The 57671-nt window shown below is 44.9% G+C and carries 47 protein-coding genes (1 of these 47 running past the window's edge); 30 read left to right on the top strand and 17 right to left on the bottom strand.

Annotated features, from left to right (window positions below):
* The 3 genes in view from xdhA to xdhC are tightly spaced (each overlapping or abutting the next) and all read left to right on the top strand, a layout consistent with a single transcriptional unit that may run on beyond the window.
* Window positions 1-872, top strand: the 3' portion of a protein-coding gene (gene xdhA / locus LG368_RS02075) for a xanthine dehydrogenase small subunit (protein WP_226753069.1). 634 nt of this gene lie to the left of the window's left edge; 872 of the gene's 1506 nt are visible here — the last part of the coding sequence; the start codon falls outside the window, past its left edge; its stop codon occupies window positions 870-872.
* Window positions 865-3201: a xanthine dehydrogenase molybdopterin binding subunit gene (gene xdhB / locus LG368_RS02070; RefSeq protein WP_226753068.1), complete on the top strand. Its 2337-nt coding sequence runs from the start codon at window positions 865-867 to the stop codon at window positions 3199-3201. The genes xdhA and xdhB overlap by 8 nt, the downstream gene beginning before the upstream one ends.
* On the top strand, window positions 3198-4064 hold the full coding sequence (gene xdhC / locus LG368_RS02065; RefSeq protein WP_226753067.1) for a xanthine dehydrogenase accessory protein XdhC: 867 nt from the start codon (window positions 3198-3200) through the stop codon (window positions 4062-4064). The genes xdhB and xdhC overlap by 4 nt, the downstream gene beginning before the upstream one ends.
* A gap of 107 nt (window positions 4065-4171) precedes the next feature.
* Here xdhC and LG368_RS02060 read toward each other — a convergent pair whose 3' ends face one another.
* Together LG368_RS02060 and LG368_RS02055 are read right to left on the bottom strand one after the other, a co-directional pair.
* Complete coding sequence (locus LG368_RS02060) at window positions 4172-5494, bottom strand: TolC family outer membrane protein (protein WP_226753066.1); 1323 nt, start codon at window positions 5492-5494, stop codon at window positions 4172-4174.
* 203 nt (window positions 5495-5697) lie between these two features.
* Window positions 5698-6948 (bottom strand): hypothetical protein, encoded by a 1251-nt coding sequence (locus LG368_RS02055; protein WP_226753065.1) that lies wholly within the window; start codon window positions 6946-6948, stop codon window positions 5698-5700.
* Window positions 6949-7068: 120 nt separating this feature from the next.
* On the opposite strand from LG368_RS02055, the gene LG368_RS02050 reads away from it, so the two are divergent.
* Window positions 7069-7860, top strand: coding sequence for a 5'-3' exonuclease H3TH domain-containing protein (locus tag LG368_RS02050; protein ID WP_226753064.1), 792 nt, complete (start codon window positions 7069-7071; stop codon window positions 7858-7860).
* Window positions 7861-7962: 102 nt separating this feature from the next.
* Window positions 7963-9444 carry a glutamate--tRNA ligase gene (gene gltX / locus LG368_RS02045; RefSeq protein WP_226753063.1) on the top strand — a complete coding sequence of 494 codons (1482 nt, stop codon included), beginning with the start codon at window positions 7963-7965 and terminating at the stop codon, window positions 9442-9444.
* A gap of 174 nt (window positions 9445-9618) precedes the next feature.
* On the opposite strand, the gene LG368_RS02040 is transcribed toward gltX, so the two are convergent.
* The 9 genes from LG368_RS02040 to LG368_RS02000 form a co-directional block, all read right to left on the bottom strand.
* Complete coding sequence (locus LG368_RS02040; RefSeq protein ID WP_226753062.1) at window positions 9619-11511, bottom strand: methyl-accepting chemotaxis protein; 1893 nt, start codon at window positions 11509-11511, stop codon at window positions 9619-9621.
* 242 nt (window positions 11512-11753) lie between these two features.
* Window positions 11754-12068 (bottom strand): DUF3301 domain-containing protein, encoded by a 315-nt coding sequence (locus tag LG368_RS02035; protein ID WP_226753061.1) that lies wholly within the window; start codon window positions 12066-12068, stop codon window positions 11754-11756.
* Between the two features lie 259 nt (window positions 12069-12327).
* A complete protein-coding gene (locus tag LG368_RS02030) occupies window positions 12328-12864 on the bottom strand; it encodes a flavodoxin (RefSeq protein ID WP_226753060.1) in 537 nt (178 codons plus the stop codon).
* A 21-nt stretch (window positions 12865-12885) separates the two neighbouring features.
* The gene (locus tag LG368_RS02025; RefSeq protein ID WP_226753059.1) at window positions 12886-13773 is read right to left on the bottom strand and encodes a helix-turn-helix transcriptional regulator; all 888 of its coding nucleotides are present in this window, start codon (window positions 13771-13773) and stop codon (window positions 12886-12888) included.
* Window positions 13774-13863: 90 nt separating this feature from the next.
* Window positions 13864-15234 carry a sigma-54-dependent transcriptional regulator gene (locus LG368_RS02020; protein WP_226753058.1) on the bottom strand — a complete coding sequence of 457 codons (1371 nt, stop codon included), beginning with the start codon at window positions 15232-15234 and terminating at the stop codon, window positions 13864-13866.
* Window positions 15235-15236: 2 nt separating this feature from the next.
* Entirely contained in the window at window positions 15237-17258 is a 2022-nt protein-coding gene (locus LG368_RS02015) for an ATP-binding protein (RefSeq protein ID WP_226753057.1), read from the bottom strand.
* 96 nt (window positions 17259-17354) lie between these two features.
* Window positions 17355-18305: an AEC family transporter gene (locus tag LG368_RS02010; protein WP_226753056.1), complete on the bottom strand. Its 951-nt coding sequence runs from the start codon at window positions 18303-18305 to the stop codon at window positions 17355-17357.
* Between the two features lie 40 nt (window positions 18306-18345).
* On the bottom strand, window positions 18346-19026 hold the full coding sequence (locus LG368_RS02005; RefSeq protein WP_226753055.1) for a response regulator: 681 nt from the start codon (window positions 19024-19026) through the stop codon (window positions 18346-18348).
* Between the two features lie 17 nt (window positions 19027-19043).
* Entirely contained in the window at window positions 19044-20450 is a 1407-nt protein-coding gene (locus LG368_RS02000) for an ATP-binding protein (RefSeq protein ID WP_226753054.1), read from the bottom strand.
* 345 nt (window positions 20451-20795) lie between these two features.
* Between LG368_RS02000 and LG368_RS01995 the strand changes: the two genes are divergently transcribed.
* Together LG368_RS01995 and LG368_RS01990 are read left to right on the top strand one after the other, a co-directional pair.
* Entirely contained in the window at window positions 20796-21512 is a 717-nt protein-coding gene (locus LG368_RS01995; protein WP_226753053.1) for a YebC/PmpR family DNA-binding transcriptional regulator, read from the top strand.
* Window positions 21513-21643: 131 nt separating this feature from the next.
* Window positions 21644-21835 carry a DUF1289 domain-containing protein gene (locus tag LG368_RS01990; RefSeq protein ID WP_226753052.1) on the top strand — a complete coding sequence of 64 codons (192 nt, stop codon included), beginning with the start codon at window positions 21644-21646 and terminating at the stop codon, window positions 21833-21835.
* Between the two features lie 62 nt (window positions 21836-21897).
* Here LG368_RS01990 and LG368_RS01985 read toward each other — a convergent pair whose 3' ends face one another.
* Complete coding sequence (locus LG368_RS01985) at window positions 21898-23133, bottom strand: glycosyltransferase (protein WP_226753051.1); 1236 nt, start codon at window positions 23131-23133, stop codon at window positions 21898-21900.
* A 162-nt stretch (window positions 23134-23295) separates the two neighbouring features.
* On the opposite strand from LG368_RS01985, the gene fabV reads away from it, so the two are divergent.
* Window positions 23296-24498: an enoyl-ACP reductase FabV gene (gene fabV / locus LG368_RS01980; RefSeq protein WP_226753050.1), complete on the top strand. Its 1203-nt coding sequence runs from the start codon at window positions 23296-23298 to the stop codon at window positions 24496-24498.
* Window positions 24499-24601: 103 nt separating this feature from the next.
* Window positions 24602-25168, top strand: coding sequence for a hypothetical protein (locus tag LG368_RS01975; RefSeq protein WP_226753049.1), 567 nt, complete (start codon window positions 24602-24604; stop codon window positions 25166-25168).
* Window positions 25169-25195: 27 nt separating this feature from the next.
* Here the strand turns inward: LG368_RS01975 and LG368_RS01970 are convergent, their stop codons facing one another.
* The 3 genes from LG368_RS01970 to ubiG all read right to left on the bottom strand — a co-directional run bounded on the left by LG368_RS01970 (window position 25196) and on the right by ubiG (window position 29775).
* The gene (locus tag LG368_RS01970; protein ID WP_226753048.1) at window positions 25196-28087 is read right to left on the bottom strand and encodes an insulinase family protein; all 2892 of its coding nucleotides are present in this window, start codon (window positions 28085-28087) and stop codon (window positions 25196-25198) included.
* Window positions 28088-28285: 198 nt separating this feature from the next.
* On the bottom strand, window positions 28286-29029 hold the full coding sequence (locus tag LG368_RS01965) for a YciK family oxidoreductase (protein ID WP_226753047.1): 744 nt from the start codon (window positions 29027-29029) through the stop codon (window positions 28286-28288).
* 23 nt (window positions 29030-29052) lie between these two features.
* Window positions 29053-29775 (bottom strand): bifunctional 2-polyprenyl-6-hydroxyphenol methylase/3-demethylubiquinol 3-O-methyltransferase UbiG, encoded by a 723-nt coding sequence (gene ubiG / locus LG368_RS01960; RefSeq protein WP_226753046.1) that lies wholly within the window; start codon window positions 29773-29775, stop codon window positions 29053-29055.
* Window positions 29776-30104: 329 nt separating this feature from the next.
* Here ubiG and gyrA point away from each other — a divergent pair, with 329 nt between their 5' ends.
* The 6 genes from gyrA (at window position 30105) to rpsA (ending at window position 39917) form a co-directional block, all read left to right on the top strand.
* On the top strand, window positions 30105-32786 hold the full coding sequence (gyrA, locus tag LG368_RS01955; RefSeq protein ID WP_226753045.1) for a DNA gyrase subunit A: 2682 nt from the start codon (window positions 30105-30107) through the stop codon (window positions 32784-32786).
* 89 nt (window positions 32787-32875) lie between these two features.
* Entirely contained in the window at window positions 32876-33955 is a 1080-nt protein-coding gene (serC, locus tag LG368_RS01950) for a 3-phosphoserine/phosphohydroxythreonine transaminase (RefSeq protein ID WP_226753044.1), read from the top strand.
* Window positions 33956-33979: 24 nt separating this feature from the next.
* Window positions 33980-35101, top strand: coding sequence for a prephenate dehydratase (pheA, locus tag LG368_RS01945; RefSeq protein ID WP_226753043.1), 1122 nt, complete (start codon window positions 33980-33982; stop codon window positions 35099-35101).
* 53 nt (window positions 35102-35154) lie between these two features.
* Complete coding sequence (locus LG368_RS01940) at window positions 35155-37362, top strand: bifunctional prephenate dehydrogenase/3-phosphoshikimate 1-carboxyvinyltransferase (protein ID WP_226753042.1); 2208 nt, start codon at window positions 35155-35157, stop codon at window positions 37360-37362.
* Between the two features lie 20 nt (window positions 37363-37382).
* Window positions 37383-38066 (top strand): (d)CMP kinase, encoded by a 684-nt coding sequence (cmk, locus tag LG368_RS01935; RefSeq protein WP_226753041.1) that lies wholly within the window; start codon window positions 37383-37385, stop codon window positions 38064-38066.
* Window positions 38067-38234: 168 nt separating this feature from the next.
* Entirely contained in the window at window positions 38235-39917 is a 1683-nt protein-coding gene (gene rpsA, locus LG368_RS01930; protein WP_226753040.1) for a 30S ribosomal protein S1, read from the top strand.
* Between the two features lie 134 nt (window positions 39918-40051).
* Here the strand turns inward: rpsA and LG368_RS01925 are convergent, their stop codons facing one another.
* On the bottom strand, window positions 40052-40300 hold the full coding sequence (locus LG368_RS01925; RefSeq protein ID WP_226753039.1) for a hypothetical protein: 249 nt from the start codon (window positions 40298-40300) through the stop codon (window positions 40052-40054).
* Window positions 40297-41025 carry a tRNA (N6-threonylcarbamoyladenosine(37)-N6)-methyltransferase TrmO gene (gene tsaA / locus LG368_RS01920; RefSeq protein ID WP_264193948.1) on the bottom strand — a complete coding sequence of 243 codons (729 nt, stop codon included), beginning with the start codon at window positions 41023-41025 and terminating at the stop codon, window positions 40297-40299. Before tsaA ends, LG368_RS01925 begins: the two co-directional genes overlap by 4 nt.
* A gap of 131 nt (window positions 41026-41156) precedes the next feature.
* On the opposite strand from tsaA, the gene LG368_RS01915 reads away from it, so the two are divergent.
* From LG368_RS01915 to parC, 15 genes are all read left to right on the top strand, one after another.
* The gene (locus tag LG368_RS01915) at window positions 41157-42416 is read left to right on the top strand and encodes a glutamate-5-semialdehyde dehydrogenase (protein WP_226753038.1); all 1260 of its coding nucleotides are present in this window, start codon (window positions 41157-41159) and stop codon (window positions 42414-42416) included.
* Window positions 42406-43056 carry a nicotinate-nucleotide adenylyltransferase gene (gene nadD / locus LG368_RS01910; protein WP_420827959.1) on the top strand — a complete coding sequence of 217 codons (651 nt, stop codon included), beginning with the start codon at window positions 42406-42408 and terminating at the stop codon, window positions 43054-43056. Before LG368_RS01915 ends, nadD begins: the two co-directional genes overlap by 11 nt.
* Before the next feature lie 14 nt (window positions 43057-43070).
* Window positions 43071-43424: a ribosome silencing factor gene (gene rsfS / locus LG368_RS01905; protein WP_226753036.1), complete on the top strand. Its 354-nt coding sequence runs from the start codon at window positions 43071-43073 to the stop codon at window positions 43422-43424.
* A 12-nt stretch (window positions 43425-43436) separates the two neighbouring features.
* Window positions 43437-43904, top strand: a complete 468-nt coding sequence (gene rlmH, locus LG368_RS01900; RefSeq protein ID WP_226753035.1) for a 23S rRNA (pseudouridine(1915)-N(3))-methyltransferase RlmH — start codon at window positions 43437-43439, stop codon at window positions 43902-43904.
* A gap of 10 nt (window positions 43905-43914) precedes the next feature.
* Complete coding sequence (mrdA, locus tag LG368_RS01895; protein ID WP_226753034.1) at window positions 43915-45795, top strand: penicillin-binding protein 2; 1881 nt, start codon at window positions 43915-43917, stop codon at window positions 45793-45795.
* On the top strand, window positions 45788-46909 hold the full coding sequence (gene rodA, locus LG368_RS01890) for a rod shape-determining protein RodA (protein ID WP_226753033.1): 1122 nt from the start codon (window positions 45788-45790) through the stop codon (window positions 46907-46909). The genes mrdA and rodA overlap by 8 nt, the downstream gene beginning before the upstream one ends.
* Entirely contained in the window at window positions 46906-47964 is a 1059-nt protein-coding gene (mltB, locus tag LG368_RS01885) for a lytic murein transglycosylase B (protein ID WP_226753032.1), read from the top strand. Before rodA ends, mltB begins: the two co-directional genes overlap by 4 nt.
* Window positions 47951-48886, top strand: a complete 936-nt coding sequence (locus tag LG368_RS01880) for a septal ring lytic transglycosylase RlpA family protein (protein ID WP_226753031.1) — start codon at window positions 47951-47953, stop codon at window positions 48884-48886. The genes mltB and LG368_RS01880 overlap by 14 nt, the downstream gene beginning before the upstream one ends.
* An 80-nt stretch (window positions 48887-48966) precedes the next feature.
* A complete protein-coding gene (locus LG368_RS01875; RefSeq protein WP_226753030.1) occupies window positions 48967-50115 on the top strand; it encodes a D-alanyl-D-alanine carboxypeptidase family protein in 1149 nt (382 codons plus the stop codon).
* 25 nt (window positions 50116-50140) lie between these two features.
* A complete protein-coding gene (locus LG368_RS01870) occupies window positions 50141-50446 on the top strand; it encodes an HP0495 family protein (RefSeq protein WP_226753029.1) in 306 nt (101 codons plus the stop codon).
* Entirely contained in the window at window positions 50447-51091 is a 645-nt protein-coding gene (gene lipB / locus LG368_RS01865) for a lipoyl(octanoyl) transferase LipB (protein WP_226753028.1), read from the top strand.
* Window position 51092: 1 nt separating this feature from the next.
* Window positions 51093-52052: a lipoyl synthase gene (gene lipA, locus LG368_RS01860; RefSeq protein ID WP_226753027.1), complete on the top strand. Its 960-nt coding sequence runs from the start codon at window positions 51093-51095 to the stop codon at window positions 52050-52052.
* 115 nt (window positions 52053-52167) lie between these two features.
* Window positions 52168-54066 (top strand): biosynthetic arginine decarboxylase, encoded by a 1899-nt coding sequence (speA, locus tag LG368_RS01855; RefSeq protein WP_226753026.1) that lies wholly within the window; start codon window positions 52168-52170, stop codon window positions 54064-54066.
* Window positions 54067-54149: 83 nt separating this feature from the next.
* The gene (locus LG368_RS01850) at window positions 54150-55040 is read left to right on the top strand and encodes a GNAT family N-acetyltransferase (RefSeq protein ID WP_226753025.1); all 891 of its coding nucleotides are present in this window, start codon (window positions 54150-54152) and stop codon (window positions 55038-55040) included.
* Between the two features lie 108 nt (window positions 55041-55148).
* Window positions 55149-57398 (top strand): DNA topoisomerase IV subunit A, encoded by a 2250-nt coding sequence (gene parC / locus LG368_RS01845; protein WP_226753024.1) that lies wholly within the window; start codon window positions 55149-55151, stop codon window positions 57396-57398.
* Window positions 57399-57671 lie beyond the last annotated feature (273 nt).

Genomic DNA, 57671 nt, shown 5'->3' with positions numbered 1-57671 from the left:
AAAACATTTACCCTGATGGCATCTTGATCGCCGGCGGTACCGACCTGATGCTGGAAAATACTCAGCGTTATCACGATTTTGATACCTTGATTGACCTGTCTCAAGTCAGTGAAATGCAAGGCATTAGAGAAGATGGTGCACGCTTAATAATAGGCGCATCGACAACGTACAGTGAATTAGAAGCGTATTCGGCGTCCCGTTATCCACATATTTATCATTTACTTGGCCGTATTGCATCATGTCAAATTCGTAATCGCGGCACCATCGGTGGCAATGTGGCAAATGCCTCGCCAATTGCTGATTTGCCTCCTCTGTTACTGGCTTTTGATGCGGACATTCAGCTTGCTGACTCCCATGGTACGTTGAGAAACATCAGCATTCATGATTTCTACCAAGGTTATAAGCAAACCCAGCTGAAGCAAGACGAGTGGATCGTGTCCTTCACGCTTTCGCTTGATAAGCTGGCGCATTGTCATCGCTTTTACAAGGTGTCGAAACGCATGGAGGATGATATTTCCAGTGTGATGCTGGCGGTGCGTTTTGCCACAGAAGATCACCAAATAACGGACGTTCGTATTGCCTTTGGTGGTATGGCAGCGACACCTATTCGTGCTTTACAAGCGGAAGCCCGATTATGCTCTGCTGAAGTAGACGATGAACGGGCCTTGTTAGAGGCCATCGAGTGTTTGAAAAAAGAACTGACACCATTAAGCGATATGCGTGCCAGTGCTTCTTATCGTTTAGACATGGCTTGCAACCTGTTACGCAAAGGATGGTTGGCGGTGAATCAAACTGACGTGGTTAGCTTTTCCGGTCACGGGGTGTCAGAGAGCATTTTAACGTCTGGTATGGAAGGGGAAGCCCATGCGTAAATTACCACAAGACTTTTCAGTTGACCGCCAGCGCACAAAAAAGGGCAACTTGCCCATGCATGAGTCTGCCGTAAAGCATGTTACGGGCCAAGCGGTGTATATTGATGACATGCCAGAATGGCCGAATGAACTGCATGTTGCCACCGGCAAAGCGACGCAAGCACACGCCGATATTGTGTCGATTAATTTGGACAAAGTACGAGCTTACCCAGGAGTGGTTGATGTCATTGTGCAGTCGGATATTCCAGGTGAAGTGGACGTCTCCCCCGTGTTAAGTGGCGATTTATTGTTGGCAGGGAATTTTGTTCATTATATAGGGCAGGCCATTTTTGCTGTGGCAGCCACCAGTTTGCGAGCCGCTAAGCAAGCGGTTGAACTGGCCGAGATTGTGTATCAAACGCGTGAAGCGACCTTACTGCCCCAGCAATCATTGGCTCGCCAAGAGTTTGTGCTACCCACTCATACGATTCAATCAGGTGATGTTAAAAGTGCGATGGCGAGTGCGCCCCATACTATTCGCTCAGATATGTACATCAAGGGACAAGAGCATTTTTATTTAGAAGGACAAATCAGTGTTGCCGTGCCGAACGAAGACGGTGGTGTGCAAGTTTTTGCTTCGTCTCAGCATCCGGCGGAAGTACAAAAGCTGGTGGCACGGGTACTCGGTTTACCCGTGGCTCAGGTCTTGGTAGAAACGCGTCGCATGGGTGGAGGCTTTGGCGGCAAAGAGTCCCAAGCGGCGGTACTGGGTTGTATGGCGGCCGTGTTAGCCGTACGCAACCGTTGTCCGGTGAAATATCGTATGCCGCGACAAGACGACATGGTGCAAACTGGCAAACGTCACGATTTTTGGAATGCTTATCAGGTGGGCTTTAATGAAGCCGGAGAGATTCTAGCCGCCGAATACGATATGGTCGGAAAGTGCGGTTGTACAGCGGATCTGTCTGATGGTGTGGTGGATCGTGCTATGTTTCACGCAGACAATGCCTATTATTTACCCAATGCCCGCATCAGCGGTTATCGAGGCAAAACTCACACGGTATCGAACACGGCGTTTCGAGGCTTTGGTGGCCCCAAAGGCGTGATACTGGCGGAAAATGTCATCGAAGAAATTGCTTGTGCCGTGGGTAAAGATGCCCTAGATGTGCGTAAGCTTAATTGCTATCAAGCGGGTAAAGACACCACGCCATACGGGCAAAAAATTAACGACGACGTTTTGCCGACACTCATTGAAGCGCTGGAAATCAGCTCAGACTACCGCGCACGCCGCCATGCCATACAGGCTTTTAATAAACGGAATGCGTTTTTGAAAAAAGGCTTGGCATTAACACCGGTGAAATTTGGTATTTCTTTTACGTCAAAACACCTGAATCAAGGGGGCGCCTTGGTGCATGTCTATACGGACGGCAGTGTTCACATCAGTCATGGCGGCACGGAAATGGGGCAGGGGTTATTCACTAAAGTAGCGCAAATTGTTGCTAAAGCGTTTGGTATTGATTATCAGCGGGTGAATGTCAGCGCGACTCGAACCGATAAGGTGCCGAATGCGTCCCCAACGGCGGCGTCTGCTGGAACGGATTTGAATGGTATGGCGGCTTTAGATGCCGTTCAAACAATCAAGACACGTTTATGTGATTTTGCTGTTGAACACTACGGCATTGAGTCTAGCGATTTCGCGATTTCTGACGACTTGGTTCATTTGGGTGCCGAGACAATGAGTTTCCCCGAATTTATCAAGTTGGCGTACATGAACCGCGTGTCTTTGTCGTCAACGGGGTTTTATAAAACGCCCAAGATTGGCTACGATCGCAAAGCCGCCAAAGGTCGACCCTTTTTGTACTACTCCAATGGGGCGGCAGTCTCAGAAGTCATCGTGGATACCTTGACGGGAGAGTACAAGGTGACTCAGGTGGATATTTTACATGATGTGGGTGACTCCATTAATGCCGAGTTAGACATTGGGCAAATCGAGGGCGCATTTGTACAAGGCATGGGTTGGCTCACGTCGGAAGAATTAAGCTGGGATGAAAAGGGTCGAATTACCACCAACAGTCCAGCCAATTATAAAATTCCAACGTCTGCCGATGTGCCAGAAAAATTCACCGTAAGATTGTTCGAACGCGCCAACAGCGAAGAGTCGATTTATCGTTCCAAAGCGGTAGGTGAACCGCCACTGATGTTAGGTATCTCAGTATGGTGTGCGTTAAAAGACGCCTGTGCATCGGTGTGCAATCATCAGTATTCCCCACCATTAGCTGCCCCAGCGACGCCAGAAGCCGTATTTTATAGCATGAAAGCGGCTCGTGATTATCAGGAGGCGCGGTCATGATGTCTTCAATGAACTGGATTACCGCGTTAGCGGACGTTGAAAAAGCAGGGCAAGCTTGGGTGATGGCAACGGTTATTGGGGCTCAGGGCTCTTCGCCGCGAGATGCTGCAAGTAAGATGATCATCACAGAGTCACACACCTTTGATACCATCGGTGGCGGTCAGCTTGAGTTTGCAGTCTGTCAAAAAGGTCGAGCCATGCTGAACGCAGGCAATAAAAATGCGGCTTATCAGCTAGAAAATTTTCCATTAGCGGCCAAGACCAATCAATGCTGTGGTGGAACAGTGACGATTTTAATGGAGTATTTTCCTGAACCCGCCGCTAAAATCACCCTGTTTGGCATGGGCCATGTGGCTTCTACCTTGATACAGGTATTAGGAAACATGAAAGCGAAGATTACTTGGGTGGACAGTCGAGTAAATTTAGTACATCAGCAAAGAGAGAATGAGGTATTACCTTCAAATGTTACCTTAGCCTGTTATGAGTCCATGCTTGAACACATTGATATCATGTTGCCAAATGAGATTGCTTTGATCATGACACATGATCACAGTTTGGACTACCAACTCACCGAGGCACTGCTTGATCGTAAAGACTGTCGTTTTATTGGCTTGATTGGCTCAAAAACCAAAGCACTGCGTTTTAAAAGACGCCTTGTCAGCGCTTCTTTTAGTCAAGCTGAAATTGATTCGGTACATTGTCCAGTAGGGATAAGTGAAGTCGAGGGTAAACAACCCTTTGAAATCGCGATCTCTATCGCTGCTCAGATTATTCAACTCACCCAAGCTGATACGACAACCGCGAAGAAAAAAACCAGTGGCTTGACTTGGAAGGAAGTGAATCAGGTATTTAGCGATGCTTGATTGAAAGCACTGGAAGCAGCAAATGACGTTATACGGAAAAAGCAGAAAACACCCCATCACAGCAGTCTACTCTGAAGTGATGGGGGCTGTGGGTAGGGTGTCATGTCTTAATTATGAGCAACCAACCATTTGTCTAAGTCTTTGATTTTTTCTTCAGACAAGTCACCAGTGACTTCAAGCAAATTAAGCTTTTTCAAGACAAAGTTAAAGCGGTATTGCTCATAAGTATTTTGAGCGTCGTAAAGATTGGTTTGTGCATCGAGTAGCTCAACAAGATTACGTGTCCCTACATCGTAGCCAGCACGAGTCGCTTCTAAGGCGCTGGTACGGGAGCGAATCAACTGTTTTTGTGCTTCCACCTGAGCCACCGCTGTTTGTAACTCAAGGAACAAGCTACGAATATTGAGTTCGATGGTTTGCAAAGAACTGGCTTTTTTCTCCATTGCAGCAACGGCTTCGGCTGTTGCTTGGCGAACAGAGGCGTTGATAGCGCCGCCGCTGTACAGGGGAATGCTCACGCCTAATTCAACCGATGAAGCATTGGTCACACCATCTTGGTAAGAGGAACTACTGGTGCTGTAGTTATTGTCGGTACGCGATAAAGCGCCACTGACTTTAACCATAGGCGTACGACCGCTGGCTTTTTGAATTTTAATATTGTTTTCAGCGCGTTGCACGGCAATCGCCGAAAGTCGCAGATCTTTGTTGTCTTTTTGTGCTTTAGCGAGTAAAGAGCCTACTGTCATGTTGTCATCGAGGCGAATAGGATAATCTTGCGATAACTGTGGCACACTAGAAATCTCACGCCCGGTTCTTTGATAGAGCGCTTTTTTAGCGTACGCCACATCAGATTCGGCACTCAATTGTGTGACTCGTACGGAGTCATACTCAGCTTGGGCATCTTGTAAATCGGTGATGGAGGCCAAACCCACTTCGTACTGCTTTTTCGCTCGGTCTAACTGGCTCGCAGTACTCTTCACCAATGCTTCTGTGGTTTGTAGCGTAGACTGTGCGATCAACAAGTTGAAGTATTCAGTTAAAGTGGTCAGTGCCAAGTTTTCTTCCGAATTATCGAAGCTGACTGCCGCACTGTTTGACCCTAGTTCCACATCATCCACAGCGTAATTAAGAGCAGGGGAGTAGATTGGGTACTCCAAAGTCAGTGCTAAGGTATTGGATGTGTTGCCGTAGTCAACAGAAGGACTGTCAACATCGTCATAGCCTAAGCTACCGCTAAAGCCGATACTTGGGTAAAGATTCCCTTTGGTAACCGTGACACTTTCTTTTTGAGCTTGGAGCGTAGCCGCAGCAGAGCGTAAGCCTGGATCGTGTTGCTTAGCAAGTTTGTATACTTCGTAAATGCTTTCGGCATGGACGGCGGTACTCAGTACGGACGCCGCGATAAGGGAGGATATAATATGCTTTTTCATAGATCTCTGTCGGCCTGTAGTATGAAATATAGTTATAATACTACCCCAAGTGTGAAACATGTGGCAGTGCCATTCTTGCTATATCTATTATGACTGCTGACCATATCATAACAAAGGCCGCTGACTGGTGGGCTATTGTGAAAACTTAACGCAAGACGCGCCTCATAACCTTGATGAGACGCTTTTGTATTCTTTATGAAACACTATTTTTCTAGCTCAATCGTGTAAGAAAATGTTTTGGTAGTGTGAGCTGGAATTTGTCCCGTTAGCATCAGGCCTCTTGCGTTAGTTTTTGCAATATGGCTACTTGTTTCTCTGAGGTCTTCTTTTAATAATGTGATGAGACCGTTGGTGTTTTGGTCTACAGCGAATTGTTGTGTACGATTTGAATGATTTTCTATTTTCGCTTCCCATACTTGCGTCGTCGGTAGGCTTTGAGAAGTGGCACTGACCAGTGTTAATGTCCCAGACAGGTCTTGGCTCTGATTTGTTGTGACGTCGATTACTGTATTAGCTCGGACCTTATCCAAAGACACGGTGTTACCGGGAATCAGTAAATCATCTTGTTTCCAAAAGGTACGATATTGGCCCGGGAATCCATCGTTTTGCAGAGAAAAAGTCACCTTGTTAAAAAAGCGTAAATCCATTTTATCTGAACGAGTGTAGTAAGTGCTTACATTTGCTGTGTGCACATGTTGATCAATCTTACTTTGACTGCTTGGCAAAGGAATCAAAGTGCTGGAATAAGGGGCAAGGGTGATGGTTGTTTCACCCAGTGGGTAGCTGATTTCGCTGTTTTGGTATTGGACCGCAGGAGAAGCATCGTTCATGGCCATTACTGCGCGTTCTGACTTGAGTATGCGTGGCGTGTTGTGGTTAGAATAATGTAACAGGCTATTTTCAAGCTCAATGGCATGGTTAGACTGGTTACTGAGCAACGCTTGTTGCGTTACAGTGACCTGGTCCTGATCAAAAATCAAACTCAGTTGCGGGCGCCAAGACAGGTCATTTGTTTGATAGCTGATTGGGGAGCGCTCAGTTGTCTTTGATGTTGAAGGTGCGTCCGGCGTCTGTGGAATCAAATAGAAATCGTTCATGGGTAAGGTCAACGCGGTGTCTTTAATGTTGAGGCGAAAAGACTGATTGGATTGATTAATGCTCGCCAGTGTTCCTTCAAATGTTAAGTCTCGATGTTTATGCTCAACACGCACTGTTTTTTCTATTTCGTTTAACCAGTGGCTGTTTGTGCTGCCTTGCAGCCCCGTTATGGGAGAGAAATCTTTGCTAAGGGGTAAAATGGTGCCTGTGTTCGCCGTAAGACTTAAAGAATGACTGTTTTCTTGCACTTGGCTGTTGTTGAGACCTATAACGGCCTGAATGGGCGTCGCGAAAGTTGGCGAGGTCATCATGGCCAGGGTTGTGCTTAGGCAAACATAAACAGAATGCTTTCTCATAACGTAATCCTTTTCAATTGTTCCCCAGCGATTTCGCAAGGTATCGTGATGAATATGACACATGGTAACCTATCATTTGTGCGTCTTTAAAACACGATACTGTAAAGATAAGGGTTTAGCTTGAACAAAAGATTACTCATTATTGACGGTTTAAACCTGATTCGTCGGCAATATGCCGCACTAGAATCTGAGCCCGATCCAGCGCGTCGAATAGAGCGAACCCAGAGCATTGCTGTGGATGCCTTGTCAAAACTTACCCATCAGTTTGATCCCCATTATGCGGTTGTGGTGTTTGATTCCAATGGTAAAACTTGGCGTCATCACGTGTTTCCAGAATACAAACTCGGCCGTGTGCCTATGGATGATGTGTTATTAGACGCATTGCCTGAATTTGCCAAGGCCTTTCGTTTTAACCATTTGCCCTGCTTGCGATTGGATGGATGGGAGGCGGATGATTTAATGGCTACCTTGGCAATAAAAGCTGCTCAGAACGACATTATTTCTTATATTGTTTCAACCGATAAAGGGTTTACACAACTGTTGGATAATGACCGTATTTTGCAATACGACTACTTTGCTAAGTTGGGTTACGATAAGCAATGGGTGCCTGGCAAGTACGGTGTGCAAGCGGAGCAATTGACCGATTACTGGGCTCTGGTAGGCGATACCACTAACAAAATCCCAGGGATAAAAGGCATTGGTCCTAAAACAGCGGTCGGTATTATCGAGCAACACGCTTCTTTAGAGGATATTTACGCAAATTTATCGAGTTTTTCAGAGCGTATTCAAAGCATGCTAGTGGGCGGCTACGAGCAATGCCTTTTATCAAGAACGCTTGTTGCGTTAAAAACCGATGTGGACATTGGTGTTCGATTATCGCAACTGCGTTACTGTAAAAGTAAAGTTATATAAATATCAAACTTCCGAACGGAAAAGATCTGTCGGACCACTTACCCATGTGTCGCCATGCGCTTATAATAGCGCCATGTCAGACAACAGCTAAATGAGATTTTTATGTCAGAGGTTAGAACACGTATTGCCCCATCGCCTACCGGTGATCCACACGTAGGAACAGCGTACATTGCTTTATTTAATATGGCGTTTGCCCGCAAAATGGGGGGTAAATTCATTTTACGCATCGAAGACACCGATCAAACACGCAGTACACCAGAATCAGAGAAAATGATTTTAGATGCGTTGCGTTGGTTGGGTTTAGATTGGGCTGAAGGGCCAGATGTAGGCGGCGAGTACGGTCCTTATCGTCAGAGTGAGCGTGGTGATATCTATGGTCAATACGCACTGGAGTTAGTAGAAAAAGGTCACGCTTTTTATGCTTTTGAGACCCCAGAAGAGCTGGATCAAATGCGCGCTGAGCAAAAAGAACAGGGTTTGCCACAAAAGTACGACGGTCGAGCATTGCAATTAACGCAAGAAGAAGTGCAGGCAAAATTAGACGCAGGTGTTCCTCATGTTATCCGTATGAAAATTCCTGAAGAGGGCACCTGCGTCGTTGAGGATATGTTGCGTGGCACCATTGAAATTGATTGGGCTCAAGTTGACATGCAAGTGTTGCTGAAAGCTGACGGTATGCCAACTTACCACTTAGCGAACGTCGTAGATGATCATCTGATGAAAATCACCCATGTTATCCGTGGTGAAGAATGGATCAATTCAGCGCCTAAGCATATTTTGTTGTATCAATACTTTGGTTGGGACATGCCAACCTTGTGTCATATGCCATTGTTGCGTAACCCTGATAAATCCAAGTTGTCCAAACGTAAAAACCCTACCAGCATCTTGTATTACCAGCGCATGGGGTACTTGTCTGAGGCAGTGATTAACTACTTGGGTCGCATGGGTTGGTCAATGCCAGATGAACGAGAAAAATTCTCTCTTGATGAAATGATCGAGCACTTCGATATCCAGCGCGTGTCCTTAGGTGGCCCCGTGTTTGATGTGGAAAAACTCAGCTGGCTAAACGGTATGTGGATTCGTGAGAATTTAACCGCCGACACATTTGCACAAAAATATGTGGAATGGGCGTTAAATCCAGAGTACTTGATGAAAATTTTGCCTTTGGTTGTGCCTCGTGTGGAGACTTTCTCTGATGTGGCTGACGTGGCTGGATTCTTCCTAAAAGGTCTGTTGCCGATCACGAAAGAAGATTTTGCAAGCGTTAAAATGGAGGAAGACACACTGCGTAAAGCCATGCAGTTTGCTCTGTGGCGTCTTGAAGCTCTTAACAAATGGGAAAAAGACAACATCTTTAATGAGATGAAAACCTTGGCTCAGACACTTGAAATTAAGCCGAAAGATTTCTTTGCGCCTTTGTTTGTGGCGATTTCCGGGACAACAGCGTCGGTATCTGTGTTTGATTCCATGGCGATTCTTGGTTCCGATATTTCTCGTGCGAGAATGCGTACGGCTGTGAATGTGTTAGGTGGTCCTTCTAAGAAGGAAGCAAAACGCTGGGAAAAAGAATTCGCTGCGCTTTGAGCGTGAATAGGGGTAGGGGCTGAAAGTGTCTACTCCATTTTCTGCGATAAAACACAAAAAACCGGTTTTTGAAGTGACCCCATAAAGTTGGACACTTTATTAACCGGTTTTTTTGTGCCTATTTATTGCTTTTTAGAATTTTCTAATGAAAGCCTCTGATTGAGTGACAGTGTTTTAAACATGTCGTGTTGTGAACACACTGGTTTTCTTATTGAGGTTTTCTACCTGGTCATGAATGTCCCGAGTGTTTCCCTCGATGCTATTAATGTAGCGGTTATCACTTTGAAGCTGCTGAGCGATCTTATCCATTTCCTCACTCATATGTACCGCGGTTTTTGCCACTTCCTGAATAGAGCGCGCCATGTCCACAGAAAAAGCAGAACTAGATTGAGCATTTTGTTCAATATCACGAATAGCCAGCTCTGCTTTTTCGCTGAACGCTTCAATAGAGTGCAGGCTTTCTTGTCCGTTTTGCATCGTTTCTATGGCCGTTTGTGTGGAAGACTGAATTGTGCTGACAATCTCAGTAATTTTTGACGTTGCATCCACTGTTTTTTCCGCAAGAGAGCGCACTTCATCGGCAACAACAGAAAAACCACGACCAGCTTCACCAGCACGAGCTGCTTCGATAGCAGCGTTAAGCGCTAGCAAGTTGGTTTGATTTGCCAAGTCATTGATCATACCGATGACATTATCAATGTTTTTAGAAAGCTGGCCTAGCTCATTGAGTTGCTCGCTGGTTTTGTTGACCACACCAATGGTGCTGGATAAATTAGATAACGCACCCTTGATGGTTTCAGCGCCAATTTTTGCGGAGTCATACGTATTTTGAGATTGGGTACTAAGGTCATTTGTGGTATCTGAAATACTAGAAATAGTCGTAGAAATCTCTTCTGTTGCCGCCGCTAAAGAGCTTGTTTGCTCACTGACAGAGCGATTACTCTTCGCAATGTTTGTGACTGACGTGTTGAGCTCTGTGACCATGTTGTTAACGCCTTGGGTTGTGTCTACCACATCACTAATGACATTGCCCAAACCGTCTGTCATGGCGTTGACCGAGTGGCACAAAGAGTCGAATTCGTCATTACGCTTATCGTTCACAGGCATACGTGTGGTTAAATCTCCCCCGGCGACCTTACCAAGATCTCGAGTAATTTGGCCCAGGGTATTATTCACACTGCGACCAATGCCCATCATCATTAAGGCGGCTGTCAGTGCAACGATAATACTGACGATAATAAGTGTGATACTGGCTTTTTGTGAACTGGCAGAAGCTTGCTGGCGCGCTTCTGCTACAGCCTGTGCCATATAATCAACCGCAACGCTTCGGGTTGCTGTGAAGTCACTTTTTGTTTGAGTGAATGCCTCTTGAAGATTGAAAAGTGTTTGAACTTGAACGCTGAAGTGCTCAACGGCATTTAAGTAAGCATTGATGGTTTCACCAAAGCGTTCTTCAAGTCCAAAGTTGATAACACGCTCATAGAATCTGTCGTAACGCTCCATAAAAGTCGCTTTATTGTCAGCATTAGGCTCGAAAATAAAGTTTTTCTCTGCTTCTCGTACTGGCAAGAACTCCTGTTTAATCAGACTCAGAAAAGAAATTTCTGCGGTGACTTTCTCGCCTAAATCGGCGATGACGCCTCTGTAGCCAGACGAGCCGTTGAAACCAATAGCGCGTTTTTGGTTAATCAACACAATAAGAGCATCGTTGTAAGTTTGCAGCGAGCTAGCCACCTTTGTGACGTTATTTTTGGCTTCAGGGTCAATCAGTATATCTTCATCTTTTTGCAGTGTTGCAATGAAGTTATCATGACTCTCTGAAAGCGATGCGAGGTAGTCCTCATAAGTGCTGTCATTGATACGGGACAGGGCTTCATACTGCTCCATAAGTGTCATGCTCAGTGTTGCAAGATCTTTATCGACAGCCGTTAACCGTTCGAATTTAGAGGAAGCGGTCTCTTGAATTTTTAATCCTTGTAGCGCAACAAAGGCAACAATGATAAACCCTAAAACAGCAGCAATGAGTAAAGAAAGTAATTTGGTGCGAAAGCTAAGGTTGTTCAGCATGATATGTCCTGCACTTTTCGTTGATAAACAAATCAGACAACACAGCGATAATGTGTATGAAAGATGTATTCATGGTATTAATGTTTATTATTGAATTATAAGTATTTACCGAGTCATTCTATTGCTTCGTGTAAAGCATTTGCAATGATATGACCAAAATAAGGATGAAATTGTCTGGCTATTGTCATCTGGACTAACGCATTAGCACGAATGGCATGGACTTTCCCGTTACACCCAGTAGATTAAAAATCGTGTGGGCTTAACCAAATAGAAAGCTGCTGATTGCCAAGATAAGTGATTTCTCCTGAGTAACGTGAGGTACCACTTGAACTAAATTCAAAGGTGTAACGTCGTTTGACTTTTATCATGCCACTGTGCCAAACGGGTCGCCAGCCAGAGCCTGCAACACTGCCATCAAGCAACTGTAAGTTTAAAGATTCACAATGTTTTTTCGCTCGTTTGAGTGCTTGTTCACGAATGGTGATATTGCACCACCAAGCATATAAGACCGAGGCCAAAGCAAGAAAAACAACAATATCAATGAGCTGTAGGTTCATAACGTCAACTGTGCAGAAAAATAAACTGCCTCTATCATAACGAATATAGAAGTTGAAAAGACATAGGAGAGAAAAGAAAAACGTGGCTACCTCCCAAGCAGGAGAGAAAAAGAAGGTAGCCACGGGCTTCACACGGAAAGAACAAAACAACTAATAACCTCATTGATTGTTTGCTAAATTTGGGCATTCGGGGCAGCGAATGTGGAGAAAACCAAATTTGAGTCGTTAGCGTCAATACAATGGCCAGTCAGGCGGTTATTTAAGCGGCTTCTACTGCTCTCTCTGCGTAAAGTTGGATAACCCACTGCTCAATACGTTGATCAGTAAGTTCAAACTGTTGATCTTCATCGATGGCTAGGCCAACGAAATGTTCCTTGTCATGAATACAGGCTCTTGATGCTTCAAAGTCATAGCCTTGGGTTGGCCACTCGCCGATGAAGGAGGCTTTCGTACCTTGTAGCTTTTCATAAAGCCAGCCGACAGCGTCAATAAAATAATCACCGTAACCGAACTGATCCCCAAGCCCATATAAAGCGATGGCCGTATTTTCAAGTGACAATTCACTTAAGCTGTCGCCGACATCCTCCCAGTCCGCTTGGATACCCCCAAAGTCCCAAGTAGGGATGCCTAATATAAGCATGGAATATTGTTCTAGTTGATTAATGTCGATATCTTTAATATTAAAAACATCGAGTTGTTCGCCAAAGTTTTCCCACTGTTTGGCTATTTTATAACCCACTTGTTCGGTGTTATTGGTATCTGTTCCATAAATTAGGGCAATAGATGCGTTTGCCATGATCAATACTGCTCCTGTTAACTAGTGAATTTGGCCATACTGATGAATGTCGATACCAAAATGTTGGATAAATGCCGCTTCAAATTGATCTTCAGAAAAACCACTTTGTGCAAGTATGTGTGTTTTAGCAGAAGGGTCTTGTCTAATTTTTGCCGCCGCAGATTGAATCCGGTTATGAAGACAGTAACGCTCAATAGATTGGCCTGTAATCAAATGAAAACCTATCTCTAAAGCTTCGGTGTTTAAGCCTACCTGTTGAGCCAAACGATGAATGTTTGGTGTGTCATGTTCTGGCATTTCGACTAAATTTTGTGCTTGAAATAGCTTACGCTGGCAGTTGTTACATTGTGATAGGTGACTGAGCAATTGCAATTGTTCAATTAAACCAAATATCAGCGAATAAATATGACCTGCTAAACTAATGGCATGGCCTTGGTGATTAAGCACAGGAATCAATGATCGTGTGGTGTTGACTGTAACAGACAGTTCGATAATGCCATTGTCTATACCCAGTTTCTCCTTCATGCCACTGAAATGTTGAATGATTTGCTCTTCTGTTTCACCAAGAACAGAAGCTAGAAGTGACGGAGTGATTCTTGCCTGTAAAATGCTTTTGGGTTGATTTTTTTCTACAAGGAATTGCCCATGTATACTTTTTGGATGATAACTAATTTGCACAGAGTCGATGTCGTTAACGCTGTGAATGGGGCCTTTACCAATAAAAGAGAAATATAATCCAGCTGGTGCGTCTTCTTGAATAAGTAAATCTACATGACTGTTGAGGTATTGGTTCACCAAACTAAGATTGGGTAGCAAGGCACTGAATCTTCGATGACCCTTTAGCCAAGAAGAAAACTCAGACTTAACCGCGCCTTGCTCACTATACACATCGCGCAAATGTAATTGCATTGGTGACCACCCTCTAATTCGATAATGGTTATCATTTAAAAGGTTTTTTCAATCTAATGCAAGTGGTTCTCATTAAAAAATACGTAAAAATTAATTCAAATAGTCTGCACGGTTAAGACCATATTTCTGCATTTTCTGGTTTAGTGTTCTGCGAGGCAGTTGCAGTTGTTCTAAAACAAGTTGGATATTGCCCTTTTGCTGCCTAATGCTGGCTTCAATAAGGCTACGTTCGAACTCTTGAACTTTTACGCTTAACGGTAGAGGAGATTGGGTGTCAATATCGTCTTGAGCTTGATAGCCTGCGAGTATTTTAGCGACGCTGGTGTTGGGCTCTAAAGCATAACGAAGCGCCACATTGCGTAACTCTCGAACGTTACCAGGCCAGCCGTAGAGAGTGAGGGTTTCATGATCGATTGGGCTTAATTGTCTGACATCGCCACCACGCTCTTTCACGGCAAGGCGACAGAAGTGCTCGAAAAGCAGTGGGATATCAGCGCCTCTGCAGCGTAAGTCGGGAAGGTGAATTTGAGAAACATTTAAGCGAAAAAACAAATCCTGACGAAAATTTTCAAGGGTCTGTAGATCGTTTTTTGCGGCAGCCACGACCCTTAAGTCAATTTTAATCGTGTGATTGCTGCCAATACGTTCCAGTTGGTTTTCTTGCAATACGCGTAAAAGCTTTATTTGCATGGCTAATGGCATACTTTCTATTTCGTCTAAAAATAGTGTGCCGCCGCTGGCATGTTCAAGCTTGCCCACACGCTTTTTGTTGGCGCCAGTAAAGGAGCCTGCTTCATGGCCAAAGAGTTCGCTTTCAAATAGGTCTGCCGGTATGGCCGCACAGTTAATCGCGACAAAAGGTTGAGTGCTACGTGGACTGCAATCGTGCAGCGCTCTTGCGACCAACTCTTTGCCGCACCCTGTTTTTCCGTACACAATGACGTGAGTATCCATACTTGCAAAAGTACGAATTTGATGGCGTACACGAATCATTTGTTCATGTTGACCGATAATACTTTCTTCTAGCCCTTGAATATCGCCAAGGTATTGGGATTGGTTGGCATGTTGGCATTGAACTTTACGTAACTGAATGGCTTTTTCGACGGTTTGCAACAGTCTATTTGGATCAAAGGGTTTTTCGAGAAAATCAAAAGCACCATCACGTAAGGCGTTCACAGCGGTGTCTACATCACCATGTCCAGTGATGAGTATAAAGGGGAGCTCGGACTCTTGTGTCAAACAGTGGGTCATTAAAGTCAAACCGTCCATGGGTTCCATTCGAATGTCGCTGACAATGATGCAAGGCTCTCCAATAGAAAGGTGCGCTATAATGTCAGACGCTTCTTGAAACTCTCGTACCTTATAATCAGACAGGCGTAACCATTGAGCGGTTGTGGAGCGAACGATGTCATCATCGTCAAGTAGCCAGATTTCAATTTGATTATGGGCGTTTTTATCCATGGTTAGGCCTTCAACAGGGTTAAGCGAAAAACTAATTGTGCGTCGGTATTGTGTTTGGCTTGTAGCTTACCATTCATATCTTTGGCTAAATTGGCACTGATGGCCAGCCCTAACCCTAACCCTTTACCAATGGGCTTAGTGGTGAAAAAGGGCTCGAATATTTGAGTTAACTGAGCGTCTTCAATACCTGGGCCGTTGTCTTGATAGTTGATAATAAAGTGTTGATCTGTCTTTTCTAGAAAGAAACGAATCGATGGCGGAATAGACTGTTCGACACAGGCCTGTATGGAGTTGCTAATAAGGTTCGCAAAAATGCGCTCCAGACGAGTGGGTTCTGCGATAACGTAATCATTATCGTCTACCTCAATGCTGCATTCTATGCCATGTGCGTCATCGCCCAGACTCTTGATCGCTTTTTGAACGGATATTTTGATCGAGGTTGGTACTAATTGTTCAGGGCGTCGATAAGCCAGTACTTTGAGTTCTCTGGTTAAGCTCTGCATTCTGACGACGAGCGCTTCTAAATCCAGAAGGACTTTCAAGGCTTGCTCAGCGTCTTGGCGTTTGACCAATAATTCTGCCGTATAAGCTAGGGTTCGAATGCCTGTTAGGGGTTGATTAAGCTCATGGGCAATGGCCGCTGACATTTGCCCGATAGCCGCCAGCTTTTCAGTGCGTAATAGCTCATTTTGTGCGGCTTGTAGTGCTTGCGTCCTTTCTAGTACGCGTTCTTCTAGTCGGCTGTTGGCTTCTAATAAATTGAGTTCTGCTTTTTTTCGTTTGCTGATATTGATTAGGGTAACCAAGTAACCGTTGGCGTCGCTCCACTCTAAAGAGGAAACTGACAGTAGAGCGGGGAAGTGTTGTCCGTCATCTTTTCTGAGCAATACCTCTTGCTCTAATAGATTCGACGCAGAGAGCTGACGATGGTCACCTTTTTGAAGTTGCTGAACAAATGAAAGTGCGACCTCGTTTTCAGGACAATCAGGGAGAAACTCTTTTAAATCACGGTTTTTTAATTGTGCCGTTTTGCCAAAATAGCGTAATCCCATAGGGTTAATAAACGCAATTTCGCCGAATCGTGTCAGCTGTAAGAGACCAACATGTGTGTTTTCGATCAGAACGCGCTGTTGTTGAGCGCGATCAGCAATCAGTCTCTCGTTTTCTAATTTGGAGGCGATCTTGAGCGCTCGCTCTCGACGGTAAAGCCAGAAGAGAAAAAACAGCGCAAAAATCCCTAAGCTGACGAAGGCAATATTTTGGGCTTTCTTCTGTAGGCTTTGCAGATTAGACAAGTAGTGAATTTGCCATTTTAAATCGTCCAATGTGACATTTTGGACAAGGTGGTTTTCATGGTCAAACACATAGGTTTTAGCGCGAGTGTCATTGATAAAGGTGACATCGATAAGGTTGTCGAGCCAGTTTTGAACGATATTGCGATTGAGTTTGCTGGCAAGAAATGTGAGGTTGTTTTGGTCGGTAACGACGACTAAGTCATTTGAAATGTTCCAACGTTCTATTAAGTCACTGACATTAATGCGAACGGCAATGGCACCCGCTAAGCCTTTTGATGTATAAACGGGCGCTAAGACAAGGTGAGATGACTTGTTGTAGTCCGCGTTGTAACCCGATACTAGAATGTATTCACCTTGTTGCTCTTTTAAGGTGTTGCTGAGATCTTGCTTATTGAAGTAGTCGTCTAAAGAAAAATTTGGGGACTGCTCGCTGGAAACAAGTAAATCTCCTTGCGTCGATAGGATAAACCAATCTTGTGTCTTTGAAACATGAGTTAGATCTTCCAAATGACGATGAAGTCGCTGTGTGAGCTTGTCGTCCTTTGGGTTATCCATGAAGGCTAAGATGGTAGGGTTATCAACGAGAGCAAAGGGTAAAATGTGATAGTTTTTCAGCTCATTGCGTAATTCGATGACGTAGTCGAGTAGCTGGTCTTGGCCTTCAGAGTGCTTGCCAATGATAAGCGCCTGGTAGGCGATGCTGTTAATAGCAAAAAAGAGGGCGGTCAAAATAACGCCCCCTAGAGTGGAAAAAAACAGCCGATGTTCTCGAAATTGTGAAATCAAATAAAGTCTCGCGTGTTCTTACTAGCGTGTTTTTCTTAATTACATCAAGTTAAAACTGCGCAATAGTGTTACCCCAAGGCTGGTGGTAAATAACGAAACAATCGTGGTGATAACAATGATGTTGGCTGCTAAAGCAGAGTTGCCATTCATTGCACGAACCATGATGTAACTTGCTGATGCAGTAGGAGCGGATGACATCAGAAACAGCACGCCAAGCTCCATGCCACGATACCCTAGCAAAAAGCCACCGAGCGTGAGAGCAATGGGGACGAAAATAAGCTTGCCACATGAAGCAAGAATGGGGCCAGCGATCCCACTTCTTAATGAACTAAAGCTCAATGACGCGCCAGCGCATAACAGAGCAAGGGGTAACGTCATTTGAGCAAAATAGTCACCCGCTTGATACAAGGTGTGGGGGAGTTTTATGCCCGTTATTGACGTCGCGAAAGCAGCGACAATGGCAATAATTAAAGGGTTTTTGGCAATGCCTTTTAAAATACTTTTTGCATTGGTGTCTTTTCCCAAGCCACGACTTAAGCCAATAACAGAAAGAATGTTAAACAAGACCGTTACACCGCCTAAATACAACGAAGCGACAAGAAACACCTCATTACCGTATGCGTTGACACAATAGGCTAGGCCAATGATGCCCATATTAGAGCGAAAAGCGCCCTGAACGAGCACGGCACGGTCTGCTTTATCCGGCACCCAATAAGACATGATGACTTCAAGCGCAAGAAAAGTAACCACCACGGCGGCCATGGCATAAATAACCAGAGAAAAACTGGTGTCACTATTTAGATCTGTTCGGGAAATGCTGATAAATAAGAGAGCAGGGAGCGTGACATTGAACACCAGTTTAGACGCGGTATCAACGAAGTTGTCGTTAATAACGCGCATTCGGTACAAGATAACCCCAAGCACCAGTATCAAAAAGATTGGCATGGTGATGGAGAAAGAGAAAGCGAGTACGTCTAAAAAGTTGTCCAATGTCGTTCCTTAGTCATGAATCGAGTACAGGTAAAACGATCTATTGGTCGTTATTTTCGAAGCGATACCCAGCACCATAAACGGAATGTATAACATTAAGTTCAGGCGCCACCGTCGAGATTTTTTTACGTAATTTCTTAATGTGGCTATCGATGGTACGATCGCTAACAACACGGCTGTCTGTGTAGATACTTTTCATAATCAAATCGCGACCAAATACACGACCTGGTTCTTTGATCAGCAATTGCAGCAGTTGAAACTCAACGGTGGTTAGATCAATCAGTTCACCTTTATAGGTGGCGCGTAGGCGATCGACATCGAGGTCAAAGCCATCGGTTCTTGGGGATTCGGTTTGGTCTAACTCAACGCGGCGTAAGTTTGCTTTGACGCGAGCAACGATTTCACGTGGGCTGAATGGTTTGCAAACATAATCGTCGGCACCCATTTCTAAACCAATAAGACGGTCAATTTCTTCTGCCTTTGCTGTCACCATAATAATGGGAACACCACTGAATTGACGTACTTGTTTGCAAATTTCAATGCCGTCTAGACCAGGTAACATAAGGTCAAGCAAAACGATGTCCACTTGATTGTTTTTTATGTAGTTTACAGCAATGTCACCACGATCAAGGTGGTGATGCTCATAACCTGCTTGTTCTAAGTAAGCGGCCATCAACTCAGCTAATTTTGGTTCGTCTTCAACAATCAGTACTTTACTCATAAGGTTTATATTCCGCGTTAATTTAAAGGAAATTCTATTTTTATGCCTAGGCCGTCATCAGGTGAATGGTAAGCACTGATGGATCCTTGGTGACCGTCGACAATATTTGAGCAAATGGCCAATCCTAACCCTCTACCGCCCGTTGTTCGGTTTCTTGAGTTTTCGACTCGAAAAAACTGTTCGAAAATTCTTTCCTTGTCTTCGTCACTCACTCCAGGCGCGGAATCTTCAAAGCGCAAAACGGCTTTGTTTGATTCTTTGCTTAAAGAGACGGTTAGTCTTCCTGGGGCATTCGTGTATTTGAGTGAGTTGTTCATAAGATTTGAGAACAGTTGATGCAGTCGATCAGAATCACCATTCATGACAATGAGTTTCTTTAAAGCGCATTGATACTCTAAATCCAGACCTGCTTCATTAAACGGCAGTGTCATTGATTGAACTGTCTGCTCAATGATGTCATTGATGGAGACGTCCTCCATTTCATAATTTAAACTGCCTACATCATGCATGGATAACTGGTTTAAGTCATCTATTAGCCGTGCAATATGTAGGGTTTCTTGGTGCAATGAGGACAAACTGTCTGGTGTAGGCTTAATAATACCGTCTTGCATAGCCTCAATTTCACCTCGTAAAATAGCGACTGGTGTTCTTAATTCGTGAGCGGTGTCTGCTACCCAGCGTTTGCGAGCCTCCCTTGAGTGCTCCAAGGTACAGGCAAGATTATTAAAGTTACAACTTAGGCTGGCCAACTCGTCGCCACCTTTTACGGTAATCCGAGTGTCGTATTTTCCTGCTGCTAACTTCTTAGTCGCCCCTTGCATTGACATGATTGGGCGACTTAACCATTGCGCTAAGGGCCAGGTTAATAGCGCGGCAATGGCGAGCATAAAGGCAGAGATCAGTAAAAAAGCTTCCCCTTGCTGACGCACAAAGCGTAAGGTCTGATCTTGTACAAGTTCTCTTATTGAGCGTAAACCAACATACCCCACTACGTTACTGTCCACTTTGACGGCGTAGGTTTCCGCATCACTAAAACGTACCTTGCCGATAATAGGCTTACGGTCACTATCAAATAACAAAAAACGTTGGCGATAATATTGAGAAGGGTAAATAAGGTCGAGGTTAGGGGTGCTAGGTGGCGGAACAAGGTCACGAATATTTTCTAATTTTGCCTGATGCCACTCATGTTCCATACGACTTTCTTGTACCAGGAAATACCAGTCATCATAGTAGATATAGAGATTGGCAGTGCGATTTGCCATTTGCTCTAAAAAGTCTCGGTCTCGCTCTGTCGCGTAAGAAACAAATCCCTTATCAAAACTCCATTGAAAGACCTGCCACATAGACACAATTAATAAAATGTTGCTAAGAACAAAGACAGCAAACAGTTTATGTCGAATTTTTAACCCTTTGGTGATGGCCATAAATGGAAGTGGGTCCTGTTATTTAAACGGTATGATTTGCGTTGTAACGAATGAGCCATAGGGAAAATAATGTCGTATTTCCAGTGTTAAATGACATTATCATAACTATTAAAGGGTTTCATTCATCGAAGCTAGTGATTTTTTTACTATACAGTTTTAGGGTGAATTTTTACCACTTAGTTGGCGTGTAAATAATGAGGAATTCTTTGTTCTGTGTCACTAAAGTCGGTGTGTCAGGCGCAAAGGTATTTTGTTTTCTAGCATTTTAAGTGGGCTAGCAGTTCCTTCTTTTTAGGTGACACGTTAGAATCAGGTTTTTATGACAGTAAATTATAGGAATATGTAATGGGCAGAGCCTTTCAAAACCGCAAAGAGTCCATGGCAAAAACGTCTGATCAAAAAGCCAAGGTGTACAGTAAATACGGCCGTGAGATTTATGTTTGCGCAAAATCCGGTGGTATTGATCCGAATGGTAATTTGGCGTTGCGTTCTCTTATTGATCGAGCCAAAAAAGATCAAGTGCCAACTCATGTCATCGATAAAGCGCTGGATAAGGCGAAAGGTGGCGGCGGAGAAGATTTTGATACGGCCCGTTATGAAGGCTTTGGTCCTGGTAACACCATGGTGATTGTGGATTGCTTGTCTGATAACCCAAATCGTACTTTTGGTGATGTGCGTACTTGTTTTAATAAGGTTAAGTGCAAAATTGGCAGCCAAGGCAGCGTCAGCCACATGTTCGACCACAGTGCGATTTTCGTTTTTGCGGGGACTGACGAAGAGGTGGTGTTGGATGCTTTAATGATGGCCGATGTCGATGTAACAGACATTGAGCTAGAAGAGGGGAAGGTGACGGTTTTTGCACCGCATACTGATTACAATAAAGCCAAAACCGCCATCATGGAAGCGTTGGGTGAGATTGAGTTTGAAGTGGATGAGATCCAGTTCGTTGCCCAGAATATGACGGAGATCGAAGGGGACGATGTGGAGCAGTTTGATCGCTTCCTAGACCTTCTAAATGACTTAGATGATGTGCAGCGCGTTTATCATAACGCTGAATATTAAACGTTTTTACACACAGACACATTGAGTAAAACGCTCTGGTAAGTCCATTATCAGGGCGTTTTTTTACGGTATATGTCACTGTGATAAACCCGTCCGAAAAGCACATTTGAAGAGAAAAATACGAGAATATTATGCCAGAGTCCAAACCACAAATGACGTCGCCTTGTGTCAGTATCTGTCTATTAAACGACGATGATGTTTGTGTAGGTTGTTACCGCACAGGCCAAGAAATCAGTGTTTGGGGGCGATTAGACTACGATGCGCAATATGAAATAATGAAAAAAGTGCGCGAACGGGAAGCAAAAAGTCAGCTGGTTGGCTGACTCGTCTTTTACTTCTTGGTCGTCGTTTTGCTTTTCCTGTGTGGCTCTAATTCATCGAGTTTCTAAGGTTTACCCTTGTCTGAATTTTTAAGTTCAATCCACTGCGACATGTATTGGGTGCTCTTAAGGGTGTGATGACGAAGCATTAAGCCCAAAAAGTGCTTTTTTCGCAGTGTATCTTTTAGTGAATTTTGTAAAATAAGCCGATTGATTAATTTTGTTTGCCACTCTTTTGCTTGGTAACGCGCCATCAAGATGGCATGACCGTTTTTTTGCATCCACTGCCAACTGTCTTTGTCTTTATAAAGAGAAACCGCGGCGTTGATAAAGGTGGCGGTGTCATCACTGATCACACCGTTCCAAGGGAGCTCACCATGCATGGATTCTGCTCCAATTGTGGTGGTGATACTGGGCGTGCCTGTTTGCATCGCTTCAACTAATTTCCCCTTAATACCTGCGCCAAAGCGCAGTGGTGCCAAGCAAAGTCGTGCATTTTGCATAACCGCTTGAGCGTCTTCCGCCCACCCCTTTACGAGAAAGCCCTCTTTGGGGTTATGCAATTGCGTGGCTTTTGGTGGCGGATAAGCACCATAGATATGCAACTCCGCTTTAGGCAGTCGTTGGCGAATGCTTGGCCAAATATCGGATTTCAAATGCAGAACGGCGTCCCAGTTTGGCGCATGGCGAAAGTTTCCGATGCTAATAAAGTGCTGTCGTACCTCAAAGGTCGGCAGAGATTCTAAGGGTTCCGGTTCTGGAAGCATAAAGGGTAAATGGAAGACATGGGTTTCAGGCAGGTGAAATTCGTCAATTAACAGTTTTGTTTCCATTTCTGAGATCATCAACGTGAGATCGCAGCGATGAATGGCAGCGATCTCACGGATACCGTGTTCTGTGTACAGGTCATCTGTTTTAAAAGGGCGTTTCTGCTTTAGTGCTTGATGTCGTGCTTGTCGTAATGAGTGAAGGTCTTCCGTGTTCAAAACGCGTAAGGAATCAGGGCTGTATTTTTCGACACGCCAGCCAAACTGCTCTTCCATCATAAAGCGATCAAATACAACAATGTCAGGACGCTTATCGGCGATAAAGGTGTCAAAGGACGCATCATTAAGGACAATGTTTTCCGTGCTGATGTCGAGTTTGGTGAGGTCGGCCATGTGCTCAGTTTGCTGAGCGGGACTGGCGAAGGTCACTTGCCACGCTTGTTGGTGGAAACAAGTCAGTAACTGCATCATTCTGCTGCCGGCGGCAGAAGAGTTAGGTTCGGGCCATACATAGCCGATAACAAGTACATTCACGCTATTTTCTCACAACAGACGGTTTTTCAATTCTGTATTTGGCACAGAATTAGGACATATTCTGGTGGCTATTGTATCATGGTGGGCAGATTTGTATTGTCCGTTAAGCTTTTATAAAAAGTGGGGCAGTGCGGTAAGCAAACATGACATTGAGACAGTATTATGATCATCAAACCTAAAATTCGCGGATTTATTTGTACAACGACTCACCCTGTTGGTTGTGAGCAAAATGTACGAGACCAAATTGCCTTCACAAAGCGCAAAGGCTTGGTTGAAAATGGCCCTAAAAAAGTATTGGTCATTGGGGCATCCAGTGGTTATGGGTTGTCTTCTCGAATTGCGGCTGCGTTTGGCTCTGGTGCTGCGACGATTGGTGTGTTCTTTGAAAAGCCTGGTACAGAGAAAAAAACGGGCACAGCGGGTTGGTACAATTCTGCTGCCTTTGATAAAGCGGCAAAAGAAGAAGGCTTGTATGCAAAAAGTATCAATGGCGATGCCTTTTCCCATGAAGCGCGCGCCAAGGTCATTGAGCTCATCAAAGAAGATTTGGGTGAGATCGATATGGTTGTTTACTCCTTGGCGTCGCCTGTTCGTAAAATGCCAGATACGGGCGAAGTGATTCGCTCAGTATTAAAGCCGATTGGCCAGCCTTACCGCTCAACCGCGATCGACACCAACAAAGATGTGATTATCGAAGCGGAAATTGAGCCAGCAACGGAAGAAGAAGTCGCGGCTACCACTACCGTAATGGGTGGTCAGGATTGGGAATTGTGGATGTCTGCTCTGAACGAAGCCGGCGTATTGGCGAAAGGCGTACGAACAGTCGCTTATTCTTACATCGGTTCGGACATTACCTGGCCTATTTATTGGCATGGCGCGCTGGGTAAAGCAAAGGAAGACCTTGATCGTGCATCGGGTGCGATTAACGCACAGTTGGCGCCTTTGGAAGGAGGAGCCAATGTGGCGGTACTGAAGTCAGTGGTGACTCAGGCGTCTTCGGCTATCCCTGTGATGCCTTTATACCTAGCGATGGTATTCCGTGTTATGCGTGAAAAAGGAATTCATGAAGGCTGTATGGATCAGATTTACCGTATGTTCTCTGAGCGTCTTTACAATAATCATAACCCTGCCGAACTGAGCGATGATATGAATCGTCTGCGCTTGGATGATTGGGAATTGCGCGATGATGTGCAGCAGGCGTGTCGTGACTTGTGGCCACAAATCAATGACAGTAATCTTTTTGCTGAAACGGATTATCAGCTGTACAAAGATGAGTTCTTAAAGCTTTTTGGTTTTGGTATTGAAGGCGTGGATTACGAAGCCGATGCGAACCCTGAAGCGGATTTTGATGTGATCACTCTGTAACCTGTTATAGATTAGATTAAAGGAGTCTTAGCATCGCTTTGGCTCCTTTTTTATTGGTAGCATGTTGTTTGCATTATTGCCTGTCGGTGTTGTGAGGAGGTGTATGAAATACGCGTTTGCTTTGCTGTTTGTCGTCCCCTGCGTTGTGAATGCGCAGAGTGTTGAGCTTCAGTCTGTTGATATCATCTATGGTGATCGGGTGATTCATTCTCAGCATCAAGTTGTTTTGAGTACCGATGCGGATATTACCGTTATTCCAGCGGAGAACGCTCAGAACACGCTAGGGCCTAATCTCGTTATTTCTGCCGATGGAAAAACCTTGCCTTACTTGGAGCAAAGCCAAATTGCCGCTCGTGAGCAAGCTATTTTTGACGAAGTGAATAAAAGAACAGACGAGTCGCCTTTTACCGTATTATTTACCGGCACAATACCGGATGAAATCCAAGAAAAGCGCCTGCGTATGATGCCTGATATTGGTGTTTTTGCTGATGAGGTGAAAGGAATAAACAAAGAGCCCGACCTTAAACCGACAGTAGAAGAGGTTATGCCTGATGTGGGAGAATTTTCGGCCATTGATTCAAGTGCTGTTAATGCCAAATCTACTCAAGCTGATGATATTGAGCCACCCGCCTCAAAAGAGGATCAGCTTGAAGCTCTGATTGGCGGTTAAAGAGCGTGTTTTGACCGTTAATCTAAGCTATAAATGATTGTCGCTGGCTGATATGGGCTCCCATTTTTCTTGTTTGATTAGATCTTCAGGAAAGCGTTGATTATGGACAACAATCGTAGCGATGTCGTTTCGTTCAAGCTTGTGTTTTATATACGCAATGAAGTCTTTTCTTTTTATATTTTCCACATTTTTAATCCACTCTTGTTGAGTGTGAAAGTCTGGTTCTGCTTTGGCGATTTGACGCCACTCCGATAAGGCATTATCACTGAGGTTTTTCGCTGTCATTTTTAGTTCACCTAGCAAAGCGTGCTTTACTTGATTGAATGCATCTTCTGACACCTCGGTCAATGCCTGTGTTTGCTCATCTAGAAAGTGTTCTATGGCTTGAATCAAGGCTGCGGTGTCCTTATCAGGAGACTGCACCAGTAACCCGAGTATGGGCGTATTTCGGATGCTGAGATTTTGAGCGCCAACAATGTAGCCTAGCTGCTGTTGGGTTCGCAGTTCGTGATAAAAAGCACTGCCAATTAGGCGTCTCAAAAGGGAAAAGTAAGCTTTCTCTATAATGGCTTTACTGCGTGTTTGTGTGCTGGTGTCGATCAAAGTATATAAAACAACACTGTCATTACTGGTGGAGTCAAATCGATGGTGATATTTCTTATGTGCGGTAATGGTTTTTGTTTCAATCTCAATGGGCTTACGAGTGTTGAGGCGACCAGTAAAGCGTTGATACAGAGAATTCGCCAATTGTTTTGACTGTTGTTTGGTGACGTTGCCTGTGCTGTAGCCAACCACGTCAAAATCCTGTCTTGCCGATTTAATATAGTTGTTTAGCTCTTTTATTGTGACTGTTGGTAGTTCGTTGGCCAATGCCTCGATCGTCGAGCTGTCTTTGGTGATGAGGGTCGAAAATGCGCTGTTGGCATTTCTGAACGCCTGTTGATTGTTGTGATTCGCTAGGTCTTTATCAAGTTGGGATTTTATTTGCTCAAATCGCTCTTGTGTCGGTTGAAAGAGAAAAAACTGATCAATCAGCCAAGTAGTGAAGGTATTTTGTTTATCAGAATAGCCGCTGGTGCGCAGAGTAATGCCGTTACTGTGTGGATACAGAGCGTAACCTAACCCTGCAACATAGGGTGCGTAGGTTTCGTCGCTGACGCTGTCATTGAACAGTCTTGTCCAAAGTCGATTGAGTAGGGCGTTTCTAGCGCTATCAGCAGCATGATCAAAACGCAGGCCCACAAAGTTCATAGCCGTAGGTTTGCCAAAACTGTGACCAGATTTGTTCCAGTAGGTGAAGCCATGCTTTTGAAAGACAACGGAGGGGACGTCTTGCTGTTCTGTGATGAGTGCCAAGGAGTCAGGGATGAAGACATTCTTTTCAGGCAGGCTGACGTGTGTGTTCTTGATGTCGCGTTCCATCATGCTTAGAAAATCATGGCCCAAAGGCAGATTACTGTATTCGGTGTGGTACCAAGGTTCGGTTTGCCAGAGCACCGTCTGATCTGACCACTGTTCTGGAAAATGCTTGTCTGAGACCACTTGTATCAGTAGGTTCTGCGGTGTGAGTTGCTTTAGAAGTTGTTCTATATGCTCTACTGTTGCGGCTTTTTCAAGTCGGAAACAGCTTAAAATGTCGGTGGCAGGCGTTGTCAGTAGTCTTGCAGACAAAGAGCGCGCTAGGTCTTGTGGGTTGACATAGTTCTGGTTGTCAAACATCAGCTGACTCAGTTGTACGCCTTCGGTAAGGTACAGATTGTTCACCGGGGAAGACTTTAAGAGACTCAGTGTGGCGAAAAACTGTTGGGCGACACGGTCTATGTTATCGAGTCCTTCGTTTGTTAGGCGAAAAGCCACCTTTAAGAAGGCATGATTGCCGTAATCGGGTGTGATGCCAACGCTTAGTGCATTAATCAGGCCTTCTGATTTCAATTCAGCATAGAGTGAACCTTTGTTTTCATTGCCTAAAATATAGGAAAGATAGCGTGTTGGTTGCGTTTCGTAGTGTTTTTCTTGGGCATCAATTTGGTAATAAAGCGTCATGATATTGCTGTCAGCGAGAGAGCGAACAAACTGCAACTGAGGGGCTCTATTTGATTGAAGTGGACGGGGTGAAATGAGGGCTGGATATTGCAGTGGCTTCGTTTTCTTTTTTTGTGGAATATCAGAGAAATAGCGTTTTGCTAAGGCGGCCATGCGCCTGTTGTCTAAATTTGCCACCATGACCAAAGCCATATTGTCACTGTGGTAATAGGCGTTATATAAATCCAGTAACTGTTTGCGAAGTGCTTTATGTGGACGATCTTTAAGAGTATCTAGATTACCAACAGTGAAATGGCTGTAAGGGTGATCAGGATTGATTAGGGTTTTAAATGCCTGTGCATTGCGCCGACCTTCCTCTTTTAATTTTGCCTTGTATTCTGCATCCACGGCATTTTTTTCCCGTTGTGTCAGTTCTTCACTGAACAAAGGTGCGATGAAAAACTGTGAGAAGCGGTCAAGAGCACCCTCAAAGGCCAAAGGTTTTACATCAAAGTAGAAATTTGTGGTATCCGTGCTGGTGTAAGCATTGTGAGAACCGCCATGGGTATGAATATAGGTTTGATAACTGCCAGGGTCAGGGTATTTTTCTGTCCCTAGGAACAGCATATGCTCAAGAAAGTGTGCTAAGCCCTGCTGGTCGTCAGGGTCTTGGAAGTTTCCAACGCCAACGGAGAGTGACGCTGAAAATTGCTCTGCTTTTGGGTCGTTCACCAGCAACACTTTGAGTCCATTATCTAATGTCATGTGGTGGTAATTGTTTTGGTCGGTTAGGCTTTTCTTGAGTACAGCAGTCACTTTATCAAGGGGTAAGCTAGAGGGCATGTCCATCGCCGAGAAGTCGCTGTTAGTTAGATTTTGGGGGGGTGGTGTGGTCATTGAGTGGCGCGTTGTGTGTGCTTGAGCCGAAACAGAGTAGAGGGCTAAGCACAGCGAACAAATGATGAGGCGCTTTAAAAGAGTAATCATGTCATCAGACTAACTGAAGCAGCCCGTCAGGCGCAATGGTCTAAGACTAGACTTTTCATTCCTTTGCGACTGACAGATCTGACGGCCTGTGGTGTCGAGTGCGGCTTTCTATTGAGCGTTCAACGATTGACCGTTTATTTCCACACTGTCTTCTCCCATCAAATAGAGATAGAGAGGCATGATGTCATCTGGCGTTGCGAGCGTGTCAGGATTTTCGTCAGGGTACGCTTTTGCTCGCATGCTGGTTTGAGTTGCGCCAGGGTTAATAGCATTGGCACGAATCGAAGGCGAGTGTTCAGCCATTTCACTGGACATTAGCTGCATCATGGCTTCGGTGGCAAACTTTGATACGGCATAAGCTCCCCAGTTTGCCTTTGCATTTCGTCCAACGCCAGAAGAGGTAAAGACAATCGAAGCGTTCCGAGCCTTTTGTAGTAAAGGCATAAGGGCCTTGTTTAACATGAGTTGGCTGGTCACATTAACGCGCATGACTTGCTCAAATAGAACCGGGTCGTAAGTCGCAATGGGGGATCTGTCACCCAGAAGGCTAGCATTATGTAATATGCCATCAAGTTGGCCGAACTCCGCTTCTAAAGTATTCGCAAGCTCCATATAGTCGTGCTCGGCCGCGGTATCTAGATTCAATGGCACGATCGCTGCTTGAGGAAAGCCTTGTTGCTCGATGTGATCGTAAACTGCCTCAAGTTTTTTGAGTGTTCGACCAAGCAAAATAACCGTGGCGCCATATTTGGCGTACTGGATGGCAGCGGCTTTACCGATACCATCACCTGCGCCAGTCACAAGAATGACTTTGTCGTTTAGTAGTTGGCTTGGGGCTTGATAATGAAACATATCTCCTCCTTGTGCCTTTTTTGTTAGGCGTCGAGTTTTTGTGTGTGCATCATGTAATTAACAGACACGTCTCGTTCAGTCAACTTATAGACTTTTGTGATGGGGTTGTAAGTTAAGCCCGTCATGTGTGTCACGTCTAATCCAGCTTGGCGAGCAAAATTGCTTAGTTCTGATGGTTGGATAAATTTGGCGTAATCATGTGTGCCTTTAGGTAACATTTTTAGCACGTATTCCGCCCCTATAATGGCAAAAAGGTAGGATTTAGGGTTACGGTTAATCGTTGAGAAAAAGACGTGACCACCTGGTTTAACCAGTGTCATACAGGCCTTGATAACAGAAGAAGGGTCAGGGACATGTTCAAGCATTTCTAGGCAAGTGACCACATCGTATTGGCCAGCTTCACGCTCTGCGATTTCTTCAGCGGTGATTTTTTCATAATCGATATCGAGTTTTGATTCCTCTTTGTGAAGCTTGGCAACCGCCAGTGGTGCTTCCCCCATATCAATGCCTTTCACATTGGCACCCAGTGTTGCCATTGCTTCAGATAAAATTCCACCACCACAACCGACGTCGATGACTTTTTTGCCCTCTAAACCGTTGGATCGTTCATTGATATATTGTGTACGCAACGGATTAATGTCATGCAGCGGTTTAAATTCATTTTCTGTGTCCCACCAGCGGCTGGCTAGGGCTTCAAATTTTGCGACTTCGTCGAGGTCTACATTGGTTTGTTGATTTGTGGTCATTGTGTGATGTCCATATGTTTGTTTACTGATGATTAAAAGGGGCCTCCTTCGATGTATTGAAGGTGCCCAGCGTAAGGTCTGTTTTTTAGTATACCGTCAACCTATGGGTCGACCAATAGCAAACTTGCTTTGTTCGTTCGCCCTGTCTTATACGGTGCATTTTTCGACAAGGTGCTTTTGTTTTTATCTCTTCTTTTAAATAGCCCAAAGGGCAACAAAACATCCACCTTGCAGGAGTGTTATTTATTTCCTTATGGTATGATATGGCGCTTATAAAAAAGAGATTGGGGCGTCTTCTAGACTCCGAGGCATAAGGATCAATTGTATCTATGGGTGAATTAGCCAAAGAAATTATTCCTGTCAGTATCGAAAATGAACTGAAAGGATCTTACCTCGACTACGCCATGAGCGTTATCGTAGGTCGAGCATTACCTGATGTGCGTGATGGGTTGAAGCCTGTTCACCGTCGCGTTTTATTTGCGATGAATGAACTGAAAAATGATTGGAACAAGCCGTACAAAAAATCGGCGCGTATCGTCGGTGATGTTATCGGTAAATATCACCCTCATGGTGATTCTGCTGTGTACGATACCATTGTTCGTATGGCACAACCGTTCTCCATGCGTTACACCTTAGTCGATGGACAAGGTAACTTTGGTTCTGTTGATGGCGACAGTGCAGCTGCGATGCGTTACACCGAAATCCGTATGGCTAAAATTTCTCATCATCTCCTTATGGACCTTGAGAAAGAGACGGTCGACTTCGTGCCCAATTATGATGGCACGGAATTTATGCCAGAAGTGTTGCCAGCACGTGTCCCTGGTCTGTTGGTAAACGGGTCAGCGGGTATCGCTGTTGGTATGGCAACGAATATTCCCCCTCATAATTTGGGTGAAATCCTTGATGGTTGTTTGGCGGTTATCGATAACGCTGACGTGACCATTGATGAATTAATTGAGCATATCCCAGGACCTGATTTTCCGACAGGCGCCTTTATTAATGGTCGTGCTGGCATTGTTGAAGCCTACAAAACGGGACGTGGCCGAATTTACATGCGCGCACGTCACCATTTTGAAGACATGGAAAAAGGCAATCGCCAAGCCATTGTTTTTACTGAGATTCCTTACCAGTTAAACAAAGCCAAAGTCATTGAAAAAATTGCCGAGCTGGTAAAAGAGAAAAAGCTTGAAGGCATCAGTGAATTGCGCGATGAGTCTGACAAAGATGGTATGCGCATTGTCATTGAGCTGCGTCGTGGTGAGAATCCCGATGTTGTTGTTAATAATATTTTTGCGCAAACTCAGCTTCAGTCCGTATTTGGGATGAACATGGTGGCCCTGGTTGATGGTCGCCCACAGTTACTGAATTTGAAGCAGATACTTGAGTGTTTTGTAAAACATCGCCGCGAGGTGGTAACACGTCGTACGATATTTGAATTGCGTAAAGCGCGTGAGCGCGGTCATATCCTGGAAGGTCTGGCCGTTTCTTTGGCGAACATTGATCGTGTCATTGAGTTAATTCGTACCTCCCCAACGTCCGCTGAGGCGAAAGAGAAGTTGGTGGGCGAGTCTTGGGAGCCGGGTAATGTGGTTGCCATGCTGGAGCGCGCGGGCGCGGATGCGTGCCGACCTGATGATTTAGAAGCAGGCTTTGGTTTCGTTGATGGTTCGTATCATTTATCCCCAGAGCAAGCTCAAGCTATCTTGGATTTACGTCTGCATCGCTTGACCGGTTTGGAACACGATAAACTTCTTGGCGAATACAAGGCATTAATCGAGACCATTGGTGAGCTGCTGAACATTCTTTCTAACCCAGATCGGCTTATGGAAGTGATTCGTGAAGAGCTAGAAGAAGTACGTGATACCTTCGGTGACGCACGTCGTACAGAGATCTTAACGTCACGCCAAGACCTAACGATTGCGGATCTGATTGATGAGGCACCCATGGTGGTGACTATTTCAAGTACCGGTTACGCCAAATCTCAGCCTTTAGAGGAGTATCAAGCTCAGCGTCGAGGTGGTCGTGGTAAGTCTTCAGCGAGCATGAAAGACGAAGACCATATTGAGCATCTATTGGTAACCAGTAGCCATGACACCATTATGTTGTTCAGTAATTTCGGTAAAGTTTACTGGTTGCGTGTGTTTGAAATTCCGGTGGCAAGTCGTGGTGCAAAAGGGCGACCTATTGTTAACCTATTGCCATTAAGTGAAGGGGAGTGTATTTCGGCGCTTCTGCCTCTACCTGTTGTTGAAGACACGGAATCTGAAGGTGATACGACAGAGTCTGTAGATGAGGCGGCTTCTGAGACCGACAGCTATATCTTCATGGCAACTGCGAAAGGTACTGTGAAGAAGACGGCAATGCAGCACTTTGCTCGTCCGCGCTCTACTGGCTTAATCGCATTGAGTTTAGACGATACGGATGAGCTGGTGGGTGTCTCTGTGACCAACGGTAACAACGATATTATGTTGGTTTCGTCTTCTGGTAAAACAATTCGTTTTAAAGAGTCAGATGTACGTCCTATGGGTCGTACCGCAGCAGGTGTTCGTGGTATTCGTCTGAATGAAGAAGCGAAAGTGGTGTCTTTAATCGTGCCGCAAGAAGGCTTGGCGGTTCTGATGGCTTGCGAAAACGGTTATGGCAAACGTACCCTAATTGATGACTTCCCTGTCTATGGTCGTGGTGGTCAAGGGGTAATTGGTATCCAAGTTTCTGATCGTAACGGCCCCGTGGTTGGTGCGAAACAGGTCGACGAAACGGATGAAATTATTCTGATTACTGATCAAGGAACATTGGTTCGTACTCGTGTGACGGAAGTGTCCTGCCAAGGTCGAAATACGCAAGGTGTGACGTTAATTCGTCTGACAAATGACGAGCATCTCGTTGGTATTGAACGTGTTGTTGAAGATGAAGAGATCGCTTCCGAAGCAATAGACGATGATGCTGAAGTAGATCAAGTGACAAAGGATGCTGATGAGTCTCCTGATATAGAAGAACCTGAAGCAAACTAAGAAAGACAACGACGCACTTAGGTGCGTCGTTTTTGTTGTAGAGTGTGTTAACAAACAATGGCTGCAAACATCTAGAGGTAATACGCAGAATGAGCCGAGTATATAATTTTTGTTCTGGTCCCGCCGCTCTTCCTGAGGCGGTGTTAAAAAAAGCACAAGCTGAAATGCTAGACTGGCACGGTGCCGGTGTGTCTGTGATGGAAATGAGTCACAGAAGCACGGAATTTATGTCCATTTTGGCATCGGCAAAGGCTCGTTTAAAGCGATTGCTTAGCATAAATGACGATTATGAGGTTCTGTTTCTGCAAGGGGGCGCCTCAACGCTTTTTGCTCAGATACCAGCCAATTTAACGAACGGTTTTGAGACAGCGTGTTACCTAGATACAGGCGCTTGGTCGATAAAAGCGATCAAAGAAGCAAAGAAATACGCCAAGGTTAATGTGGTGGGTTCAACAAAAGAGCAAAACTACACTTCCGTGCCGGCATTTTCTGATTTAGAAATAGACGAAAAAGCCGCGTATCTCCATCTTTGTCCAAATGAGACCATTGGTGGGCTAGAGTTTTCTGAATTGCCTGACACTAGCTTGCCTATTGTAGCGGATTTATCTTCCACGATTCTTTCGCGCAAAATTGATGTCAGTAAATACGGTGTCATTTATGCGGGCGCCCAAAAAAATATTGGTCCTGCTGGTGTGGTTATTTGCATCATCCGCAAAGACTTATTGGTACGAAGCAGTGATCGTCTGCCGACCTTATGGAATTTTGCCAATTTAGCCGCTAATGACTCTATGACCAATACGCCACCGACGTTCGCTATTTACTTGGCGGATTTGGTATTTGAGTGGTTAGAAGCTCAGGGTGGAGTAGAAGCCATTGAAGCGATTAATATTCGTAAAGCTCAAGCGTTATACGATTACATTGATTCCAGCGCGTTTTATGCAAACCCTATCGATCCAGCTTATCGTTCTCGAATGAATGTGCCTTTTACCTTGGCGGATTCCTCTCTTGAGTCGCTCTTTTTGAAAGAATCTGAAGCGGCGGGTTTGCGAACGTTAGCAGGGCACCGCTCAGTAGGTGGTATGAGAGCGAGTATTTACAATGCGATGCCAATGGAAGGTGTTGAGGCGTTAATTGACTTTATGCGTGCTTTCGAAAAGCGTCACGGTTAATAGTAAAAGTTGGATAATAAGAATATGTCGAATTCAAAACAGGCCGTGCCCGATACACTGCCGTTATTGCGTGATCGTATTGATTCAATTGATTCGCAAATACAAAGCTTGATCAATGAGCGTGCTCGATGCGCTCAAAAAGTAGCCGAAGTAAAGCTGGCTGAGCAAGGCGATGAGGCGGTGGTTTTCTATCGCCCTGAACGTGAAGCGCAAGTGTTGCGACGTGTGATGGAGCGTAACGAAGGACCACTTGGTAATGAAGAGATGGCGAAGGTGTTTCGTCAAATCATGTCTTCTTGTTTGGCGCTTGAAAAACCAATGCGCATTGCTTTTTTAGGCCCAGAAGGAACGTTTACCCAGCAAGCGGCGTTGAAGCATTTTGGTAAATCCATTATCAGTGCACCTATGGCTGCCATTGACGAAGTGTTTCGTGAAGTGGAGTCGGGGGCGGCTAACTATGGTGTGGTGCCTGTAGAGAATTCAACAGAGGGTGTGGTTAATCATACCCTAGACAGTTTTCGTGATTCGCGTTTAAAAATATGTGGTGAAGTAGAAGAACGTATTCATCACCATTTATTGGTAAGCCCGAATATCAATGCGGACGATGTGACGCATATTTATTCCCATCAGCAGTCTTTAGCGCAATGTCGCGCTTGGTTAGATCGTTACTGGCCCCATGTTGAGCGTGTGGCAGTCAGCTCAAATGCAGAAGCCGCACGACTGGCAGCCGATGCAGGGCGAAGTGGTAAGGCCATTGCCGCCATTGCGGGTGAAGTCGCCTGTGAGCTTTATGGGCTGACAAAAGTATCGGCTAATATAGAAGATCGGCCTGACAATACAACGCGCTTCTTAATTGTCGGACATGAATACGTACCACAAAGTGGCAAAGATAAAACATCTTTACTTATTAGTGCTAAGAATGAGCCGGGCGCTTTGTACCACCTACTGGAAGCGTTTGAGCGCCACGGAGTGGACATGACACGCCTCGAAACACGTCCTTCTTTAATGAGTCGCTGGGGCTATATCTTCTATATCGATTTTGTTGGTCACTATCAAGATGAAGCTTGCCAAGTGGTGATTGAAGCGCTACGAAGTCGTGCGTCCGAGGTAAAGGTGCTGGGTTCTTACCCTGTCGCGGTGCTTTAATAATGTCGTATTACTTCGCGGTGTAAACATGTTGTTGGATGGGGTGTTTTGCTTTGACAGTTGAGGATAAGAAATTCGGTAATGTCATGATCATTGGTCTTGGCATGATTGGTGGGTCGTTTGCAAAAGCGCTCAAAGATCGTGGTTTGGCAACCTTATATGGCGTCGACCGTCGTGAAGGTGAGCTCGCCTTAGGTGTGTCGACGGGGGTGATTGATTTCCCTGCCGAAATAACTGCTGAATACGTGTCTAAGATGGATGTGATTGTCTTGGCGACGCCAGTGAGAGCAATGGAGTCTGTGATTTCTGACCTTCAGCCGTTTTTATCGAAGCGTACCTTGGTGACGGATGTCGGCTCAACAAAAGGCAGTGTCGTGGACGCTGTTCGTCGTGTATTTGGTTTTGTGCCTGGGAATTTCATTTTGGGTCACCCTATTGCGGGGGCAGAGAAAAGCGGTGTTTTAGCTTCAAATCCTTTGCTTTTTGAAAAGCATATGGCGATCGTCACTCCTTTGCCAGACAGTAATCCCGTCTTATTGGATAAGCTTCACCACCTTTGGCGAGCCGTTGGGTCAGATGTCGTTAGTATGGATGTCGAGCACCACGATCATGTATTGGCATCATCGAGTCATTTACCTCATTTATTGGCTTACACCTTAGTTGATGCCTTGGCGAATGGTGAACGCAGTCAAGATATCTTTAAATTTGCGGCGGGTGGTTTTCGCGATTTTACCCGTATTGCGTCAAGTGATCCTGTCATGTGGCGTGATGTTTTTATGGCCAATAAAGAGGCGACACTAGCGACGCTTGATCATTTTACAGATCGCTTGTCTGATATGCGTACTGCAATTGAGGAAGGTGATGGTGCGAGTATGTTTGGTGTGTTTACGCGCGCCAAATCGGCACGCGATCATTTTTTACGTTTGCTTGAGCAGCGTACCGGTGGCGTGGTGAAAGAGGTTCGTCCTGTCTCTATTTCAGTTTTACCCGCATCGGTTATCAAAGGTGAACTTTCTTTATTAGGTGACAAATCCTTGTCACACAAAGTGATTACCATAGCGGCTCTCTCAGAGGGAACCAGTGAGGTAAGAAATATAGACCTTGCTGGTGATGTGAGAATTACTATGCAGGCCTTTCGTGATATGGGGGTTGTGATTGAGGAGGTGGCAGAAGGCCATCTTCGTGTCCATGGCGTTGGACTAAGAGGCCTAAAAGCCCCTATTGCGCCTGTTAACGTGCATGAATCAAGAGAGAGTTTGTATCTATTGTTGCCTGTCTTAGCCGGTCAATCGTTTCCTGTATCTGTTATTGCGGAAGGCGTTTTACTAAAACAGTCCATGGGTGAGTTGTTTTCAGTTGTCCGTCAAATGGGCGGAGAAGTGACTTCAGAAGTAACGGATTGTCTGCCAGTGCATTTGTCTCCCGGAGAGTCTGAAAATTTGACGCTGAGATTAAATACAGGTTCTGAGCAGCTTCGTATGGCGGCATTGTTGGCGAGCTTGTATTCACCAACACAGGCTAAGGTAACGCCGTTTTTGTCTGGTCTATCTCACTGTGAGGTTTTGCTTCGTCAATTTGGGATGCAAATGTCGTTGGATGAGTCTGTTTTTCATGTTTCGCCTGCTCCTTTATTAGCCACTGATGTCGTGTTATCCGGCGATGAATATGAAATGGTGTGGTTGGTATTGTTGGCTAATATACTGCCAGGATCTGATTTAATCATGGATAATGCCGGTTTAGACTCAGTGTCTTATGCTCTGTTGTGTCTATTGCAATCCATTGGAGCGAATGTCTCTATTCCTCATTTAGATGAGTCTGGTCTTTATAAAGGCGACGTAAAAGCAGGGTTTGCGGAATTAAATGGCTTTACGCTGAGTGCGCAGCAAAGTTACCAGTTCCGAGAAGAGTTGCCGCTTTTGTGTGTTGCGGCTGCTTATGCAAGGGGGGAAAGCCGTATTCAAGGTTTAAATGGCCTGCCTTACTATCATGAGGATCGTATATTGGCGTTAGTCGATGCCTTAGGACACCTGAATATTGATGTAACCTATGAGCATGGCGATCTACTGATTCAGGGGGGAGTGCCTTGCGGCGGTGAATTAGACTGTGCCGGTGATGACAAACTGGCGTTGGCCATGATAGCCCTAGCAGCACGCAGTCAATCGGCGGTAAAAATCAATGATTGCCAAAAATTATTACAAGAATTCAATGAGTTAGAAGGTGTTACTTTGCAGTTAGGTTTTCATTGCTCGGTAGCGCAATAGTTATTTAAAGAGGATTAGTTATGATCAACCAAGGCCCAGTTATTACGATTGATGGTCCAAGTGGTGCGGGTAAAGGCACTGTTAGCCAGTTAGTCGCAGAAAAGCTGGGATGGCATATTTTGGACAGTGGGGCTTTGTACCGATTGCTTGCCCTTGCTGTCGAGCATCATGGGATGTCCACAGACGATGTTGAGACATTAAAAGTGTTGGCAGAGCATCTTGATATTCAGTTTAAACAAAGTGAGAAGGGTGTTGTTGATATCGTGCTTGAGGGAGAAGTGGTTACTCAAGCTATTCGTACGGAAGAGGTGGGCAATTGTGCTTCCAAGTTAGCGGCGATCCCCGAAGTAAGAGAGGGGTTGTTATTACGTCAGCGTGCTTTTTCTCAAACGCCGGGTTTGGTGGCGGATGGTCGAGATATGGGCACGGTTGTTTTTCCCGATGCTCAGATTAAAATATTTTTAACCGCGTCAGCACAAGAACGTGCTCAAAGACGGTTGAACCAGCTACAGCAAAAGGGCGATACGGTCAATCTTGATGAGCTAGTGAAAACCATTCAAGAAAGAGATGAGCGTGACGCTAATAGAGCTATCTCCCCCCTTGTTCCCGCCGCGGGTGCGCTGGTGGTTGACAGCACAGAGCTGACGATAGAGCAGGTGGTCGAGGCCGTTATTGCTGAAGCAGCAAAAGCCGGTCTTGTGTAATCTGAGTCTACTTTTTTGTAGGTAGACTGTGCTAGAATAGTATAAATGTTATTCAAGTCGATAAAGGTGCCAGCAAGCCTTTATCGCATCATCCAAAAAAATTGACCCGCATCTGCTGGCGGTGTGGAAATGACCTAGTGTTTTTAGGTCGACTATATAGGAAATACAATGACTCAAAGCTTCGCAGAACTGTTTGAAGAAAGCCTGTTAACCGTCGAAATGGCGCCAGGCTCAATTGTTACCGGTATTATTGTTGATATCGACAGTGAGTGGGTAACTGTTCATGCAGGTCTTAAATCTGAAGGCGTAATTCCTCGTTCTCAGTTCCTAACGGAAAGTGGTGAGTTCAACTTAAACATCGGTGACGAAGTAAAAGTTGCACTTGACGCTGTTGAAGATGGCTTCGGTGAGACTAAATTGTCTCGTGAAAAAGCGAAACGTGCAGAGACTTGGTCTGTGCTTGAAAAAGCTTACGAAGAAAATGCCATTGTTAATGGTGTGATCAACGGTAAAGTCAAAGGTGGCTTCACAGTTGATATCGCAAATATCCGTGCCTTCTTGCCAGGTTCTTTGGTAGATGTTCGCCCAATCCGCGACACATCACACTTGGAAGGTGTTGATCTTGAGTTCAAACTTATCAAGCTTGATCAAAAACGTAACAACGTTGTTGTATCTCGTCGTGCCGTTATGGAAGCGACTAACAGCGCTGAACGCGAAACACTACTTGCTTCTCTTGAAGAAGGTCAAGAAGTTAAAGGTATCGTTAAGAACCTTACAGACTACGGTGCGTTCGTTGATCTTGGTGGTGTTGATGGTCTTCTACACATCACTGACATGGCTTGGAAACGTATTAAGCACCCAAGCGAAATCATTGCTGTTGGCGATGAAATCGACGTTAAAGTTCTTAAGTTCGACCGCGAGCGTAACCGTGTGTCTCTAGGTCTTAAGCAATTGGGTGAAGATCCATGGGTTGCTATCAAAGCCCGTTACCCAGAAAACACGAAAGTGACTGCTAAAGTTACTAACTTGACTGATTACGGTTGCTTCGCTGAATTAGAAGAAGGCGTAGAAGGTCTAGTACACGTTTCTGAAATGGATTGGACTAACAAAAACATTCACCCATCTAAAGTTGTTCAGATCGGTGACGAAGTTGAAGTTATGGTTCTTGACATTGATGAAGAGCGTCGTCGTATTTCTTTGGGTATCAAGCAGTGCACCATGAACCCATGGGAAGAGTTTGCTACTTCTTTCAACAAAGGCGACAAAATCTCTGGCGCAATCAAGTCTATCACTGACTTTGGTGTGTTCATTGGTCTTGACGGCGGTATCGATGGTCTTGTTCACCTATCTGACCTATCTTGGGACGAAACGGGTGAAGAAGCAGTACGTCAGTACAAGAAAGGCGATATGCTAGAAACAGTGGTATTGTCTATCGATGCTGAGCGTGAGCGTATTTCTCTAGGTGTTAAACAACTAGAAGAAGATCCGTTCCTAGCTTTCGTTGCTGAAAATGACAAAGGTGCAATCGTAAACGGTACTGTTTCTACAGTAGATGCGAAAGGCGCTGTTGTTGTTCTTGCTGAAGGTGTTGAAGCGACGTTGAAAGTCTCTGAAATCAGCCGTGAGCGTATCGAAGATGCATCAACTGCATTGAAAGAAGGCGATAAAGTAGAAGCAGCGATCATCAATGTTGATCGTAAAGCGCGTACTATTGCTCTGTCTATCAAGCAGAAAGATGCGACTGAAGAAAAAGCTGCGTTGAAATCTCATTCTGAGAAACAGCAAGTTGAAGCGAATGGTCCTACCACTATCGGTGATTTGATCAAAGCGCAACTAGAAAACCAAAACTAAGTTTTAATTTTCTAGTTAGTAAAAAGCGGGCTTAGCCCGCTTTTTTTATGCCTATTTCTTTTGAATTCATTGACAGAAAAACTATACATATAACGTGTGGATAACCATGGGTATAGGCTTTGCGTATGTCTTAGTTAGCGTAAAGACCTAAGCAATACTTCGGTGTCTTCTTCGCTCCATTCTTCTTTTTCAAGCAAGTTTTTTAACGACTCACTTTGGCGGGCATTCTGCAGGTTTTTCTGGAATTTTGCATAGTGGAAGTCTTTTATCAGACGTTCATCGTATTTTGAGCGATAAATAGGCGGCTTCTGGCTTTGTCCTGTAGCTTCTTGCTTGAGTTCATCAACCTTCTTATAGGTGTTCAAAAACTGCTTTTTATTCATCGTTGGCTCTCTTGTATTGATTCAATGCACAAAATCTCAAAGTGATCATTTCTTGCACACCACTTTATATTGATGTCCCATAGAGTAATGCCATGTTCTCTGTCTGTCTGGTTTGTAAGATAAGAGGGCCTTGGATCTTGTGCGACGACTTGTTCAATCAGTGTGATGATGTTTTTATCGTGTGTGTTTTGATAGTTTTCGCATTGTTGTTTCGCTAGCTGAGAAAAACGTACGTTTTTTACGTTTGTTGGGGCCGGTGTTTTTTCTGCTGTCGCGTCAGTAATGTTATCAGCATAAGGCAAATAGGGTTTTATATCCAAGACAGGTGTGCCATCCAGTAAATCGGCCCCATGAAGATCAATAAAAACACGCTTTTCTTCTTGATAGATGCGACCTATTTTTACCACCGATAAGCCTATGGGGTTGGGTCTGTGGGTTGAGCGGGTGGCAAATACGCCTAATTTATCTTTACCACCAAGCCTTGGTGGGCGAACCTTGGCTTTCCAGCCCTCTGTGAGGCAAGCATGAAACACAAACTGAATCCAGATGTGGGAATAATCACTTAGCCCGTCTAATGTGTCTAGCCGATTAAAGGGCGGTAGCAGCTCAAGTCTTGCCGTTGCCTCTTTAACCAGTCCGGGTTGACGTGGAATGCCGAATTTCTCTTTATAGCACGAGTGTACTATGCCTACGGTGGAGAGTGTGTAAGTGTTTGGTATGGACAATGTGAGTTCCTTGAGACTAAATCGGCACTAAATGAACAAATATAGTATGGTAGTATACTGTTTTGTTGAAAGAGATTATGGGTTAGCCCTTATCTTTCGTTCGCAATTTCTTACTTTACCAGAGAGTTACCATGTCTTTAGAATCTTACATGAATCAAGTAGGCCAACAAGCCAGAGAGGCTTCCCGAGCTTTGGCGAAAGCCTCCACTCAACAAAAAAATCGTGCTTTATTTGCTATGGCGCAAGCATTAGAAGATGCTCGTCCACACTTGATGGAAGAAAACGCGAAAGACATAAAAAACGGTAAAGAGAAGGGATTAGATGCGGCGTTATTGGATCGGTTATTGTTAGATGATGCTCGTATTGATGGCATGATCAATGGGTTGAAGCAAGTGGCATCCTTGCCTGATCCTATTGGTGAAGTGTCAAATATGGTGTATTTGCCGTCAGGCATTCAGCGTGGCCAAATGCGCGTGCCTCTTGGAGTCATTGGTATTATTTACGAGTCTCGCCCTAACGTGACCATCGATGCGGCGAGTCTGTGTTTGAAATCAGGCAATGCAACGATATTGCGTGGTGGTTCTGAAGCGTTTTATTCTAATCAAGCCATTGCAGGTGCGGTAAAAGCGGGCATTGTTGAGGCAGGTTTACCAGAAAATGCGGTGCAGGTGTTAAATACCACGGACAGAGAGGCCGTAGGTAAATTAATTACTATGCCTGAGTTTGTGGATGTAATCGTCCCTCGTGGTGGTAAAGGGCTGATTGAGCGTATTAGTCAAGATGCGCGTGTGCCTGTGATTAAACATTTGGATGGCAATTGCCATGTTTATATTGATGATGAAGCGGATCTAGATAAAGCGTTCGCTATTGCCTTGAACGCAAAAACGCGTCGTTATGGTGTCTGTAATGCGATGGAGTCTTTGTTAGTTCATCAGTCTATATTAAACGCTATTTTGCCAAGACTGGTTACCGCTTATCAAGACAAGGGCGTGGCGCTTGTTGGCTGTGAAGCGATCCGTGCTATTTACTCAAACATCGAGCCTGCAACGGAGGAAGATTGGTACACAGAATACCTCGCCCCTAAGTTGTCGATCAAAGTGGTATCGAATATTGATGAGGCGATTGCGCATATTAATCATTATGGCTCACACCATACAGACGCTATTGTATCGAACAACTATGCTAAAACGCGTGCTTTTATGACGGAGGTGGACTCCTCTTCGGTGATGGTCAACGCTTCTACTTCCTTTGCAGATGGTTTTGAATACGGATTTGGTGCTGAGATTGGTATATCGACAGATAAGATTCATGCTCGCGGCCCGGTAGGTTTGTTGGGGTTAACCAGTCAAAAGTACGTTGTGTTAGGAGATGGTCATACTCGTGACAACTAAATCGTTGAACAGCCTCGCCATTATGGGAGGGACATTTGATCCTGTGCATAATGGCCACCTTAGAACCGCAGTAGAAATTCTAGACCGTTTTGGCTATTCATCGTTAAAACTGATCCCTTGTTTTCAGCCGGTACATAAGGGTAAGCCAGGTGTATCACCGCAACAGCGACTTGATATGGTGCGACTGGCCATATCGGGAGATGCAAGGTTGAGCGTCGATGCCCGTGAAATCGAACGAGAAGGACCAAGTTACAGTATTGATACGTTGAAAAATATCCGAGCTGAAATTGGCGCGGATACGCCCTTAATCATGGTATTGGGAATGGACAGTTTCTTGTCGTTACCTACATGGTCTCAGTGGCAGGAGTTGACGAAATACGCTCATATTTTCGTTGTTTCACGACCCGGTTGGGAGCCTGATTTAATCAGCGAATTAAGTGCTTTTTGCGAAAAATATCGTGCCAACTCCTCCTATGAGTTACAATGCGCGCCGTCAGGGCGTTTATGGTTTGAAACACTTACGCCCTTAGGAATTTCTTCTAGCATGATTAGATCATTGGCTTCTAAAAACGAGTCAATTGCGTACTTGTTGCCAGAGCCTGTTCAAGAATACATAGAGCAACATCAATTATATCGATAGGATAACAAAACAATATGAGTCAGCTTAACTACACAGCAGATCAAATTTTATCTTTTGCTGTGGAAGCACTGGAAGATGTCAAGGGTGATAAAATCACTGTTTTGAATGTTAGCAAGCACACTGACATGATGGATTACATGGTACTTTGTACTGGTACGTCCAAACGTCATGTAAATGGTCTTGGGCAAAACGTCTTTGAACATCTTAAGTCAAAGGGGCTTCAGCCATTGGGTTCTGAAGGTCGCGGTATGGGCAGCGATTGGGTGTTGGTCGATTTGCATGATGTGGTGGTTCATGTCATGACAGAAGAGGCGCGCGCTTTTTATGATCTTGAAAAACTCTGGGATATTCAACCCGAAAACATCTAAGGTTCCTGTGTAATGCGTGTTCGTCTGATAGCGGTTGGCAGTAAAATGCCGAAGTGGGTCGTTGAAGGGTATGAAGAGTATTCTAAACGTCTACCAAAAGATTTTGCTCTTGAACTGGTTGAAATCCCCATGTCACCTCGTGGCAAAAATACCGACATTCCAAAAGCCATACGCAAAGAGGGGGATGCCATGTTAGAGGCTATTCCTTCAGGTGATAAAGTGATTGCAATGGAGGTGTTGGGTAAAGAGTGGTCGACTGAGCAACTATCCGATCAGACAGAGCAGTGGCGTATGGAAGGGTACAATGTCAGCTTGTTAGTGGGTGGGCCAGATGGACTTGACCCTAGATGTACAGCGCGAGCGGATCAGGTTTGGTCTTTATCTCGCCTGACGTTGCCGCACCCTATGGTAAGAATCTTGCTCGCGGAACAAATTTATCGTGCTTGGACGCTGATGAATAATCACCCGTATCATCGATGAGGTGGGGTTGTTGAATCGCGGACACCAAAAATTTCGTAATTATCGACAAGAGCAACGGCTAACCCAACGACGCGTGTTGGCCGCCGCTGTGTTTGTTTTTCTATTAGTTTGTGTGTTGATCGGTCGATTGTTTTATCTGCAAGTGATTGAACATGATTTGTATCAAACGAAAGCCGATGACAACCGAGTGATGTTGGTGACTGAGCCGCCACCAAGAGGGCTCATTTATGACCGCAATGGTGTTGTATTGGCAGACAATCGCCCCATCCACAGTTTAACGGTCACACCTGAGCGAATCGCGGATTTTGACGCGCTAAAGCAAACATTAAATACCATCATCGATATAACCGAGAGTGAATGGCAAGATTTTGATCGCGCTCTTGAAGAATATCGCCGGCCTTACCAATCGATTACTTTAAAGTCTCAGCTGACAGACGAAGAGTGGGCAAAAGTCTCGGTGGATTTGTATAAACTCGACGGCGTTCAAGTCGAGGCGCAATTAACACGATACTACCCCTTCGGAGAAGCCTTTGCCCATGCAGTGGGTTATGTGGGTCGTATTACTTCTAAAGATCTAGAAACCGTCGACCGACTTGCCTATCAAGGGGCGTTATTTATTGGTAAAACGGGAGTGGAAGGGTACTACGAGGAGACCTTGTTCGGCCAAGCGGGTCTGAATAAGGTTGAAGTCAATGCTCGTGGTCGAATTATGTCTGAATTGGAAAGGCAAACACCCACTCCAGGAAAAGATGTTCATCTCCACCTTGATGCGCGATTACAACAATATGCCTATGATCTTCTGGGAGACTACACGGGATCTGTGGTCGCTATTGATCCTGAAACAGGTGGCATTCTTGCACTTGTTTCTAAGCCAGGTTATGACCCTAATTTATTTGTGCGTGGCATCTCTGTTAAAGATTATGGTGACTTACGAGAATCGAGAAAGTTACCTTTGTTTAATCGGGCGCTACGCGGTGGCTATCCACCGGCTTCAACGATAAAACCCTTTATGGCGTTGGCGGGACTGGAATACGGCTTTGCTTCTTGGACTGAGCAGTATTACGCCAAAGGTTATTATCAAATCAATCCTAATGGTCGTCGTTATCGTGACTGGAAACGTTCAGGTCATGGCTGGATTGATTTAGAACGTTCTATCATCGAGTCAGTGGATACTTATTATTATCAGTTGGCTAATAAGATGGGGATTACTCCTATTCATAACTTTTTAACCCGCTTCGGTTTTGGTCAAGGTAACTTGCTTGACCTACGGGGCGAGAGCCGCGGTTTGTTGCCTTCAAATGAATGGAAAAAAGCCAAATACAAAGAGCCGTGGTATCCAGGTGACTCTGTTAATGTGGGAATCGGTCAAGGCTTTATGGTAGCAACACCGGTGCAGATTGCGTCAGCGACATCGGCTTTGGCAGGTAAAGGTCATTATTTTTACCCTCGAATGGCACAAACCATAGGTGACTCTGAGGCGCAGTTTGAAGAGAACCTAGGTAAAGAACACAGGATTGTGCTGAAAGACCAAGGTAACTGGGATCGTATGACGAATGCAATGCGTAGAGTGATTACGGACTCAAAAGGCACAGCAAGACGATTGCGTGGCACGGAATACGATATCGCGGGTAAGACAGGCACAGGGCAGGTATTTAGTTTACAAGAAGACCAAGAATATGACGCAGACAGTTTGGATCGCCGCCTTCATGATCACGCATTATTTATTGGTTTTGCCCCAGCGGAAAAGCCGAAAATTTCTGTTTTCGCCATTTTTGAAAACGGTGGCAGCAGCTCAAAACCGGCTGATCTAACGCGTTCGTTATTTGATGCATATCTTTATGATGACTACCCAGCGAAATACGATTATTTAAAAGGCCGCAATCATGAGTGAAAGCTTGTATCAGCGAGCAATATCCTTCACCAACGCACGTTTATGGAAATTGGTGCACGTCGATGTGTTGCTGATTGCGTCGTTATTTTTATTGATTGGCGGAGGGCTTTTTATCCTGTATTCCGCCTCGGGTCAAAACACGGCGATGGTGGAACGGCAAGCGTTGCGTTTGGCTATTGGTTTGGTTGTGTGTCTAGTATTGGCTCAATTACCACCTAAATATATGCGCAGAGCCTCACCGGTACTTTTTGCGTTCTTAGCACTTCTACTTATTGGCGTGCTTTTGTTTGGTGTCGGAGCGAAAGGGGCGCAGCGATGGTTGCCGTTACCTGGTGGGTTACGCTTCCAACCGTCAGAAATTATGAAAATTGTGATGCCCATGATGATTGCTTGGTACTTTGCTCACAAGCCCTTGCCACCGACTTTTAAACAGATTTTAGTCGTACTGACTTTAATTGCAGTGCCGGTTGTTATGATCGCAAAACAGCCCGATTTGGGGACCTCTCTTTTGGTGGCGGTGTCAGGTATTTTTGTGTTGTTTTTAGCCGGATTAGGCTGGCGTTATATTATTGGTGCAGCGATCTCTGCGCCTCTGGCGGCATACACACTATGGCAATTTATGCATGAATATCAACGCCAACGAGTACGCACTTTTTGGGACCCTGAGAGTGATCCCTTGGGGGCAGGCTGGAATATTATACAGTCTAAAACAGCCATTGGCTCGGGTGGTATTCAGGGCAAGGGCTGGTTAGAAGGAACACAGGCACAACTTGATTTTCTCCCAGAAAGTCACACTGACTTTATTATCGCTGTTCTGGCAGAAGAGTTTGGTATGTTGGGTTGTGGCCTACTCATTTTGGCTTACTTACTCGTCATTGGTCGTGGATTGTTCATTGCGGCAAAGGCTTCAGACAACTATGCAAGATTACTAGCAGGCAGTTTAACACTGACTTTCTTTGTTTATATGTTTGTAAATATTGGCATGGTGTCAGGTATTCTCCCTGTGGTTGGGGTACCCTTACCCTTGGTGAGCTATGGCGGTACTTCTATTATTACCATCATGGCGACTTTTGGCATTTTGATGTCCATACAAACACACAAAAGGGCAATATGATGTTTAAGCACGTTTCTCTTTGCTTGATGGCAATCGGACTGACGGCCTGCGCTAACACAGAGCATTCTGTTATAACAAAAGCGTCGGGGGTCAGTGACTCACTGTTAGAAGAAAAGCCAGTAAGCGTAGCCGATTCTTATGCTGGGAACCCAGATGTTCAGCGCTTTATTTCACAACTTGTTGAACAGCATAACTACGATAAAGCGCGACTAGAGTTGGCCTTTTCACACATTCAAGTTAGACCAAAAGTCATCGAGAAGTCTGACAACCAGCCAGAAGTCATCACACCTTTTTATGAGTATAAAACGCGCTTCGTGAACCCCAGCCGTGCCAAACTGGGTCGAGAATTTGCAAAACGAAATGCGTTTTGGTTGCGTAAAGCGGAACAAGATTTTGGCGTCGATTCCAGTGTTATTGTGGCGCTCATCGGCGTTGAAACCTATTACGGGCGTATCACTGGGTCAAAGGATGTGTTCACGTCTTTGACGACCTTGGCGTTCGATTACCCAAGACGTAAAGAGTATTTTCAGAGTGAACTAGAGGCCTATTTGTTATTGGCACGAGAAGAAGGCTGGAACATCGGTGACACGAAAGGGTCATACAGTGGTGCCATGGGAATGGTGCAGTTTATGCCAAGCAACTACAGGAAGCTTGCAATTGACTACGATAGTGATGGTCACATTGATTTGTGGCAGTCTGATGCGGATGCGATTGGCAGTGTCGCCAACTATTTGAAGCATCACAAGTGGCAGACGGATCAACCTTGGTTTGTCACTGCGTATGTGGCTGAGCCGGATATGGTCGCTAAAGATATCAACCGTGGTCGAGTGCCTGACGTCGACATAACGGCTTGGTCTGCTGTAAAGGTGCTACCGACACAACCTTTTGTGTCAGAGAAGACCGGTCTAATTGGTTTGCAAACGGGGCCTGGTGAAATGTCCTACTGGTTGGCGTATGAGAACTTTTTCACCATTATGGATTACAACCCGAGTCGACGTTATGCCATGTCAGTGTTAGAGCTTGCTAAGAGTATTGGGCGTTATGAAGTGGATTAAGATACTGTTTGTTGCCAGTGTGAGTTTATTGGTACTGAATGGCTGTATGAGTACCCAGCATGTTTTGGGTAAAAAAGACGCGGACTATGAAAAAGCGTCTGGCGGCGGACGTTATTCTATCTTACAGGATCACGCGCCGACGGGAGATATAGAGGTAGATCATTTACCGGATTTGGTGCCTAAATGGGAAGCAAAAAGTCGAGGTGGAAACAAAAGTCCCTATGAAGTGTGGGGGAAAAAGTATTGGGTAATGGATTCAGCGAAAGGTTATACGGCACAAGGAACGGCCTCATGGTACGGCAATAAATTTCATGGGCATAAGACGTCAAATGGGGAAACATATGACATGTATGCCTTTTCTGCCGCGCACAAATCCTTACCGTTACCGACCTATGTGAAGGTAACAAACCTTGATAATAACCGCTCAATCATTGTGCGAGTGAATGACCGTGGGCCTTTCCATGGGGACCGTATTATTGATCTTTCCTATGCCGCTGCCGCTCGTTTAGATTACCACAAGAAAGGGTTGGCGCGTGTCAAAATAGAAGCGATTACACCGTCTCAAGGACAGTCGTACCAAGCACCAAAAGCGGTTGTTATAAGTTCTCCTGTCGCCTCTGAAGTCACACCGAATAAGGCTTCTGTCGAGTCTCACTCGAGTCAAGCGTCGACGCCAGACTTGATGGTTTTTTCACATTTACAGGTAGGTGCGTTTCGTGTCGAACAATCAGCAAATCAATTAAAAACACGACTTTTTGAATCATTTGATACTCAAGTTAAAGTAAGTACCAATCATCAAAACGACGGTTTATATAAGGTTTTATTGGGTCCGTTTGACAATGATACTGAGCTGTTGAGATGGCAGCAAAAACTGCAACAAGAGGGCTTTGGCAACGCGGTTAGAGTCGCGCTTGTTCCTTGAGCCAATCGGTTTGGGCTAGAGATTCCTTTTATGCTCTAGTATTATTCAGGCACATTTTTTAGAAGACGATATTTTTGAGTATGAAAACACTCCTAGTGACTTTATCCTTGCTTTTTAGCCTAGTTTCAAACGTGGTTACGGCAGCACCTTCGTTAATACCGGCACCGCCACAACTGTCGGCAAGCAGCTATATTTTGATGGATGCTTTTACCGGCGATATCTTAGTAGAAAATAACGCTGATGAGGCCTTGCCACCTGCCAGCCTGACTAAGTTAATGACGGCCTATATTGTTGAGTATGAGCTGGCACGAGGAAACTTGTCTTTCTCTGATATGGTTACCGTAAGTGAAAAAGCATGGCGTATGGAAGGTTCGCGTATGTTTATTCGCGAAGGGACTCAGGTTAGCTTAGAAGATTTAATGCGCGGCATTATTATCCAGTCTGGGAATGACGCAAGTGTGGCAGCCGCAGAATACGTTGCCGGGAGTGAGGCCGCATTTACGGATCTGATGAACCAGCATGCGCAACTGCTGGGTATGACCAATTCTCATTTTAAAAATGCAACAGGGTTCCCTGCAGAAGGACATTACTCAAGCGCTCATGATTTGGCTAAACTGTCTCGTGCGACGATTTTACAGTTCCCAGAAAATTACACCATGTACGCTGAAAAAGAGTTTACTTACAACAACATTCGCCAGCCAAACCGCAATCGTTTGCTATGGCGAGATAAAACAGTGGATGGCTTAAAGACCGGCCATACTGAAGAGGCGGGTTACTGCTTAGCGGCCTCTGCGGTTCGCAACGGCACGCGTCTTATTGCCGTTGTAATGGGAACCAAGTCCGATGCGGCGAGGGCTGCTGAGGCTCAGAAGCTATTGAACTATGGTTTCCGTTACTATGAGACACGCAAACTCTATAGCCGCGGCCAAGTGGTTAACAACGCGAAAGTGTGGGGCGGTAGTCAAGCGACAGTCAAAGTGGGCTTTGCTGATGATGTGTTAGTCACCATGCCAAGACAACAAGGCGATTCTATTCCTGCTTCTTTGGATATGCAGAAAGAAATCGTTGCACCTATTGCCGTTGGTGATGTGCTGGGAACCATTATCGTTGGCTCTGAAGGAAATGTGTTGCTTGAACAGCAGGTTGTTGCGCTAGAGGCTGTTGAAGAAGGCGGCTTTTTCAAACGCTTGTTTGATAAAATTAAACTTTTCTTTATGAACTTGTTTTAAGCTCTGATTTGAAAGGGTAAGTATAATGGCATTGATTACAAAACATGGTGACCAAGCAGAACAAGTCGCTGATGCACCAAAAATAGAGTTTCCTTGTGATAATTACGTGATCAAGGTGGTCTCATTAGATGCTGAGGGTATTCATACTGAAATCACAGAATGTTTACTTTGTCATGCACCTGAGATGAACACGACGGCAGAGAAAAGCAACCGTTCAAGCAAAGGAAAGTTTGTCAGTTTTAGTTTTCGGATTGTGGCACAAAGTGAAGAACAGCTTGCTGCTCTACACCGTGATTTAATGGCGATTGAACCTGTTAAGATGGTTCTGTAAATGAACATGAGTGTGGTCTGTCGTGACCTAGGTGTGATTGATTACAATGACACTTGGGAGCGTATGAAAGATTTTACACAAACGCGTTCTAAAGCTGACGCGGATGAAATTTGGTTGTTAGAACATCCGGCGCTGTTTACCCAAGGTCAGGCAGGCAAGGAAGAACACCTTTTGGCACCTGGTGATATCCCTGTTGTTCAGGTTGATCGAGGCGGTCAAGTGACGTATCACGGACCGGGTCAGCTGGTGGCGTATGTTATGGTGGATCTTAAACGATTGGGAATTGGCGTTCGAGATTTGGTGTCTGTGCTGGAGAATGCTGTCGTAAACACACTGCAAGAAAATCAGATTACCGCCTACCCCAAACCTGACGCGCCTGGCGTGTATGTTAATGAGCAAAAAATTGCTTCCTTAGGGTTGCGAGTCCGCAGAGGTTGCTCATTTCATGGATTGGCTCTTAATGTTGATATGGACCTCACACCATTTAACCGGATCAACCCATGTGGCTATCAAGGTCTACAAATGGTTGATATGAAAAGACTCAATAGCATAGTTTCGTTATCAGATACTAAGCGTCAGTTAGCGAATCAGCTGGCTGAGCAGCTAGGATATAGCTATCCTGCTATCCAACAAGGGTGGAATTAGAATGACTGTAGAACGCAAACGCGTTGTCCAAGGGGAAAAACTACGTGGTGCTGATAAAATGGCACGTATCCCTGTAAAAATTGTACCAACAGAAGAGATTCCACGTAAGCCTGACTGGTTACGTGTACGCATGCCAGCATCGCCAGAAATCGCTCGTATTAAATCAACACTGCGCGAGCACAAACTGGCGTCAGTATGCGAGGAAGCGAATTGCCCTAATTTAGGAGAGTGTTTCAGTAATGGCACAGCCACCTTTATGATTATGGGTGAAATTTGTACGCGACGTTGCCCGTTTTGTGATGTAGCACACGGACGACCAAATCCACTCAGCGTTGATGAACCAAAAGAGTTGGCGGCGGCAATTCGTGATATGAAATTGAAGTATGTGGTGATTACGTCGGTAGATCGTGATGATTTGCGCGATGGCGGAGCACAGCATTTTGTTGACTGTATCCGTGAAACTCGTGCTGAAAGTCCAAACATCGAAATTGAAACACTGGTACCGGATTTTCGCGGTCGGATGGACGTCGCGATTGATACCTTGTCAATTGCCCCCCCTGATGTTTTTAATCACAACTTAGAGTCAATTCCACGTCTGTATCGTCAGGTTCGCCCTGGCTCAGACTACCAATGGTCATTAGATTTGTTGAAAAACTTCAAAGATCGTTGCCCAGATGTACCTACGAAGTCTGGTTTGATGGTTGGTATGGGTGAAACGTTTGAAGAAATTGTTGAAGTGCTGAAAGATCTTCGTGCTCACAATGTAGATATGTTGACGATTGGTCAATATCTTCAGCCTTCTAAGCATCACTTTCCTATGGCGCGCTTTGTACCACCGGAAGAGTTTGCTCGTTATGAAGAAGTGGCCAAAGAGCTGGGCTTTAAGCGTGCAGCTTGTGGTCCTTTAGTGCGCTCTTCTTACCATGCAGACAAGCAAGCTCATGGTGAGCATGTTTCTTAACCTGTATATTTATTAAAAAAAAGCGGGGTTAAGTTTGTCTTAACCTCGCTTTTTTTATTTGGTTTCGTGATAAAGCAATCGCTTACAATACGGACATGACAATTTTGGAGATGATATGAAGCCTTGGTCAATTAAAGACTCAATGGAGCTGTACAACGTCAGTCACTGGAGCAGTGGTTTTTTTTCAATCAATGACAAAGGTCGTGCTATTGCCTTACCTGACAGAGAAAACAGTATTGATTTGACAGAGCTTTCTCAAGCGTTGAAGCAGCAAGGTATTCCATACCCTTGTCTTGTGCGTTTTCCTAATATCCTGCATTCGCGTATTGAAAAAATTACGAATTCCTTTCAACAGGCAATTGAACATTATAACTATCAAGCACAATATGCGATTGTGTATCCGATTAAGGTCAACCAACAGCGTCGAGTTGTTGAAGAAATAGCGGCGTGTCAGCTTGATAATACGGCCTCAGTCGGTTTGGAAGCGGGCAGTAAGCCTGAATTGATGGCGGTGTTAGCAATGCATAAAAACGCCGAAGGTATCATTGTTTGTAATGGCTACAAAGATCGTGAGTTTATCCATTTGGCGTTGATGGCTGAAAAAATGGGCCACCAGGTTTTTATTGTTGTCGAAAAAATGCACGAGTTGGATTGGATCTTAGAAGAAGCCGCTAAGATTGATGTACAACCTCGTATTGGTATTCGTATCCGCTTGGCATCGACTTGCTCAACACACTGGGGAAACAGTGGTGGCGAGAAGTCTAAGTTTGGCTTAACCACCTCACAATTATTACGAGCAATTGATCATTTGCGTGAGTTGGGCCTGTCGCATTGTTTGGAGCTGATACATTTCCATCTAGGCTCACAGATCACGCGGATCCGTGATATTCAAAACAGCCTTAAAGAGTGTGCTCGTTATTATGCTGAACTGCATGCGATGGGTGTTAAGGTGAAATGGGTTGATGTTGGTGGTGGCTTAGGCGTTGATTATGAAGGCACCCGTTGTCAAAATGACTTTTCAGCGAACTACAGTATTGGCGAGTATGCTAATAACGTTGTGTTCGCCTTTCACAATGTGTGTGAACAATATGACCTTCCACATCCACATATTATTTCCGAATCGGGGCGTGCCGTGACAGCACACCATGCCATGATGATTGCCGATGTCTTTTCTCATGGTGCCGAACTGTTGCCGATCGAAGAGCCTACACAGGATACGGAGTTAGAATTACAGCGACTCTGGTCGTCTTATCAAAGCTTAAAATTGGGTAATGACGAAGAAAGCCGCTCTTTGGTTGAGATTTACCATGATTTGTTAGACGATTTTAATGACAGTCTGGCTTTATATAATCACGGTCAGTTGAACTTGTCGCAGCGTGCTCAAGCTGAGAATCTGTTTTTGTCTGCCTGTCGAAATTTGCTGCCACGGTTAGATAATCGTAACCGTGGACATCGTGCTGTGATTGATGAGTTAAACGAACGTCTGGCAGAGAAGCTTTTTGTGAATTTATCTGTTTTTCAATCGATGCCAGACGCTTGGGGAATTGACCAGTTATTCCCCGTTTTGCCATTGCAAGGACTGGATCAGGCACCCTCTTTTCGAGGGAAGATTCAAGATGTAACCTGTGACTCTGATGGTTGCTTATACAGCTATGTAGACGGACAAGGCATTGAGTCCTCGTTGCCTTTGCCGCCGCCTCCGCCAGAAGGTGAAGACTACTTGATGGGGTTTTTCTTAGTAGGTGCCTACCAAGAAACACTAGGGGATTTGCATAACCTATTTGGTGATACTTGCTCTGTAGACGTTTATCTAACAGAAGAAGGATTCCGTATTGACCATGTGCTGAAAGGTGACAGTGTGCAAGATGTGCTCAAGTCGGTCAGCTATAACGAGCACGAATTGATGGCTCGTTATCAAGGGAAAGTGTCTGCAAGCACCTTGAGTCAACAAGAACAAGATAGCCTAATGGCAACGTACAAAAAAGTCTTAGCGGGCACGACTTATCTAACTTAGGTGCAAACTTGTATTTATAAAACATGCAGTCGGCCTTAAGTTTGTTGATTGAATACGGTGAGACGTTTTGAAAAAGAGACATTATGAAGGTGTATAGTGCTTCCACGCGTTTGCCGTACTTTGGCGTCATGTTGTCCAGTAAGTTGGCGTCAAATGAGGTTATGTATCGCGTCATGAGCGATAAGTTGATGGCGCTTGCACAGGATCTACCTGGCTACCTTGGTGCAGAATGGGCAGGTGGTGAGATAGACATCATGGTGACCTATTGGCAAACAGAAGAGGACGCTGCAGCGTGGACAGAGCATCCGGTTCAGCGCAGGATTTTATCGCTGGGTAAAGATTTTTGGTATCTTGCTTATTCTTTAAAGCAGTTTCAGGTCGTCACAGATGACCCTTTTATCAAGGCCGATCAAGCCAGTGGTGAAGGAGAGCGCTTTCCACGTGTGGTGACAAAAAGAGGGATATTGACGCTTCTAGAAGCGTCTCACACCCCGCTTTTGTATGATTATGTGAATCAAGAAAAAGACTTTTTGGCTCCCTGGGAACCGACCAGAAGTGACGCTTATTATTCCCTAGAAACCTGTCAGCTACGCATTCGTGAAATGCGTCGTGATTTTCTGGAGGACAGAGGGGTGGTACTTTGCTTTTTGTCGCCTGAGGAAGATAAGATGCTCGCTTATACCAACTTTTCCAATGTGGCGCGAGGTGTGTTTCAGTCTTGTAATCTTGGTTACAGCCTACGGCAAAGTGAACAGGGCAAGGGCATCATGCAAGAGGCGTTAGAGGCGGGTTTACATTATCTACATAAAGAATGGCATATTGACCGCATTCAAGCCTGCTACATGCCGAGAAATGCGCGCAGTGCCGCTGTGTTGCAAAAACTGGGCTTTGATAAAGAAGGCCTCGCAAAGCGTTATTTGAAAATTAATGGGCAGTGGGAAGATCATGTGCTTACGGCGCTCTTGTTGCGTTGAAAAAGGCTTCAATGCTTGTCGTGGCGCTCAACTGCCATAAAGTAAAATCAGTTAAACAGTGTGTGTTTATTGCTTGCATGCACCCTTGATCGAAGAAGGAAAGCTTCCTTGAGTGAATTGTCAAATTTTGAATCGAATGAAACGCTGTCATTAAAAGATTACACAGAAAAAGCGTATTTAAACTATTCCATGTACGTTATTTTGGACCGCGCTTTGCCGCATATTGGTGATGGGTTGAAGCCGGTTCAACGTCGTATTGTTTATGCAATGAGTGAATTGGGTTTAAAGGCGAGTGCGAAGTACAAAAAATCGGCTCGGACAGTGGGGGATGTGCTCGGTAAGTTTCACCCTCATGGTGACAGTGCTTGTTATGAAGCCATGGTATTAATGGCACAGCCTTTTTCTTATCGTTATCCCCTGGTTGATGGCCAAGGTAACTGGGGCGCGCCAGACGACCCTAAGTCTTTTGCTGCCATGCGTTACACCGAATCTCGTCTTTCAAAATACGCAGACGTTTTGCTGCGTGAAGTGAGTCAAGGCACAGTCGATTGGGTACCTAATTTTGACGGCACCTTACAAGAGCCTTCCGTACTCCCCGCTCGTCTGCCAAATTTGTTACTCAATGGTACAACAGGCATTGCTGTTGGGATGGCAACAGACATTCCTCCACATAACCTCAGAGAAATCGGTGGTGCCTGCATACATTTGCTGAACCATCCTAAAGCTGAATTAGACGATTTACTGAGTTTTGTGAAAGGGCCTGACTTCCCAACAGGTGGTGAAATTATCACGCCACGCCACGACATCGTTAAGTTGTATGAAACCGGTAAAGGACAGATTAAAGCCAGAGCACGCTTCACCGTAGACGAAGGTGAAATCGTGATAAGCGAGTTGCCTCATCAGGTGTCAGGAAGCAAGATACTAGAGCAGATTGCGGCTCAAATGCAGGCAAAGAAACTGCCTATGGTGGTGGATTTACGAGATGAGTCAGATCATGAAAACCCAACCAGGTTAGTCATTGTTCCCAAGTCAAATCGCGTGGATATTGAAGCCGTGATGACACATTTGTTTGCCACCACTGATCTGGAAAAGTCCTATCGTGTGAATATGAATGTGATTGGTCTTGATGGTCTGCCGCAAGTGAAGCCTCTCAAGAACTTTTTGACAGAGTGGCTACGCTTTCGCATTGACGTTGTACGTCGTCGTTTACAGTTTCGTCTTGATAAGGTGTTAAATCGTCTGCATATTTTGGAAGGTTTACTGATAGCCTACCTAAATATTGATGAAGTGATTGACATCATCCGAACAGAAGAAAAGCCAAAGTTAGAATTGATCGCACGGTTTGGTCTGAGTGAGATGCAAGCCGAATCTATTTTGGAATTAAAACTACGTCATCTGGCTAAGCTTGAAGAGATGCGTATTAAGGGTGAGCAAGACGAGCTTGAAAAAGAGCGTAAAAAGCTAGAAGGGTTGTTGGCCTCTGACCGTAAGTTGAAAAAGCTGATCAGCGATGAGATTCAAGAAGCGATCGATGCTTTTGGTGACGAACGCAGAACACCGATGGTTGAGCGTAAAGAAGCGCAAGCGTTCAGTGAAGAAGACCTTCTTTCTAATGACCCCATTACGGTGGTGATTTCTAAGCAGGGCTGGATTCGTGCCGCCAAAGGCCATGATGTGGATGTTGAAGGCTTAAGTTATAAGTCAGGTGATGGCTTTCTTGTCAGTACAAAGGGGCGTTCTAACCAGACATTGGTCTTGTTTGCTTCAAATGGTCGAACCTACTCTATTAAGGCACACACTTTACCTTCGGCTCGAGGCCAAGGCGAACCCGTTACGGGCCGTATTTCATTAGAAAAAGACGTGACGATAGTGTCTGCCGTGTTAGACAGCGAAGACGCGCATTATTTGATTGCCAGTGATGCGGGTTATGGTTTTGTTGCGCAACTACAAGACTTATACGCCAAGAATAAAGCAGGCAAAGCGTCGCTAACCTTGCCAAGAGGTGCGCGGGTTATGCCGCCTGTATTGGTTTCTAACCCTGAGCTTGGTCGTGTTGTGGCCATTTCTAATGAAGGTCGAATGCTTGCGTTTGATGTGGCTTCGTTGCCGAAAATGGCAAAAGGGAAAGGTAATAAAATGTTGAGTATTCCCAGTTCTAGAGCGGCAGACCGGGAAGAGTGGGTCGTTGCATTGGCTTGTGTACAACCAGACGATGTATTGACCGCTCACGCCGGTAAGCGATTTATCACTTTTGCTGAAAAGGATCTGGAAGAGTATCTGGGGGAACGAGGCCGTCGAGGATTGAAACTGCCTCGTGGTCTACAAAGAATCGATAGCTTAGAAATTAAGCTTCCATAAATGTTTAATACATAAAAAGTTGTACAGCAACTCGCTTATTTTGCAAAAGAGGGTTGCTGTCAATCTAAAGTTTAAACTTGAAAGTTTCGACTAATTTTTGCGAAAGGCATTGAGAGGATTGCTGAGCGCTGTAAGTATCTGTTTGGTAGTTGTCCCTGAATAACTCTCAACCTATTGAATTTATTGTGTTTTTATTAGATAGTTTATGTCTAAATCTTGCTGTAAATACAGTGTAAGGCCCAAAAAGTTGCAGAATCGGTGAGTTTTATGAAG

Origin of the sequence: Marinomonas algarum (assembly GCF_020532605.1) — a bacterium.
GTDB lineage: Bacteria > Pseudomonadota > Gammaproteobacteria > Pseudomonadales > Marinomonadaceae > Marinomonas > Marinomonas algarum.
This window is presented reverse-complemented; position numbering and strand designations above follow the sequence as displayed.

Coding starts and splice junctions, on each gene's coding strand:
- LG368_RS01995 (WP_226753053.1), top strand. CDS start 20,796: ATGGGCAGAGCCTTTCAAAACCGCAAAGAGTCCATGGCAAAAACGTCT.
- ubiG (WP_226753046.1), bottom strand. CDS start 29,775: ATGACCACAAATCAACAAACCAATGTAGACCTCGACGAAGTCGCAAAA.
- LG368_RS02030 (WP_226753060.1), bottom strand. CDS start 12,864: ATGGCAAACGCATCTATTGCCCTAATTTATGGAACAGATACCAATAAC.
- LG368_RS02040 (WP_226753062.1), bottom strand. CDS start 11,511: ATGCTGAACAACCTTAGCTTTCGCACCAAATTACTTTCTTTACTCATT.
- LG368_RS01970 (WP_226753048.1), bottom strand. CDS start 28,087: ATGACCACACCACCCCCCCAAAATCTAACTAACAGCGACTTCTCGGCG.
- rlmH (WP_226753035.1), top strand. CDS start 43,437: ATGCGTGTTCGTCTGATAGCGGTTGGCAGTAAAATGCCGAAGTGGGTC.
- LG368_RS02025 (WP_226753059.1), bottom strand. CDS start 13,773: ATGCAATTACATTTGCGCGATGTGTATAGTGAGCAAGGCGCGGTTAAG.
- lipA (WP_226753027.1), top strand. CDS start 51,093: ATGACTGTAGAACGCAAACGCGTTGTCCAAGGGGAAAAACTACGTGGT.
- LG368_RS01880 (WP_226753031.1), top strand. CDS start 47,951: ATGAAGTGGATTAAGATACTGTTTGTTGCCAGTGTGAGTTTATTGGTA.
- LG368_RS02005 (WP_226753055.1), bottom strand. CDS start 19,026: ATGAGTAAAGTACTGATTGTTGAAGACGAACCAAAATTAGCTGAGTTG.
- pheA (WP_226753043.1), top strand. CDS start 33,980: ATGTCGAATTCAAAACAGGCCGTGCCCGATACACTGCCGTTATTGCGT.
- mltB (WP_226753032.1), top strand. CDS start 46,906: ATGATGTTTAAGCACGTTTCTCTTTGCTTGATGGCAATCGGACTGACG.
- serC (WP_226753044.1), top strand. CDS start 32,876: ATGAGCCGAGTATATAATTTTTGTTCTGGTCCCGCCGCTCTTCCTGAG.
- LG368_RS01975 (WP_226753049.1), top strand. CDS start 24,602: ATGAAATACGCGTTTGCTTTGCTGTTTGTCGTCCCCTGCGTTGTGAAT.
- lipB (WP_226753028.1), top strand. CDS start 50,447: ATGAACATGAGTGTGGTCTGTCGTGACCTAGGTGTGATTGATTACAAT.
- LG368_RS01875 (WP_226753030.1), top strand. CDS start 48,967: ATGAAAACACTCCTAGTGACTTTATCCTTGCTTTTTAGCCTAGTTTCA.
- gyrA (WP_226753045.1), top strand. CDS start 30,105: ATGGGTGAATTAGCCAAAGAAATTATTCCTGTCAGTATCGAAAATGAA.
- fabV (WP_226753050.1), top strand. CDS start 23,296: ATGATCATCAAACCTAAAATTCGCGGATTTATTTGTACAACGACTCAC.
- LG368_RS02055 (WP_226753065.1), bottom strand. CDS start 6,948: ATGAGAAAGCATTCTGTTTATGTTTGCCTAAGCACAACCCTGGCCATG.
- xdhC (WP_226753067.1), top strand. CDS start 3,198: ATGATGTCTTCAATGAACTGGATTACCGCGTTAGCGGACGTTGAAAAA.
- speA (WP_226753026.1), top strand. CDS start 52,168: ATGAAGCCTTGGTCAATTAAAGACTCAATGGAGCTGTACAACGTCAGT.
- LG368_RS01915 (WP_226753038.1), top strand. CDS start 41,157: ATGTCTTTAGAATCTTACATGAATCAAGTAGGCCAACAAGCCAGAGAG.
- LG368_RS02060 (WP_226753066.1), bottom strand. CDS start 5,494: ATGAAAAAGCATATTATATCCTCCCTTATCGCGGCGTCCGTACTGAGT.
- rodA (WP_226753033.1), top strand. CDS start 45,788: ATGAGTGAAAGCTTGTATCAGCGAGCAATATCCTTCACCAACGCACGT.
- LG368_RS01965 (WP_226753047.1), bottom strand. CDS start 29,029: ATGTTTCATTATCAAGCCCCAAGCCAACTACTAAACGACAAAGTCATT.
- LG368_RS01850 (WP_226753025.1), top strand. CDS start 54,150: ATGAAGGTGTATAGTGCTTCCACGCGTTTGCCGTACTTTGGCGTCATG.
- rpsA (WP_226753040.1), top strand. CDS start 38,235: ATGACTCAAAGCTTCGCAGAACTGTTTGAAGAAAGCCTGTTAACCGTC.
- cmk (WP_226753041.1), top strand. CDS start 37,383: ATGATCAACCAAGGCCCAGTTATTACGATTGATGGTCCAAGTGGTGCG.
- LG368_RS02035 (WP_226753061.1), bottom strand. CDS start 12,068: ATGAACCTACAGCTCATTGATATTGTTGTTTTTCTTGCTTTGGCCTCG.
- LG368_RS01925 (WP_226753039.1), bottom strand. CDS start 40,300: ATGAATAAAAAGCAGTTTTTGAACACCTATAAGAAGGTTGATGAACTC.
- rsfS (WP_226753036.1), top strand. CDS start 43,071: ATGAGTCAGCTTAACTACACAGCAGATCAAATTTTATCTTTTGCTGTG.
- LG368_RS02000 (WP_226753054.1), bottom strand. CDS start 20,450: ATGGCCATCACCAAAGGGTTAAAAATTCGACATAAACTGTTTGCTGTC.
- xdhB (WP_226753068.1), top strand. CDS start 865: ATGCGTAAATTACCACAAGACTTTTCAGTTGACCGCCAGCGCACAAAA.
- LG368_RS01870 (WP_226753029.1), top strand. CDS start 50,141: ATGGCATTGATTACAAAACATGGTGACCAAGCAGAACAAGTCGCTGAT.
- LG368_RS02020 (WP_226753058.1), bottom strand. CDS start 15,234: ATGGATAAAAACGCCCATAATCAAATTGAAATCTGGCTACTTGACGAT.
- gltX (WP_226753063.1), top strand. CDS start 7,963: ATGTCAGAGGTTAGAACACGTATTGCCCCATCGCCTACCGGTGATCCA.
- LG368_RS01990 (WP_226753052.1), top strand. CDS start 21,644: ATGCCAGAGTCCAAACCACAAATGACGTCGCCTTGTGTCAGTATCTGT.